General features: G+C 66.3%; 54 protein-coding genes (2 of these 54 cut by a window edge). 23 read left to right on the top strand and 31 right to left on the bottom strand.

Features of this window, described 5'->3' with window-relative positions:
• A protein-coding gene (locus QX124_RS22865; RefSeq protein WP_315777538.1) for a DMT family transporter crosses the window boundary here: on the top strand, nt 1-55 show its final stretch. The gene continues 806 nt to the left of window position 1, outside the view; the window shows 55 of its 861 coding nt (coding positions 807-861); the start codon falls outside the window, past its left edge; the stop codon is at nt 53-55.
• A 9-nt stretch (nt 56-64) separates the two neighbouring features.
• Here QX124_RS22865 and QX124_RS22870 read toward each other — a convergent pair whose 3' ends face one another.
• Nucleotides 65-1441, bottom strand: a complete 1377-nt coding sequence (locus tag QX124_RS22870) for a TIGR03808 family TAT-translocated repetitive protein (RefSeq protein WP_315798351.1) — start codon at nt 1439-1441, stop codon at nt 65-67.
• 228 nt (nt 1442-1669) lie between these two features.
• Here QX124_RS22870 and QX124_RS22875 point away from each other — a divergent pair, with 228 nt between their 5' ends.
• Nucleotides 1670-1966: a GlsB/YeaQ/YmgE family stress response membrane protein gene (locus QX124_RS22875; protein ID WP_315798352.1), complete on the top strand. Its 297-nt coding sequence runs from the start codon at nt 1670-1672 to the stop codon at nt 1964-1966.
• Nucleotides 1967-2012: 46 nt separating this feature from the next.
• Here the strand turns inward: QX124_RS22875 and QX124_RS22880 are convergent, their stop codons facing one another.
• From QX124_RS22880 to QX124_RS22925, 10 genes are all read right to left on the bottom strand, one after another.
• Nucleotides 2013-2669 (bottom strand): pyroglutamyl-peptidase I, encoded by a 657-nt coding sequence (locus QX124_RS22880; protein ID WP_315798353.1) that lies wholly within the window; start codon nt 2667-2669, stop codon nt 2013-2015.
• Nucleotides 2666-3655, bottom strand: coding sequence for a methylmalonyl Co-A mutase-associated GTPase MeaB (gene meaB / locus QX124_RS22885; RefSeq protein ID WP_315739882.1), 990 nt, complete (start codon nt 3653-3655; stop codon nt 2666-2668). The genes QX124_RS22880 and meaB overlap by 4 nt, the downstream gene beginning before the upstream one ends.
• A 35-nt stretch (nt 3656-3690) precedes the next feature.
• Nucleotides 3691-4464, bottom strand: a complete 774-nt coding sequence (locus QX124_RS22890; protein ID WP_315798354.1) for an RsiV family protein — start codon at nt 4462-4464, stop codon at nt 3691-3693.
• Between the two features lie 201 nt (nt 4465-4665).
• Nucleotides 4666-6822 (bottom strand): methylmalonyl-CoA mutase, encoded by a 2157-nt coding sequence (scpA, locus tag QX124_RS22895; protein WP_315798355.1) that lies wholly within the window; start codon nt 6820-6822, stop codon nt 4666-4668.
• Nucleotides 6823-6839: 17 nt separating this feature from the next.
• Nucleotides 6840-7304 carry a GFA family protein gene (locus QX124_RS22900; protein WP_315716096.1) on the bottom strand — a complete coding sequence of 155 codons (465 nt, stop codon included), beginning with the start codon at nt 7302-7304 and terminating at the stop codon, nt 6840-6842.
• Between the two features lie 2 nt (nt 7305-7306).
• The gene (locus QX124_RS22905; RefSeq protein WP_315798356.1) at nt 7307-9169 is read right to left on the bottom strand and encodes a methylmalonyl-CoA mutase subunit beta; all 1863 of its coding nucleotides are present in this window, start codon (nt 9167-9169) and stop codon (nt 7307-7309) included.
• Between the two features lie 102 nt (nt 9170-9271).
• A complete protein-coding gene (gene folK, locus QX124_RS22910; protein ID WP_315798397.1) occupies nt 9272-9760 on the bottom strand; it encodes a 2-amino-4-hydroxy-6-hydroxymethyldihydropteridine diphosphokinase in 489 nt (162 codons plus the stop codon).
• Nucleotides 9761-9765: 5 nt separating this feature from the next.
• Nucleotides 9766-10134, bottom strand: a complete 369-nt coding sequence (folB, locus tag QX124_RS22915; protein ID WP_009028138.1) for a dihydroneopterin aldolase — start codon at nt 10132-10134, stop codon at nt 9766-9768.
• Nucleotides 10131-10988, bottom strand: coding sequence for a dihydropteroate synthase (folP, locus tag QX124_RS22920; RefSeq protein WP_315798357.1), 858 nt, complete (start codon nt 10986-10988; stop codon nt 10131-10133). The genes folB and folP overlap by 4 nt, the downstream gene beginning before the upstream one ends.
• A gap of 76 nt (nt 10989-11064) precedes the next feature.
• The gene (locus tag QX124_RS22925; protein ID WP_315739877.1) at nt 11065-11472 is read right to left on the bottom strand and encodes a DUF4332 domain-containing protein; all 408 of its coding nucleotides are present in this window, start codon (nt 11470-11472) and stop codon (nt 11065-11067) included.
• Between QX124_RS22925 and QX124_RS22930 the strand changes: the two genes are divergently transcribed.
• The 3 genes from QX124_RS22930 to QX124_RS22940 all read left to right on the top strand — a co-directional run bounded on the left by QX124_RS22930 (nt 11471) and on the right by QX124_RS22940 (nt 15211).
• Complete coding sequence (locus tag QX124_RS22930; protein WP_315739876.1) at nt 11471-11806, top strand: hypothetical protein; 336 nt, start codon at nt 11471-11473, stop codon at nt 11804-11806. The two genes, QX124_RS22925 and QX124_RS22930, sit on opposite strands and share 2 nt — an antisense overlap.
• 275 nt (nt 11807-12081) lie before the next feature.
• Complete coding sequence (locus QX124_RS22935; protein WP_315798358.1) at nt 12082-13692, top strand: helicase HerA-like domain-containing protein; 1611 nt, start codon at nt 12082-12084, stop codon at nt 13690-13692.
• A 115-nt stretch (nt 13693-13807) separates the two neighbouring features.
• Complete coding sequence (locus QX124_RS22940) at nt 13808-15211, top strand: M20/M25/M40 family metallo-hydrolase (protein WP_315798359.1); 1404 nt, start codon at nt 13808-13810, stop codon at nt 15209-15211.
• Nucleotides 15212-15355: 144 nt separating this feature from the next.
• Here the strand turns inward: QX124_RS22940 and QX124_RS22945 are convergent, their stop codons facing one another.
• On the bottom strand, nt 15356-16573 hold the full coding sequence (locus QX124_RS22945; protein WP_315798360.1) for a GGDEF domain-containing protein: 1218 nt from the start codon (nt 16571-16573) through the stop codon (nt 15356-15358).
• Nucleotides 16574-16718: 145 nt separating this feature from the next.
• The gene (locus QX124_RS22950) at nt 16719-17813 is read right to left on the bottom strand and encodes a trypsin-like peptidase domain-containing protein (protein WP_315798361.1); all 1095 of its coding nucleotides are present in this window, start codon (nt 17811-17813) and stop codon (nt 16719-16721) included.
• A gap of 221 nt (nt 17814-18034) precedes the next feature.
• On the opposite strand from QX124_RS22950, the gene QX124_RS22955 reads away from it, so the two are divergent.
• From QX124_RS22955 to QX124_RS22970, 4 genes are all read left to right on the top strand, one after another.
• Nucleotides 18035-18364 (top strand): co-chaperone GroES, encoded by a 330-nt coding sequence (locus QX124_RS22955; RefSeq protein WP_315798362.1) that lies wholly within the window; start codon nt 18035-18037, stop codon nt 18362-18364.
• Between the two features lie 142 nt (nt 18365-18506).
• Nucleotides 18507-18737 carry a hypothetical protein gene (locus QX124_RS22960; RefSeq protein ID WP_315716108.1) on the top strand — a complete coding sequence of 77 codons (231 nt, stop codon included), beginning with the start codon at nt 18507-18509 and terminating at the stop codon, nt 18735-18737.
• Nucleotides 18738-18970: 233 nt separating this feature from the next.
• Nucleotides 18971-19420 carry an Hsp20 family protein gene (locus tag QX124_RS22965; protein ID WP_315739871.1) on the top strand — a complete coding sequence of 150 codons (450 nt, stop codon included), beginning with the start codon at nt 18971-18973 and terminating at the stop codon, nt 19418-19420.
• A gap of 90 nt (nt 19421-19510) precedes the next feature.
• The gene (locus QX124_RS22970) at nt 19511-20044 is read left to right on the top strand and encodes a hypothetical protein (protein WP_315777549.1); all 534 of its coding nucleotides are present in this window, start codon (nt 19511-19513) and stop codon (nt 20042-20044) included.
• Nucleotides 20045-20151: 107 nt separating this feature from the next.
• Here QX124_RS22970 and QX124_RS22975 read toward each other — a convergent pair whose 3' ends face one another.
• Both QX124_RS22975 and QX124_RS22980 read right to left on the bottom strand, forming a co-directional pair.
• Nucleotides 20152-20931 carry a class II aldolase/adducin family protein gene (locus tag QX124_RS22975; protein ID WP_315785119.1) on the bottom strand — a complete coding sequence of 260 codons (780 nt, stop codon included), beginning with the start codon at nt 20929-20931 and terminating at the stop codon, nt 20152-20154.
• Between the two features lie 104 nt (nt 20932-21035).
• On the bottom strand, nt 21036-22688 hold the full coding sequence (locus QX124_RS22980; RefSeq protein ID WP_315798363.1) for a glycosyltransferase family 39 protein: 1653 nt from the start codon (nt 22686-22688) through the stop codon (nt 21036-21038).
• Nucleotides 22689-23129: 441 nt separating this feature from the next.
• Between QX124_RS22980 and QX124_RS22985 the strand changes: the two genes are divergently transcribed.
• Together QX124_RS22985 and QX124_RS22990 are read left to right on the top strand one after the other, a co-directional pair.
• Nucleotides 23130-24062 (top strand): hypothetical protein, encoded by a 933-nt coding sequence (locus QX124_RS22985; protein WP_315785126.1) that lies wholly within the window; start codon nt 23130-23132, stop codon nt 24060-24062.
• A 229-nt stretch (nt 24063-24291) separates the two neighbouring features.
• Nucleotides 24292-24708, top strand: coding sequence for a MucR family transcriptional regulator (locus QX124_RS22990; RefSeq protein WP_315785129.1), 417 nt, complete (start codon nt 24292-24294; stop codon nt 24706-24708).
• 9 nt (nt 24709-24717) lie between these two features.
• Here QX124_RS22990 and QX124_RS22995 read toward each other — a convergent pair whose 3' ends face one another.
• A complete protein-coding gene (locus QX124_RS22995; RefSeq protein ID WP_315798364.1) occupies nt 24718-25143 on the bottom strand; it encodes a SufE family protein in 426 nt (141 codons plus the stop codon).
• A 74-nt stretch (nt 25144-25217) separates the two neighbouring features.
• A complete protein-coding gene (locus QX124_RS23000; RefSeq protein WP_315798365.1) occupies nt 25218-25679 on the bottom strand; it encodes a DUF5330 domain-containing protein in 462 nt (153 codons plus the stop codon).
• A gap of 452 nt (nt 25680-26131) precedes the next feature.
• On the opposite strand from QX124_RS23000, the gene QX124_RS23005 reads away from it, so the two are divergent.
• From QX124_RS23005 to QX124_RS23015, 3 genes are read left to right on the top strand one after another with little or no spacing between them, the layout of a single operon-like run.
• Entirely contained in the window at nt 26132-27895 is a 1764-nt protein-coding gene (locus QX124_RS23005; RefSeq protein ID WP_315798366.1) for a PAS domain-containing sensor histidine kinase, read from the top strand.
• Entirely contained in the window at nt 27888-28574 is a 687-nt protein-coding gene (locus QX124_RS23010) for a peptidoglycan-binding domain-containing protein (RefSeq protein ID WP_315739861.1), read from the top strand. The genes QX124_RS23005 and QX124_RS23010 overlap by 8 nt, the downstream gene beginning before the upstream one ends.
• A gap of 50 nt (nt 28575-28624) precedes the next feature.
• Entirely contained in the window at nt 28625-28975 is a 351-nt protein-coding gene (locus QX124_RS23015; protein ID WP_315739860.1) for a DUF1491 family protein, read from the top strand.
• A 32-nt stretch (nt 28976-29007) separates the two neighbouring features.
• Here QX124_RS23015 and QX124_RS23020 read toward each other — a convergent pair whose 3' ends face one another.
• A complete protein-coding gene (locus QX124_RS23020) occupies nt 29008-29961 on the bottom strand; it encodes a DUF2336 domain-containing protein (RefSeq protein ID WP_315739859.1) in 954 nt (317 codons plus the stop codon).
• Nucleotides 29962-30359: 398 nt separating this feature from the next.
• Here QX124_RS23020 and QX124_RS23025 point away from each other — a divergent pair, with 398 nt between their 5' ends.
• Both QX124_RS23025 and QX124_RS23030 read left to right on the top strand, forming a co-directional pair.
• Entirely contained in the window at nt 30360-30548 is a 189-nt protein-coding gene (locus QX124_RS23025; protein ID WP_315777554.1) for a hypothetical protein, read from the top strand.
• 20 nt (nt 30549-30568) lie between these two features.
• Nucleotides 30569-31330: a hypothetical protein gene (locus tag QX124_RS23030; RefSeq protein ID WP_315785140.1), complete on the top strand. Its 762-nt coding sequence runs from the start codon at nt 30569-30571 to the stop codon at nt 31328-31330.
• Here the strand turns inward: QX124_RS23030 and QX124_RS23035 are convergent.
• On the bottom strand, nt 31327-32226 hold the full coding sequence (locus tag QX124_RS23035; RefSeq protein WP_315716123.1) for a LysR family transcriptional regulator: 900 nt from the start codon (nt 32224-32226) through the stop codon (nt 31327-31329). The two genes, QX124_RS23030 and QX124_RS23035, sit on opposite strands and share 4 nt — an antisense overlap.
• A 97-nt stretch (nt 32227-32323) precedes the next feature.
• On the opposite strand from QX124_RS23035, the gene QX124_RS23040 reads away from it, so the two are divergent.
• Nucleotides 32324-33172 (top strand): MBL fold metallo-hydrolase, encoded by an 849-nt coding sequence (locus QX124_RS23040; protein ID WP_315798367.1) that lies wholly within the window; start codon nt 32324-32326, stop codon nt 33170-33172.
• Here the strand turns inward: QX124_RS23040 and QX124_RS23045 are convergent.
• The 5 genes from QX124_RS23045 to QX124_RS23065 all read right to left on the bottom strand — a co-directional run bounded on the left by QX124_RS23045 (nt 33159) and on the right by QX124_RS23065 (nt 38840).
• A complete protein-coding gene (locus QX124_RS23045; RefSeq protein ID WP_315739854.1) occupies nt 33159-34649 on the bottom strand; it encodes an acetyl-CoA hydrolase/transferase family protein in 1491 nt (496 codons plus the stop codon). The genes QX124_RS23040 and QX124_RS23045 overlap by 14 nt on opposite strands.
• 108 nt (nt 34650-34757) lie before the next feature.
• Nucleotides 34758-35261 (bottom strand): CYTH domain-containing protein, encoded by a 504-nt coding sequence (locus QX124_RS23050; RefSeq protein ID WP_315777559.1) that lies wholly within the window; start codon nt 35259-35261, stop codon nt 34758-34760.
• A gap of 119 nt (nt 35262-35380) precedes the next feature.
• Complete coding sequence (locus QX124_RS23055) at nt 35381-35965, bottom strand: DUF1254 domain-containing protein (RefSeq protein ID WP_315739852.1); 585 nt, start codon at nt 35963-35965, stop codon at nt 35381-35383.
• Complete coding sequence (locus QX124_RS23060; protein WP_315777560.1) at nt 35962-36543, bottom strand: DUF1214 domain-containing protein; 582 nt, start codon at nt 36541-36543, stop codon at nt 35962-35964. The genes QX124_RS23055 and QX124_RS23060 overlap by 4 nt, the downstream gene beginning before the upstream one ends.
• A gap of 14 nt (nt 36544-36557) precedes the next feature.
• On the bottom strand, nt 36558-38840 hold the full coding sequence (locus tag QX124_RS23065) for a PBP1A family penicillin-binding protein (RefSeq protein WP_315756480.1): 2283 nt from the start codon (nt 38838-38840) through the stop codon (nt 36558-36560).
• 341 nt (nt 38841-39181) lie between these two features.
• Here QX124_RS23065 and QX124_RS23070 point away from each other — a divergent pair, with 341 nt between their 5' ends.
• Entirely contained in the window at nt 39182-39694 is a 513-nt protein-coding gene (locus QX124_RS23070; protein WP_315739849.1) for a YcgN family cysteine cluster protein, read from the top strand.
• A 169-nt stretch (nt 39695-39863) separates the two neighbouring features.
• Nucleotides 39864-41447 (top strand): MDR family MFS transporter, encoded by a 1584-nt coding sequence (locus tag QX124_RS23075; protein WP_315798368.1) that lies wholly within the window; start codon nt 39864-39866, stop codon nt 41445-41447.
• A gap of 138 nt (nt 41448-41585) precedes the next feature.
• Here QX124_RS23075 and QX124_RS23080 read toward each other — a convergent pair whose 3' ends face one another.
• The 4 genes from QX124_RS23080 to QX124_RS23095 form a co-directional block, all read right to left on the bottom strand.
• Complete coding sequence (locus QX124_RS23080) at nt 41586-43319, bottom strand: cell envelope biogenesis protein TolA (RefSeq protein WP_315798369.1); 1734 nt, start codon at nt 43317-43319, stop codon at nt 41586-41588.
• Between the two features lie 12 nt (nt 43320-43331).
• Nucleotides 43332-45449 (bottom strand): OmpA family protein, encoded by a 2118-nt coding sequence (locus tag QX124_RS23085; RefSeq protein WP_315798370.1) that lies wholly within the window; start codon nt 45447-45449, stop codon nt 43332-43334.
• A 258-nt stretch (nt 45450-45707) separates the two neighbouring features.
• Nucleotides 45708-47300: an MBL fold metallo-hydrolase gene (locus QX124_RS23090; RefSeq protein WP_315739845.1), complete on the bottom strand. Its 1593-nt coding sequence runs from the start codon at nt 47298-47300 to the stop codon at nt 45708-45710.
• A 46-nt stretch (nt 47301-47346) separates the two neighbouring features.
• Nucleotides 47347-48879: a thymidine phosphorylase family protein gene (locus QX124_RS23095; protein ID WP_315798371.1), complete on the bottom strand. Its 1533-nt coding sequence runs from the start codon at nt 48877-48879 to the stop codon at nt 47347-47349.
• Nucleotides 48880-49261: 382 nt separating this feature from the next.
• On the opposite strand from QX124_RS23095, the gene QX124_RS23100 reads away from it, so the two are divergent.
• Nucleotides 49262-49426, top strand: coding sequence for a Flp family type IVb pilin (locus QX124_RS23100; RefSeq protein ID WP_315716136.1), 165 nt, complete (start codon nt 49262-49264; stop codon nt 49424-49426).
• 229 nt (nt 49427-49655) lie between these two features.
• On the opposite strand, the gene QX124_RS23105 is transcribed toward QX124_RS23100, so the two are convergent.
• The 3 genes from QX124_RS23105 to QX124_RS23115 all read right to left on the bottom strand — a co-directional run bounded on the left by QX124_RS23105 (nt 49656) and on the right by QX124_RS23115 (nt 54008).
• Complete coding sequence (locus QX124_RS23105; RefSeq protein WP_315756474.1) at nt 49656-51152, bottom strand: porin; 1497 nt, start codon at nt 51150-51152, stop codon at nt 49656-49658.
• A gap of 403 nt (nt 51153-51555) precedes the next feature.
• Complete coding sequence (locus QX124_RS23110) at nt 51556-52557, bottom strand: LysR family transcriptional regulator (RefSeq protein ID WP_315798398.1); 1002 nt, start codon at nt 52555-52557, stop codon at nt 51556-51558.
• 476 nt (nt 52558-53033) lie between these two features.
• Nucleotides 53034-54008, bottom strand: coding sequence for a Ku protein (locus QX124_RS23115; protein ID WP_315739842.1), 975 nt, complete (start codon nt 54006-54008; stop codon nt 53034-53036).
• Nucleotides 54009-54271: 263 nt separating this feature from the next.
• On the opposite strand from QX124_RS23115, the gene QX124_RS23120 reads away from it, so the two are divergent.
• The 3 genes from QX124_RS23120 to QX124_RS23130 all read left to right on the top strand — a co-directional run.
• Entirely contained in the window at nt 54272-54424 is a 153-nt protein-coding gene (locus QX124_RS23120) for a hypothetical protein (RefSeq protein WP_315739841.1), read from the top strand.
• A 291-nt stretch (nt 54425-54715) separates the two neighbouring features.
• Nucleotides 54716-55390: a response regulator transcription factor gene (locus QX124_RS23125; protein WP_006614547.1), complete on the top strand. Its 675-nt coding sequence runs from the start codon at nt 54716-54718 to the stop codon at nt 55388-55390.
• A gap of 62 nt (nt 55391-55452) precedes the next feature.
• Nucleotides 55453-55958 carry the 5' portion of a sensor histidine kinase gene (locus QX124_RS23130; RefSeq protein WP_315739840.1) on the top strand. 871 nt of this gene lie beyond the right edge of the window, so the window shows 506 of its 1377 coding nt (coding positions 1-506); its start codon is at nt 55453-55455; the stop codon falls past the right edge of the window.

Here is a 55958-nt window from a genome sequence, read left to right on the forward strand (position 1 = left end):
GGCGATCACCGGCGTCGCGATCACACAAGTGAGGCCGAGCGCTCGGCCGATTTGAAGCGGCGGCTCAGCTTCGTCGCACCGCGTTGCCGCTGACCAAGAGCTGCGCATAACCTTGCGTCCCGTCGCGCGTCAGGTCCGATGTCACCGGCTTGACGTGATCGAGCCCGATCACGGCGCCACGGGGCGTGCCCGAGATCATGTTGTTGCTCACAAGCGCCGTGCCCGCGCCCGGAACGACGGACACGCCGACGCCCGCCAGCGCGTTGCGGATGACGTTGCCGGAGATCACGACATCCCTGAGATAGCGGCCCCAGCCGGCGACGATGCCGTAGGACGGGGCATTCTCGACCACATTCCCGGTCACCGAGGAGTCCGCCTCGACATAGATGCCGATTCCGGCATCGTCGTCGGGCGCGGTGCCGATCGGCCGCTTCGGAATCAGGTTGCGGATGATGTTGCCGCTGACGACCGCGATGCGGCCGCCCTCGTTGAAGTTGCAGACGGAGACGCCGAACGCCGCGCCATCCACCGTGTTGCCGCTGATCACGGCGCCTTCGAACGCGAATTCCGAATAGAGCGCGACCTCGCGCACGTCGGTGACGCTGTTGCCCGTGATCTGGATGTTCGAGGCGGAGTTGCCGCGCACTGCCGAGTAGTCGCAGTTCCTGATGCGGTTGCCGCTGATGATGACGTTGCCGGCGCGAAAGGCGTTGATGGCGTTGCCGTACTGGCCCGAGCCGCCGGGGCCAGCCTTGATGTCCTCGATCCGATTGTCGAGCACCATCGTGCCGTCGTCGCCGATCGCGGTGCGCAGGATCTCGATGCCGTTGTCGCTTGTGCCGTTGATGGTGTTGCGCGACACGATCAGGCCGAGCGCGTCGAACGACACGATGGCGGTGACCGCGATGTCGGTGATCACGTTGCCGCTGACGTCGCCCGAGACCTGCTCGAGCCAGATGCCGCTGCCGCCGGAGCGGGTGATCTCGCAATCGGAGATACGGGCGTCGCGGCTAGCGGCGACATGGAGCAGGCCGCGGCGCTGGGGCAGGGCGATGCCGCCGCCGTCGAGCGCGATGCCGCTGACGCCGATGCCGTCAGCGCCTTCTGCTGACAGCATCGACGGGCCGCCGCCGGTGAAGACGAGCTTGGTGGCGCCGCGGACGCCGACCAAGTGGCTGCCCCTGGCGAGGCGCAGCATCGAGGTCCTATAGGTGCCTGGCGGCAGCGCCAGCGGCGCCTGCGCGCGGGCGGCCTCGTCGATCGCACGCTGCAGCGCGCGGGTCTGGTCGTCGGGACTGTTGGGCTTGACGCCATACTGTGTGGCGTCGCGCCCCAGCGCGGAGATCAAGGGGGCGGCCTGTGCGGCATCCGCCGGCAGGGCCAATGCCCCGGCGGCGCCGGCAGCCGATCCAGCCAGAATGCGGCGGCGATTGACATCCATGGTCAGCGTCTCGCGCAAAAGATGATGTGCGGCCACGACTTAAGCTGAAAGTCTCAATGCTGATGCTGAGGATGAGCGCCTGCGCCCGGGATTGTTGGCGGTAGGGTTAAATCTTCACGTCAGATCGCCGCCGGCTATGGGTTGCCCGTCGAACCGGTGAGCCTCTCCCGAGGGAACCAATGGGACTCGCGGACATTGTTCCGGCAATGGATCGGCGAGGAGAGGGTCATGCATCTGTCCAATGAGAGTCTACTGGTTATTCTGTTCGTCGGCATCGTCGCCGGGTGGCTCGCGGGCCGCGTCATGGAGGGCGGCGGTTTCGGCCTGATCGGCGACCTGGTCGTCGGTCTCGTCGGCGCCTTCATCGGCAACTGGCTGTTGCCGCAGCTCGGAATCCATCTGGGCGTCGGACTGGTCGCCGCGATCATTAACGCCTTCATCGGCGCCGTGGTCCTGCTGCTCCTGCTGCTCCTGCTGCGCCTGATCGGCGGGGGATTTGGCGGTCGGCGCCGTTGGAGCATCTGACACAGCGCTGACGGTCAGCGGTCATACGGTCATACCACTATCGACGTCAGCTCGTGCGACAGGTCGCCTGTCGCACGAGCTTGACCAGCTCCATCAGCATGGCTTCGCCGGCATCGACCAGCCCCTCCAGCGTGATGCGCGAACTGCCGTGCGGCAACGCCGAGCCGGCACGCGGCAAGGGAGGAATGTGGATGAAGGCGGCGACCCGCGGCCCTTCGGCGGCCTTGGTCGCCTCGATCGCGCGCCAGCTCAGATAGTTGCAGAGATAGCTGCCGGCATCGCGCGAGGCCCGGGCATCGATGCCGGTGGCGCGCGCCGCGCGCAGCAGCCGCGCCATGTGCGGACCGAACGTCGCCGGATGTGCGCCCGGCGCGATCACGCCCTTGCGCGCGACGTGGCGATCGGCATCGGGGAAGGTCGTGGTGATCGCATTGCGCGCGCGGGTCTCGATGCGCAGGTATGATGTTCGCCCGGCGAGGCCGAACATCAGGAGCGCATGCGGGCGCCGCTCGGCGATCAGGGCGGGCAGCTCGCGATCCACGGTCGCATAGGTCACGTGAAAAATGTGGCTGCTGATGGCGACGTCATCCAGCGCCGGCCGCCGCAGCTCCGACAGCCGCTTCACCAGCGGCATGGTCGGATTGGACGGCGCGCCGGGAAACGGGCCGAATCCGGTGATCAGGATGCGCGGCCGCTCGCTCATGTCAGCATCTCCGCGAGCTGCTCGGCGGCGAGCGCCGGCGCGACGCGGCCCTCGGCGACGTCGGTCTCCAGCTTCTTCACTTTCGCGCGGACGGACGGATCGGTGCGCAGCCGCGCCATCAGCCGCTGCTCCAGCATGGTCCACATCCATTTCACCTGCTGGTCGCGCCGCCGCGCGGCGAACTCCCCGGAGGCGATCATCGCCTTGCGATGATCCAGGACCTTCTGCCACAGCTCGGCGATGCCCGTGCCTGATATCGCCGAATAGGTCACGACCGGTGGGTGCCAGTGCTCGGAGCGGGGGCTGAGCAGATGCAATGCGCCGCGATAGTCGGCGGCGGTGATGTTGGCGCGCTTGACGTTGTCGCCATCGGCCTTGTTGATCGCGATCATGTCGGCAAGCTCGACCAGGCCCTTCTTGATGCCCTGCAGCTCGTCGCCGCCGCCGGGCAGCATCAGGGCGAGGAAGAAATCGGTCATGTCGCAGACCGTGGTTTCGGACTGGCCGATGCCGACCGTCTCGACCAGGATCACGTCGAAGCCCGCAGCCTCGCACAGCAGCATCGCCTCGCGCGTCTTGGCGGCGACGCCGCCGAGCGTGCCCGACGATGGCGAGGGGCGGATGAAGGCGTGCTCGTGATGCGACAATCGCGCCATCCGCGTCTTGTCGCCCAGGATCGAACCGCCGGTGCGCGCCGACGAGGGGTCGACCGCGAGCACCGCGACCTTGTGGCCCTGTTCGATCAGATACATGCCGAGCGCATCGATCGTGGTGGACTTGCCGACGCCGGGCGAGCCGGTGATGCCGACCCGGATCGCGTGCCCCGTCCGTGGCAGCAGCGCCTGCACCAGCTCCCGCGCGGCGGCCTGGTGGTCGGCGCGGCGGCTCTCGACCAAGGTGATCGCACGCGCCAGCGCCGCGCGGCTGCCGGCGCTGATATCGTCGGCCAAGGCCGTGGTATTTGGCGAAGGAGAACGAGAGGACATGCGCCCGTTATAGCGGATGCGCGCGGCCCGGCCAGCTAGTTCTCCTCCGCATCCCCCTTCGGCCTCGCGCCGCCGAAGATCGCCTGCCCCTCCGTGCTGAGATAGGGCTTCAGCGTTTCCCAGGGCACCAAGGCGACATAGTCGCCCTCGGCATAGGAACCTACGGCGTAGGGCGGATAGTGGAAGGTGAGGCCCGAGCTCTTGCCGGCCAGCGTCGAGGGCGCGAGCGTGACGGCGCCAATGCCGAGCAGCTTCGGCTCGACGCTCTTCAGCCACCACTCGTCAGTGTCGCCGGCGTCGCGCGCCTTCTTCTCTGCCCGCAGCGAGGCGATGATCGCCTTGCTGATCGCGGTCATGGTCGGACCGTTGTCGGCGGTCTCGTTGAAGAACGGGCGGATCGAGATGCGCTTGGCGGCGGCCTTGTCCCAGAGGATGGTGTCGACCGTCCGGTTGGGATGGGCGCCATGCGTGTCCATGTAGTCGTTGCGCAGCACGCTGACATAGCGATCGGCGACGATCGAACGCACCGAATAGTCGCGGCCATAGGTGTAAGGGCCGTCGCGGAACAGTTCCTTGTCCGCCTTGTAGTCCTTGGCGGCGTCCGCGGCCTGCTTGTCCATCCACTTGCGGCCTTCGGCGAGGCAATTCGCGGCGAGCGCCGGATCGGCCTTGATGTCGGCACTCAGCGTGACGCTGGCCTCGGCGGCCTTGGTCTTGATCGACGCATCGGGCTTGGCTTCGGCGGCGATCGCCGGCGAGAGGGTGAGCAGGCCGAACAGGGCGGCGACAAGCAGTTTGGTAGAATACATGAGACTTGTGATCCGGGTTTAGTGGTCTGTGCGCGCACGTACCGCAAAGGTTCGATCGTGCCCAGATCGAACGCGCGGCGATCGATTACAGCGCGTCAATAGCTCGACGCTCCCAGGAATGGACGCAAGACAATGTCGAGATTCCGGGTTCAAGGCCTTTGGCCTTGCCCCGGAATGACGGTGGGGTGTGACGCAGTCGGACTACTCCGCCGCCTCGCTGTGGCCGAGGCGCGCATTGAGCTTTTGGATTAGCTCCTCGGCGGCGTCGGCGATGACGGTGCCCGGCGGGAAGATTGCCTCGGCGCCGGCCTTGTAGAGGGCGTCGTAATCCTGCGGCGGCACGACGCCGCCGACGATGATCATGATGTCCTCGCGGCCCTGCTTCTTGAGCGCGGCCTTCAACTCCGGCACTGCGGTGAGATGCGCGGCCGCCAGCGACGAGACGCCGAGAATGTGCACGTCGTTCTCGACCGCCTGCCGCGCCGCCTCGTCGGCGGTGGCGAACAGCGGCCCGATGTCGACGTCGAAGCCGATGTCGGCGAAGGCCGACGCGATCACCTTCTGGCCGCGGTCGTGGCCGTCCTGTCCGATCTTGGCGACCAGGATGCGTGGCCGGCGGCCCTCGGCCTCCTCGAACGCCTCGATCAGCGCCTGCAGCTTCTCGGCTTTGCCGGACATGGCGGCGATCTCCCGCTTGTAGACGCCGGTGATGGACTTGATCTCGGCGCGATGGCGGCCGAACACCTTTTCCATCGCGTCGGAGATCTCGCCGACGGTGGCCTTGGCGCGCGCCGCGTCGATCGCGAGCGCCAGCAGATTGCCGTTGCCGTCGCCGGCCGAGCGCGTGAGCGCCGACAGCGCCGCATCGACCTCGGCCTGCTTGCGCTCGGATTTGAGCCTGGACAGCTTGTCGATCTGCAGCCGGCGCACGGTGGAATTGTCGACCTTGAGCACGTCGAGCGGCGGCTCGTCGGTTGGCCTGAACTTGTTGACGCCGATCACCGACTGGCGGCCGGTGTCGATGCGGGCCTGCGTCTTGGCCGAGGCCTCCTCGATGCGCAGCTTCGGCACGCCGGCCTCGATCGCCTTGGCCATGCCGCCGAGCTCCTCGATCTCCTGGATGTGGCCCCAGGCCTTTGCGGCGAGGTCGCGGGTCAAGCGCTCGACATAGTACGAGCCGCCCCAGGGATCGATGATGCGCGTGGTGCCGCTCTCCTGCTGCAGGAACAATTGCGTGTTCCGGGCGATGCGGGCGGAGAAGTCGGTCGGCAGCGCCAGCGCTTCGTCGAGCGCGTTGGTGTGCAGCGACTGGGTATGGCCTTGCGTTGCTGCCATCGCCTCGACGGCGGTGCGCACGACGTTGTTGTAGACGTCCTGCGCGGTCAGCGACCAGCCCGACGTCTGGCTGTGGGTGCGCAAGGACAGCGAGCGCGGATCCTTCGGGTTGAACGGCTTCAGCAGCTTGGCCCACAACAGCCGCGCGGCGCGCAGCTTGGCGACCTCCATGAAGAAGTTCATGCCGATCGCCCAGAAGAATGACAGCCGCGGCGCGAAGCGGTCGACGTCGAGACCCGCGGCGATGCCGGCGCGCAGATATTCGACGCCGTCGGCGAGCGTGTAGGCGAGCTCGAGATCCTGCGTCGCGCCGGCCTCCTGCATGTGGTAGCCGGAGATCGAGATCGAGTTGAACTTCGGCATCTTCTGCGAGGTGAAGGCAAAGATGTCGGAGATGATCCGCATCGAGGGCGACGGCGGATAGATGTAGGTGTTGCGCACCATGAACTCTTTCAGAATGTCGTTCTGAATGGTGCCCGACAATTTCTCCGGCGGCACGCCTTGCTCCTCGGCGGCGACCACGAACAAAGCGAGGATCGGCAGCACCGCGCCGTTCATGGTCATCGACACGCTCATCTGGTCGAGCGGAATGCCGGCGAACAAGGTTCGCATGTCGTAGATCGAGTCGATCGCGACGCCGGCCATGCCGACATCGCCGCCGACGCGCGGATGATCGGAATCATAGCCGCGATGGGTGGCGAGATCGAACGCGACCGACAGGCCCTTCTGGCCCGCGGCGAGGTTGCGGCGGTAGAAGGCGTTGGAATCCTCCGCCGTGGAGAAGCCGGCATATTGCCGGACCGTCCAGGGCTGGTTGACATACATGGTCGGGTAGGGACCGCGCATAAACGGCGCGATGCCCGGCCAGGTGTCGAGGAAGTCGATGCCGGCGAGATCGGCCTCGCCGTAGAGCGGCTTTACCGGAATGCCCTCGGGCGTCAGCCACGGCTCGGCGCTGCCAGCCGGCGCGGGTGCTGCCGTGGGCGCGAAGGCGATGTCGGTGAAATCGGGAATGCGGCTCATGGCCCGGCGTCCTCGTCTCAATCGTGGTCCGGATGCTGATGGCTGACGATGGTCGCCATCTTCTCCGGTCCATAGTTCTGTTGTGTCGTCTGGCTCGGCAGATTGGCGATCGCGACCACCCAGCCAAGTCGCGACTCCGAGCCATATTGTCGCGTCGGCACCACCCGGTCCGGCCGGTCGAAGCTGCCGGTCATGATCTCGATCCGCGGCCCATCAATACGCCCGAAGCCGAGCGGCGTGCCGCAGGCGGGACAGAAGAAGCGCTCGGCGATCGTGGATGAACGGAACGCGGCGGGCTGACCGCGCGTCCAGGCGAAGTGCTCGCGGTCGATCTCAGCGAACGAGGCGAACGGCGCGCCGGAGGCTTTCTGGCACATCCGGCAATGACAGATGCTGACCTTGTTCGGCGTGGTCTTGAACGCGAAGCGGACGGCACCGCATTGGCAGCCGCCGGTCAGGAGAGGCTTGGTGTCGTCGGTCATGCTCACTCCAGATGCGTATAGGCGTCTTCGAGCGTCTTCAGCGCGTCGCCGCCGGCGGACACGAAGCTGCCGATTCCGGCCTCGCGCAGCGCGGCCTCCTGCTCGCTGCCGCGGCCTGCCAGATAGATATGTCGCGCGCCCGCGGCCTGAAGGGCCTTGGCCGCCGGAACCGCGGCGTCGGCATAGACCTTGTCGGACGAGCAGAGGCAGGCAATGGCGGCGCCGGAGGCGCGGAAGGCGGCAGCCAGCGCGGCCGGATCCGAAGCGCCCGCGCCATCGATCGCCGCGATGCCGCCGGCCTCGAAGAAGCTGCGGGCGAAAGTCGCGCGTGCGGTGAAATCGGCGGCGGTGCCGAGATTGGCGAGGAAGATCGAGGGGCGCTGTCCCTGGCTCTTCAACAGGGCGTCGGAGCGATCACGCAGCGTCTCGAACCCGTCTGCGAGACGGATGGGCGCGAGCGCCGTGAAGGTGAGCGCAGCCTTGGCTGTCGCCTGCGGAGCCAGCGGTGCAACCGCTTCGACCGCGACCTCGGCCTCGTTGAGATTTGGAAACTCGCTGGCGCCGGTCAGCACGTCGCGACGCCTGGCGATGTTGGCATTCCGCGCCGCCCTCACCGCGGCGACCTTGGACTGGATCAGCCCAGCCCGCAAGGCAGCTACGACGCCACCGGCTTTTTCGATCTCCTGGAACAGTGCCCAGGCGGTAACGCACAACTCGCTGGTCAGCGCCTCGATGCCGCCGGCGCCGGCGGAGGGATCGGCGACGCGGGCGAGATTGCTCTCCTCCAGCAGCACCAATTGCGTGTTGCGGGCGACACGGCGCGCGAACGCGTCGGGCAGGCCGAGTGCGGCGGTGTGCGGCAGCACCGTCACGGCGTTGGCGCCGCCTAATCCGGCCGCGAACGTCGCAATGGTTGCGCGCAGCATGTTCACGTAAGGGTCGCGCCTGGTGAGCATGCGCCACGCCGTCTCGCCCGAGATGAAGAGCGGCTTCGGTGCCAGCCCGCACGCTTCCTCGATGCGCGCCCACAGCCGTCGCAGGCTGCGGAATTTTGCCAGCGTGAGAAACTGATCGGTGTCGGCGGCGAGCCGGCCATAGATCAGGCCGCGCGCGGTCTCGAGCGCGATGCCTTCGGCTTCGAGCGCCCGCAGATAGGTAACACCAGAGGCGAGCACGAAAGCGAGCTCCTGCGCCTCCGATCCGCCGGCGTCGTGCACGACCCGGCCGTCCGCGGCGAAGAACGGGCCTTTGAAGCCGGCCTCGAGCAGTTGCTTGACCAGCGCGCCCGAGTTGCCGCCGAGCATCGATGCGTCATGTGAGGTTGCGCCGCGACTGGCAGCATCCCCGATCGGATCGAGGCCGAATCGGATGTCGCAGCCAGCGGCCTCGACGCCGCGCTGCTTGACGTAGTCGGCGAGAAGCGAGGCGGGCGAGACCGATTCACCGAGCTGCAATTCGATTGCAATCGCAGCATCGAGATGCACGCCGTCGAGCGCGCGCGCCACTGCGTCGGCGCTGGCGGCGAGGCCGAAGCCGTGTGCGGCATTCGAGCCGGCGAACACCAGCGACAAGCCGGTCGCGCCGTTCTCGAGGTCGATCAGCGCCTGCGCATTGGCCTTGGCCGGATCGGGATGATCGACGCGCTGCATGATCTGCCATGGCGCCGATGCTGAGCGGCCTGCGACCGGCGCGGCATGCTTGGCGCGCGGATAGATCGGCTGGATCTGGAGCCCGTCATAGGTCTTGCCGACCAGCTTCTCGAAAGCCGCGCCCTTCAGCACGCCATCGACCAGCTTGCGCCAGTCCGCCTCGCTGGCCGGAGCAAAATCGGCAGCCAGTCGCAGATCGTCGGTCTCGGTCGTCATGTCGGCACGCGTCTCCCGGGGCGTCTGTTATCGCGATTGTTGTGGCGCAAAATGCCACGTCAGGGGGGCCAAGCCAAACGGTTGTTTGGCCGGAGACGTCAGCTATTCGGCTGGCAGCGGCCGGATTCCGTCGCGCGAAACGGCGAGCACGGCCTCATCGACGCGGCGGCCGGCAATCTGTCGCGCCGGCACGATCTCGGCCAGCGGCACCAGCACGAAGCCGCGTTCGAACAGCCGGGGGTGTGGCAGCGTGAGATCGGGCGTGTCGATCGCGAAATCGTCATAGGCGATCAGATCGAGGTCCAGCGTCCGCGGACCCCAGCGCGTCTCTTGCGCGCGATTGCGGCCGAACATGCGCTCGACCTGGTGCAGAATGCCGAGCAGCGGCCGTGGGGGCATCGCGGTCGCGATCTCGATGCAGGCATTGATGAAAGGCGGCTGCTGCTCCTCGCCCCATGGCGGAGTGATGTAGTCGGACGACCGCGCGACAAGCGCCGCCGAGGCGCGCGCACAGATCTCCGGAATGGCGCGCCGGAACGTCGCCCTGACGTCGCCGACATTGCCGCCGAGAGCAATCAGCGCGCTCGCCATTGCCGTCATGGATGCCGCGAGCGCGTCAGCACGACGCCGACATCCTCGAAGATGGCGGCGATCGGCGCATGCGGCTTATGCACCGTCACCTTGACGGCGCGAATGCGGGCGAAGGTCGACAGGATCGCATCGGCCACCGCGCCGGCCGCGCGTTCGAGCAGGCGGTAGTTGACATCCTTGAACGCCGCCGTCGCGGTCTCCACCACGTCGGAATAGGACACGGTGTCGGCGAGGCGGTCGCTGCGCGAGGAGTCGGACAGATCGGTGTAGAGCTCGAGGTCGATGACGAAGCGCTGGCCGACCTCGCTCTCATGCTCCATCACGCCATGACGCGCGTGGATGAGAACGCCCTTGATGAAGATCGTATCGGTCATCCCAGTGCCTCGATTGCCGCGGCCACGCGCACGGCCTGAACCGTCTCGGCGACGTCATGCGCCCGGATGATTGCAGCACCGCGCCGAGCCGCAATCAGATGCGCCGCGATCGAGCCGCCGAGCCGCTCCTGCGGCTCCGACGCCACCACGGTGCTGATGAAACGTTTTCGCGACGCGCCGACCAGCAGCGGCAGCCCGAAGCGCGCGAATGCGTCGAGCCGCGCCAGTGCGGTCATGCTCTGCTGCGCCGTCTTGCCGAAGCCGATGCCGGGATCGAGCACGATGTTACCAATGGGGATGCCGGCCTTGGCGGCGATGTCGAGCGAGCGCGCGAAGAAGCCCAGCATGTCTTCGATGATGTCGATCTCCGGATCGACGGCAGCGCGGTTGTGCATCACCACGACCGGCGCGCCATGCGCCGCGACGACCGCGGCCATCGCGGGATCGCGCTGCAGACCCCACACATCGTTGGCGATCGCAGCACCATGGTTCAGCGCGTAGTCTACAACTTGAGATTTCATGCTGTCGATCGACACGGGGACGCCGAGTGCGACGATCGCGGGCAGGATCGGCTGCAGGCGCGCCAGTTCCTCCTCGGCCGTGACCGGCACCGCGCCCTTGTAGGGCCGGGTGGACTCGGCACCGATGTCGATGATGTCGGCGCCGGCCGCGATCATGCGCTCGGCCTGCGCGATTGCCCGCTCCGGTGCATCGAAACGGCCGCCATCCGAGAACGAATCCGGCGTGACGTTCAGGATGCCCATCACCGCCGGGAATGGACGCACCAGCCACGGCCGCAGCAGCGGGTGGCTCGACGTGAGGTCCGAGGCGGAGTGCGGCGAAATGGCGCTCATGGGCGCCGCTTTGCGCGGTTGCCACCGTCAAGTCAAGGTGTCGCGCGCGCACAAGCGCGGTCAATCTAGAGGCTGGTCAATAGCTGATCTTCGGCTCCAGCCGGCGCGCCTTTTCGATGAGCTGGCCGACCGACTTCTCCGACGGCAGGATGCGAACCAGCTTCCGCCGGGTGTTCACTTCCTTGATGTTCTGCGCCAGGCGGGCGGGGTTGCGGTGCGCCAGCTCGCGCACGGTGGGCACGCCGGCCGCGCGGACGAGGCAGACCTTGGCCTTGCCCATGCCGGGAATGCGCATGTAGTCGGCGGAATTTGCCCAATCGAGCAGTTGCTGCTCGCTGATGCCGGTCGTGGCGGCAAGCGCCTTGCGCCCTTTCACGGTCCGGGCGGCTTCGAGAAATGCGTCGGTGGTGCGGATGCCCAAAGCTTTCAGCTTGGCAGCATAGAAGGCCGTCATGCCTTCGAGTTCGGTGATCGGATATGTCATGATGCTCGGCGCGCGCGAAGGTGCTTCAGGTGATCTGGCCCAGGCGGTTGGGCTTTGGGCAACCGGCTCAGGCCGGGTGTGCCTGTCGCGATCGTGCCAACTGATCCGCTTCGGTTTGGTCGCGGCCGAATTTGAAAAGTTCACCGGCGGATCGCTGCTGCTCCCGTCGTTGCCGTCCATTGTCGCTGAGGAGGTCGGGCTCGGTGCCGATGATTTCAGCCACGACTCTACCGATGCCGGCCGTTCTGGCCAGCGGCTCAATCAACTCGTTCATGTGAACCCCGTATCATCCGGTCCCCCAAGACCGAACGTCCTCTCGCTGAATTCATCTTGATCGGACGATCCGTGAATTACAAGCGAGGAGCCGGCCCGGTGCGCGAATCGATTCGTGATCGACGATGAACTGTTGCAGCGATGCAAGACCAGATGTTGAATCCACGGCTCAAACCTGCGTATCCCGCAGCACCAATGTTAAGAAGAGTGCGTGTCGTGCGAAGAGGTAAGGCAGCCTGACCCTAGTTCCCATTCGCGAAACTCAACTATGTTACTGCACGAGATGCTCCGCTCCACGTGCGATGCGAAACAATCACTCTCGAAAGATGGATCATCATGGCACCATCCGGAAAATCCCTGGCTGATACCGACGACAAGATCTTCGTGGGAGCCGGTGAGCAGCCGGCCTGGTTGACGCTTGCGCTCGCCAATCGCCACGGCCTGGTCACCGGCGCAACCGGCACCGGCAAGACCGTCTCGCTGCAGGTGATGGCCGAAGGTTTTGCTCGTGCAGGTGTTCCGGTCTTCGCCTCCGACATCAAGGGTGACCTTTCGGGCATCTCGCAAACCGGCGAAGCGAAGGACTTCATCATCAAGCGCGCGACCGAACTCGGGCTCACCTATCAGCCCGATCAGTTCTCGACGGTATTTTGGGATGTGTTCGGCGAGCAGGGCCATCCGGTGCGCGCCACCGTCACCGAGATGGGGCCGCTGCTGCTCGCGCGGATGCTCGACCTCAACGATGTCCAGGAGGGCGTGCTCAACGTCGCGTTCCGCGTGGCCGACGAGAACGGCCTCGCCCTGATCGACATGAAGGATCTGCGCGCGCTGCTCGATGCCATCATTCCGGAGGCCGGCAAGAAAGGCGCTGATGCCGACGCCGATCCGCTGGCGCCGATCCGGAAGGCTGCGCAATCGTTCGGCAACGTCACGCGCGCCACCGTCGGCACCATCCAGCGGCAGTTGCTCGTGCTCGAGAACCAGGGCGGCACGAAGTTCTTCGGCGAGCCGGCGCTGATGCTCACCGACTTCATGAAGACCGACCGCGACGGCCGCGGCATGATCAACATCCTCGTTGCCGACAGGCTGCTGGAGAGCCCGCGACTCTACGCGACGTTCCTGCTGTGGATGCTGTCCGAGCTGTTCGAGGAGCTGCCGGAGGTCGGCGATCTCGCCAAGCCCAAGCTGGTCTTCTTCTTCGACGAGGCGCACCTCTTGTTCAACGATGCGCCGAAGGCGCTGATGGACAAGATCGAGCAGGTGGTGCGGCTGATCCGGTCGAAGGGCGTCGGCGTCTATTTCGTCACGCAGAATCCGCTCGATGTTCCGGACCGGGTGCTCGGGCAATTGGGCAATCGCGTGCAGCACGCGCTGCGCGCCTTCACGCCGCGCGATCAGAAGGCGGTGGCCGCCGCCGCCGACACCTTCCGCCCCAATCCCAAGCTGGACACCGCCAAGGTGATCACCGAGCTCGGCAAGGGCGAGGCGCTGGTTTCGTTCCTGGAGGGCAACGGCACGCCGGCGATGGTGGAGCGCGTCCTGATCCGGCCGCCGTCGGCGCGGATCGGGTCGGTGACCCCGGAGGAGCGCAAGGCGGTCATCGCTGCGAGCCCGGTCAAGGGCAAATACGATACCGCGATCGACGCCGAGTCCGCCTATGAGCTGCTGCAGAAGCGGATCAGCGGAACCGCCGTGACGACGGAAGCCTCGTCCGGCAGCGTGCTCGGCAAGATCGGCGACATCGCCGCGACGATCTTCGGCACCAACGTCAAGCGCGGCCAGCTCTCGACGACACAGGTGATTGCGCGCAACGTCGCCCGCTCGGTCTCCGACAAGGTGGTGGGCGGGATTGCGGCCGATCTCGGCAAGCAGGTCGGCGGCTCCTTGGGCGGTTCGATCGGCCGCTCTTTGGTGCGCGGCGCACTTGGGGGATTGCTGCGGCGGTGATCCAGGCAGCGCTCTCCTTCGGCGCGATGCTCTCGCCGCGGGAGGCTGGCCCGGACCGCGCAACGGAGCTACAAGCGGGCCGATCGTCGTCAATTGCTTAAGGGGTCTCGTGGCCATGGCCAATGCGCAGCTTCAATCCGTTCTCGATCACATCGATGCTGATTTCGACAACAGCCTGGAACGGCTGTTTGCGCTGATCCGCATCAAGTCGATCTCGGCCGATCCGGCCTTCGTTGAGGATTGCAAGGCAGCGGCCGACCACCTCGCCAAGGATCTTGCGACGCTCGGCTTTGCGACCGAGGTGCGGCCGACCGCCGGTCATCCCGCCGTGGTCGGCAAGAGCAACAGCCATGGCGCCGCCAGGCCGCATGTCCTGTTCTATGGTCATTACGACGTGCAGCCGGTCGATCCGCTCGAATTGTGGCACCGGCCGCCGTTCGAGCCTGTCGTCGCCGATCACGCCGACGGCCGCAAGATCATCGTCGCGCGCGGCGCCGAGGACGACAAGGGCCAACTGATGACCTTCGTCGAGGCCTGCCGCGCCTGGAAGAAGGTGACGGGCGCGCTGCCGCTCGACGTCACCGTGGTGATCGAAGGCGAGGAGGAGGTCGGCTCGAAGAACTTCGTGCCGTTCCTCGAAGCCAACAAGGACGAGTTCAAGGCCGACTTCGCGCTGGTCTGCGACACCGGCATGTGGGACCCGAACACGCCGGCGATCACGACCTCACTGCGTGGCCTGCTCTATGAAGAGGTGAAGATCAAGGCCGCCAACCGCGACCTGCATTCGGGCGTGTTCGGCGGCGGCGCGCGCAATCCGATCCGGGTGCTGACCGAGATTCTCGGCGGCCTGTTCGACGCCGCCGGCCGCATCACCATTCCCGGCTTCTATGACGGCGTGAAGGACGTTCCGCCTGAGGTTCTGGAGCAGTGGAAGAAGCTGAACCTCACTCCCGAAAGCTTCCTCAAGCCGATCGGATTGTCGATCCCCGCAGGCGAGAAGGATCGTCTGCTGATCGAGCAGATCTCGTCGCGGCCGACCTGTGACATCAACGGCATCTGGGGCGGCTATATCGGTGAGGGCTCCAAGACCGTGATCCCGTCGCTGGCCCATGCGAAGGTCTCGTTCCGGCTCGTCGAGGGCCAGGACCCGCTGAAGATCCGCAAGGCGTTTCGCGACTACGTGTCGGCGCGCATCCCCGGCGACTGCTCGGTCGAGTTCGGCGATCATTCGGCAGGTGCCGCGATCGCGCTCGACTGGACCATGAAGCCGCTGGCGGCTGCCAAGCAGGCGCTGACCGAGGAGTGGGGCAAGGAGACCATCCTGATGGGCTCGGGCGCCTCGATCCCGATCGTGACCGACTTCAAGAAGACGCTCGGTCTCGATTCACTGCTGGTCGGCTTCGGTCTCGACGACGACAACATCCATTCGCCGAATGAGAAGTACGACCTCAAGAGCTACCACAAGGGCATCCGCTCCTGGGCCCGCATCCTCGCTGCGCTCGCGGAGATGCCGCGGTAGATCCGCTGACCCTCGCATGTGTCCGTAGCCCGGATGAGCGAAGCGACATGCGGGGGCAACGCGGCAGCGCGTGAGATCCCGGATGTCGCTTCGCTCATCCGGGCTACGACTGCGACGGCGCAGACTGTTTGCACGAGGCTGAACTCACGCTGCGCTGGCGACCGACTTCGCAGCGAGATCGCCGCCGGCGATTTTGCGCAGCGCTGCGAGGTTGGCTTCGGCCGAGGCCAATCGCCAGCAGGATTTCCCGCTCGATTTCGCTTCATACAACGCGGCGTCCGCCGCGAACAGCAGGGCTTCCGGATCGGTGCCGTGCTCGGGCGCGACGGCGATGCCGATACTGATGCCGATCTGGACATGCGCACCGCCCGGCATGACCATCGGGGCGGCCATCACCTCGATGATCCGCTCGCCGAGCGCCAGCGCGTGGTCGATCGCCGGATCGCCGGCGAGCACCACGAATTCGTCGCCGCCGATCCGGGCGATGACGTCGTCCGGGGAGGCGGTCCGCCGCAGCGTATTGGCGACGATCTTCAGCAGCTCGTCGCCTGCGGCGTGACCGAAGGTGTCGTTGACCGGCTTGAAGCCATCGAGATCGAGATACAGGACGGCGAAGCTCCGGTCGCCGCCGGCGTTGTCCGTGAGTCTGCTCTGCAGCGCGTCGATCAGGCCGGCGCGGTTGGACAGGCCCGTGAGCGGATCGCGCCGCGCCCGCTCGTCGCTCTCGCGTTTGGACTGCATGACCGCCACCAGCATCTTGTTGAGCCGGAACGCCGCGCCGGTCATGGCGAGGAAGTAGACCGGCATCTGCAGATACATCGCGAACAACAGCGGCTCATGCGACGTCGCGACGCCCGGGATCACCGGGCCGATGCTGAACAGGATCATGGTGCCGACGAGGCGCGGCGCGCTGAAATTGCGAAAGCAGATGCCGCCCACCATGGCGGCCGACGAGATGCAGGTGAGTGACGCGGCGACCCAGTCGCCCGACGCCAGGCTGATGCCGACGCCGAAGCCGACGCTGGCGCTCCAGGCCACCGACAGCAGGATGTGGATGTCGGTCGGCGTCGTTAGCCGCTCGCGCGCGCGGCGGTAGGCAATGATCATCACGATCAGCCGCGACAGGCAGATTACGACTTCCATCACGAACCATGTGATGAAGAGGGCGGTCGGCGTGCGCAGCGCAAGCGCCGCGGCGACCGCCACGGTGTTGATGGCGCCGCCGGCGAAAACCGACCAGCAGCCGTACAGCTCACCCGTCAATGCGAGTCGGATATCTGATGACACCGGATATCCCGGGTCGGCCAGCCAGCGCGTCACGCGCCAGCGTGGCAAACTGAACGCCAAACCATCACCCCGCATTTCAATACCTCCGCGGGGTTGCAATAAGCGCGATGGCACTTAACAGGCGTTTAGAGAGGTATCGGCGTCTCGCTGCATGCTTGATGCACGGTAAAAATTTACTCCACGTGGTATGCGCAGCTAACAGCGAACAGAAGTTGAATTCTCAGCCCGAGGTTCTCGCGCGCGCACGTTCTTCGGTGACTGGCGCGACCTCCACCGTCGCGTTGCCGAGCGCGCGGTCGCGCTCGAACACGAGACGGACGCGCTGCCCGACCGGTGTGAGGCCGATCAGGTTGCGAACCTGCGTGGCGCTGCGCACCGGCATGTCGTTCGCTTTCACGATGATGTCGCCCTTGCGCAGTCCCGCGCGTTCGGCCGGCGAGCCCACGGTCACGTCGGCGACGCGCGCGCCCTGAATCCGGCCATCGGCCGGCGCGTCCAGGTCGAGCAGGGTCACGCCGATACGCCCGCGGTCGACGCGCCCGTTGGCGACCAGTTGCTCCATCACCCGCCGCGCCATGTTGATGGGCACGGCGAAACCGATGCCGACATTGCCGCCGCCCGGCGAGATGATCGCCGTGTTGATGCCGACCAGCTCGCCGCGCAGATTGATCAGCGCGCCGCCGGAATTTCCGGGATTGATCGCCGCGTCGGTCTGGATGAAATCCTCGTAGCCCTGCTTGCCGAGGCCGGTTCGCCCGAGCGCACTCACGAGACCCGAGGTGACAGTCTGGCCAAGGCCGAACGGGTTGCCGACGGCGATCACGAAGTCGCCGACCTCGAGCGCGTCACTGTCGCCAAGCGAGATGGTCTTGAGGTCGATGGGGTCCCTGATCTGCAGCAGCGCGATATCGGTGGCAGGATCGCGCCCGACCAGGCGGGCGGCGAATTTACGGCCGTCCTTGGTGCGGATCTGCGCTGTCGTGACGTGCTCGACGACGTGATTGGCGGTCATGACGTAGCCGCGCTGCGCATCGACGATGACGCCCGAGCCGGTGGCGCTGATCTGCTTCTCGACCTGCTTGGGGACATCGAAGAACTCGCGGAACAGCGGGTCCTGGTAGAGTGGGTTGTCCTGGCGGACCTTGCCTTCGACCGAGATGTTGACGACGGCCGGCGTCACCTCCTTCACCAGCGGCGCGAGCGTCGGCACCCGGCCGAGCTTGAGATCGGGAATTTGGGCCAGGGTGGGCCCGGTCATCAGGCAAAACAGGATGGCAGGCGCCAGGACGGCCCGAAGAGAAGGCGGAAGCTGCATCGTGATCCCCAACAAGCGCGATCAGGTTCTTTTGGCGACGACAGAGCTGGGAAAGCAGCCGGCCCGGTTCAAGAGCCGCACTGGCAATCGTTCCCCGAGAGTGCCAAAAAATTTGTGTGACCCTCTTGAACGAAAAGTTCGGCTTTCCTAGGTCGTTGCTCGCCCGGGGGCCGGATGGACCCGAGGCTTATGACATCGCTGATCTGTAAAGGAGGATGTGCATGCATTTCCGTCCATTGCACGACCGCGTGCTCGTGCGCCGTATCGATGCCGAGGAGAAGACCAAGGGCGGCATCATCATTCCCGACAACGCCAAGGAGAAGCCGCAGGAGGGCGAGATCGTCGCCGCGGGTCCAGGTGCGCGGAATGAGCAGGGGCAGCAGGTCGCCCTCGACGTCAAGCCGCGCCATCGAAGGACTTCTGATCGCACGAATCCGAGCGGACTGGTCGCAGCCCGGCCCCGGCTGCGCGAAAGAAATATCTACAAACAACTGATCGCTGCCGCGGCCGGTCGTGGATCGGCCACAACGCGCAGCTATCAATCAGGTTGACGATCGCAGTTCGTCCAGAACCGGCCACAATTGCGTTCATGAGCCGGCTGTAAACGGACCGACGGTCGACGGGAGGTGTGGTTGAGCGCTGTCGCGCCGCCCGGTCTCATCAGCAGCGCAGCGCGAGCTCGCAGGCCCGATCATGCCAGCCTGGCAATACGATCATCCGCCGCCTAACCCGACCTCCGTCATGAGCATGGGTGATCCTAGACGTTTGACGCGGTTCCTGATCGAGAGCGAGCAGCGCGTGGTGGCACACTGCCAGGCCGTGTTGTCGCGTGGCGACATCGACCAGCGCGAGCGCGACCGGCTGGTCAGCGTGCTCCGGGAGGCGACGATGCGGCTGCAACGGCTGTCCGCCGTGGCCGCCTGACGGGTGTTGCGCTGCGATAGAGGCTGCGACAAAAAATTCGATTTTTCCTCTTGAAACGGATGTCGGCTGTTCTAAGTCGTCTGCTGCCGCTTCGGCGGCGCCGGGTGCCGTAAGGGCCCGGTCGATATCTGGGCGCTGACCGGTCGTCTGATACTCAGAAGTTTCTGGGACTTTGAAGTTTGCATCGGCTCGGCGCTCCTTCGTATCCATCTTGCTCTTAGGAGGACTTGGCTATGAGGACCTACGACTTCTCTCCGCTGTGGCGTTCGACCATCGGCTTCGACCGTCTGTTCGACCTGCTCGACGAGACCCAGCGCGCGGTCGAGGACAACTATCCCCCGTACAACATCGAGCGGCTCGGCGACGACCGCTACCAGATTTCGCTGGCGCTGGCAGGCTTCGCCCCGGACGAGCTGTCCATCACCGCCGAGCACAACGTGCTCACGGTGGAAGGGCGCAAGGCCGACAAGGAGACCCGCGAATATCTCTATCAGGGCATCTCGTCGCGGCCGTTCAAGCGGCAGTTCAATCTCGCCGACTACGTGCAGGTGACGAACGCGGCGTTCGACAACGGCCTGCTGCGGATCGAGCTGGTACGCGAGATCCCCGAGGCGATGAAGCCCCGCCGCATTGCCATCGGCACGGCACCGGTCGAGCAGATCGCGCAGCAGAAGGCGGCTTGACGCCTTGTTCGAGCTGCGGCGCGGGCGGAATGTCGCCCGCGCCCTTGCATCAACTGTCTCTTGTGAAAGGAGTGGAAGAGGAGAGACGCCATGAGCGAGCACCGTTTTTCGATCACCGCCGGCAGTGCCGGATTCCATCCGGTCTCACACTACGAGTCGCCGGCAGACCTGTTGAATGACCGCAAGCTGTCACTGGCCGAGAAGCGGCTGATCCTGTCGTCCTGGGCGTCGGACATGTATGCCGTCGAGTCGCAGCCTGGCCTGCGCAAGATTCCCGGCATCTCCAGGCCGCTGCATCTGGCCGACGTGCTCGGTGCGCTGCGTCAGCTCGACCGCGAGGATCAGCCACCGCGCCCGCGCGGCGGGGCCGCCATGCGCATCGTTCCGCCTGTCGATGTCGATGCCGATGGCGCCGCGGCCGACAATCTCCCCGGCGGCCGGATGCGGCCCGCCGCTCGCCTGCGCTTCTCGCGCGAGGCCAATGTGCGGCGCTATAGCAAGCTGCTCGCCACCCGCCTTGCCGAGCACGAGCGGCGCTTCGTCGAGCGCCGGCTGGCCGAGGAACTGCAGCAACTCGACGGTCTGCCTGAGCGGCAGAGCCTGTCTCGGGCGGTGTGCTGCTGACGGACGCATCATCGGACAAATAAAAACGCCGCCCGGAATTGGGCGGCGTTTCATTCCGAAAAGCGTAGAGGGTGATGGACTCAGACTAGCCGATCAGCGGGCGACAATCAATTCCGGTAGCCTGGATTGAGGCGATCGAGCCGGCGCAGCAGTGGCGGCCAGACCAGCTGAGTGGAGCGCAGCTCGACGCGATCCTCATTGTCGAACAGCTTCGCGTTCTTGTCGATGACCTCGTCGCGCACCGGATAGGCCGAGGGTCCCAGCGTGCGCGTGCGCACCTGGATCGAGCAGGCGCGCTCCAGGTGATACATCCGCTCGAAGGCGGAGGCCACCGAGCGGCCGACCGTCAGCGTGCCGTGATTGCGCAGCAGCATGTGGTTCCTGGTGCCGAGGTCGCGCTGCAGCCGCGGCCGCTCGTCATGGTCCAGCGCCACGCCCTCGTAGTCGTGGTAGGCGAGGTCGTGGGTGACGTATTGCGCGATCTGGTTCAGCGGCAGCAGGCCGTCGGCGCAGCTCGACACCGCGACGCCGTCCAGCGTGTGCAGATGGATGACGCAGCCGGCATCCTCGCGCACCTCGTGGATCGCGGAATGGATGGTGAAGCCGGCGGGATTGATGCTGTACTCGCTCTCGGACAGCTGGTTGCCGTAGAGGTCGACCTTGATCAGGCTGGAGGCGGTGATCTCCTCGAACAGCAGGCCGTAGGGGTTGATCAGGAAGTGATGCTCGGGGCCGGGCACGCGGGCCGAGATGTGAGTGTCCACCAGGTCGTCCCAGCCGAACAGCGCCACTAGGCGGTAGGCGGCGGCGAGATTGACCCGCTGCGACCATTCGGCCTCGGTCATGTTCGACGGCACTTCCTTGAGGCGCGCTTCGGCTGGCGACATGGCATTCTCCGATTTCCAGGGTTGACCGGAGCCTAGGCGGCACGCCGCCGTGCGGCAAGGCGCAGGGCAGGGCAGCAGTCATGTCGTTTGGCTGAGCAGGCCGCTCAGGGCGCCGGGATCGACAGCAGGCTGGAAATGCTGCGGCCGCGGATGTCGTAGACCCGGGCGAACACGACGTCGTCGCGCTTGATCTCGACCATGACGGGGGCAGTCAGTCCCTTGCAGTAGAACTCGCCGAGCGTCATGGCGAAGTCGGCCGCATGGCTGTCCCAGCCGATGGTGAAATCGGGGCCGAGCGCGACCTGGGCGGGACGCTGCGGGCCGCACACCGCGACCTTCCATTTGTGCCCGATCGGCGGCACCTCCTGGCGCTCGTCGAGCTGCTCCTTCAGCCCGTCGGAGGCCTGCTTCAACGCCAGCCCCCAATAGTCGAGCATGAAGCGGGTGTCGGCCTCGCGCACGGTGCCGGCGATGAAGTTGAAGTGGGTGTACTGATAGGGATGCAGCCGGATCATCTCGGCCAGCGGCAGCAGCAGGCCGAAGCAGAAGGCGGCGATCGCCACCGGCTGCCAGCTGCGGCGCTCGTCGGCGTTGAGCCACGACAGCAGCCACGAGAACGCGATGCCGCCGAGCAGCGCCATCGGCGGGATCACGAACACGAAGTGGCGTATGCCGTTGTAGAGCGCCGGGCGTTTGACGATCGCGATCAGGATCGGCAGCGTCGCCGCCAGCGTCAGCATCAACAGGATGCTCTTCTGGCGTGCCGGCACGTCGGGCCGCGACAGCGACATGATGGAGACCACGACGCCGGCGACGAACAGCGCAATCATCAATTCAGGCAGCTGCAGCGCGAACAGCGTCGGCAGGTACGACCAAGGCATGTCCGGCACCGAGACCAGCGCACCGTCGAACATCTCCTTCCACGGCTTCTCGAAGAAGTGCGAGAAGTAGGTCAGGGCCCGGAACGGGTTGGCCGGCTCGATGATCGACCAGGGCCAGATCAGCCCCATGATCAGGTAGCCCAGGATCAGGCCGGGGATCAGCACATAGAGCACGTGGGCGAAGCGGCGGATCGCCTCGCGCGGCCCTTGCGTGCGGTATTCCTCCATGAACAGCGGCATGAAGCCGACCATCGCATAGACGACAGCCATGCCGCCCAGGATGCGCGAGCCGATCGCAAAGCCGGCCCCCAGGCCCAGGATCAGGATGGTGCGCGGCGAGGGGTAGGGATACTCATCGGCGAGGCGGACCAGGCCCATCAGCAGCACCACCATCGCCACCGCGAAGGGCGCATCCTTCGGGTTCATGAACATGTGGCCGTAGAAGATCGGGCAGAGCGCCAGCAGCAGCAGGGCGGCAAGGCCGGCCACCGGGCCGCCGATGCGGCGCGCCAGGCGCCAGGTCACGGCAAGGCCGATCAGCCCGACGATGGCGCCGACCAGCCGGCGGGTCTCGAACAGCTCCAGCGGCAGGATCTTGTGCAGCAGGGCTGCAACCATGTCGAAGCCGCCGCCGTACATATAAAGGTTGGCGAACGACAGCGCCGCCTGATCCCTGAAACCGGAACCGTACATGCGCAGCAACAGATCGGCATATTCGGCATGGGTGTAATCATCCCAGCCGAGGCCGTAATCCCGGAATGTGAGCCCGGCCACCACCGCGACCGCGGCAAGCGCGAACATGGCAAGATCGTCATACGTCCGCTCAAGGGACCGCCGCGTCGGCGTCTCGAGGACCGAAGTGGTTATCGTTGTCATGGCTGAGTGTAACCCGGCGTCCCCTGGCGACCCCGCTTCCGCGTTTCAGGCCTGTGTTCCCCGCCTCCGTATAGCGCGTCCCGGCTTCCGAGGTGTCGGAATTATGGGAAGGCATGCTTCTCGCAGCGCAGCGGGGACCCGAATTTCGGCTGCTGAGCGCCATATTGGCACAGTCAAATGAACGCCCGCTGAACCACAGGGGCCGGAAGAACCCGGGAGGAACCTCAATGAATGCCGAGGGTTGGCCGATGTATATTGTGGCGGCATCATGACGATGGCTGCACGGCGGACGAGAACTTCAGCAGGATTGGCCGAACTTCCGCTGCAAATTGTCGCGGATTTGGACTAGAAACCGGATTCAAGGACGCGGGCAACCGCAACTATCTAATGTGATTTCGGTCGGGACACCGTCCGGAACCGGCGCATTAGGGGATGAGTTCGATGATGAGTGCAATGTTGGCCGCCGGGGCCCTCGCCGTATTGGCCGGGCTCGGGGCGATCGCCTGGGGAATTCCAGTCAAGGAGTTCAGCGTCGGTAACACGCTGATCCTGTCGGGGACCCTTGGCGTCTGCAGTGGGCTGATCCTGTTCGGACTGTCGGCCGTCCTGAGCGAGCTGAAGATGATCTCGAGTCGGCTGCGGTCGCGTCCGGGCGCTGAGGCTGAGTCCGAACCCAGGCCTCTTCAGCTCCCGCTCGCCGCCGGCAAGACCGACTTCGAGACCGCCCCGGTGCCGCCGACGGAGGACGTCTGGCGCGAGGGCGGCTCGCCACGTCCGCGTCCCCGCATGCCGGACCTGTCGTCTCCCTTGTCCTCGGGGGTGTCGTCGTCGCCACTGTCCTCGTCTCCCTTGTCGGCCTCGCTGCGCGAGTCGAAGCCGGCCTCGGATGAGCCGCCGGCCGAACCCGCCGAGCGGCCCAAGCGCAACCTGCTGTTTGCGTCTTCGTCGCGCCGCGAGCGGGAGCGCGCCGAGAAGCGCGGCGCCGAGCCGCTGCCGACGGATTTCCGGTCTCCGCCCCTCAGCGACCCGCCGCCCGTGCCGCTGGACGAGCCCGCCGCAACCGAATCGGATTCGTCGCTCGACAATAGCTGGTCGCGACCGGAGCGGACGCGGACGCCGGAGCCTCTGCGCCCGCCCTTCCCGCGACGCTTGGCGCGGGCCGCACCGGCCTTCGTCGAGCCCGAGCCAACCCCGCCGCCGCCCGAGCCGAAGGACCTGGACGCGCCGGCCGTCAGCATCGTCAAGTCGGGCGTGGTGGATGGGATGGCCTATTCGCTCTATTCCGACGGGTCGATCGAGGCGCAGATGCCCGAAGGGATGATGCGCTTCGCGTCGATCGACGAGCTGCGCACCCATCTCGAAGGCCGCTCCTGACGGGCCAGACCACACGGTCAGGTTGAGCGCGTCTGGAATGTGGTACACAGTACTTGGCAGGTGACAGACTTCTCAAGAAGAAGTCCTCACTATCTTGTCATTTTGCCAGTCAATTGCCCATATTGCTTGTAGAATCGCGAGACAACGCTGTCACTCGGCGTGAGTGATACTTGCGATCGAGGAATACTTTGCGATCGACGGTCACAGGGCGGAGCGGGATGAGGGTTCGATGACCGAAGCGGCCGGCAAGAGCTTTATCGATCTGACGGCCGACATCGTGTCGGCCTATCTCAGCAACAACCCGACCCCGGCGGCGGAGATTCCCTCGCTGATCAGCCAGGTGCATGCCGCGTTGACCCGGGTCGCGGCGGGACGAAGCGAGGCTGCGCCGGAGCCGGCGCGGCCGGCGGTGCCCGTCAAGAAATCGATCCACCCGGACTATCTGGTCTGTCTCGAGGACGGCAAGCGCTTCAAGTCCCTGCGGCGGCATCTGCGCACGCAGTACAACATGACGCCGGAACAATACCGCGACAAATGGAACCTGCCGCCGGACTACCCGATGGTGGCGCCGAACTATGCGGTCACCCGGTCGCAGCTCGCCAAGAAGATGGGCCTGGGCCAGCAGCGGCCCGAGCGGGAGAAGTAGCCGAACCGATCAGGACGCCGTGGCGAGCGCTTCGCGGGCGTCGGCACGGATGCGCTCGACCATCGAGCGCAGGCCGTTGGAGCGCTGTGGCGTCAGGTGCTCGCGGAACCCGAGCTCGTCGAACACGGCGGGCGCATCGATGGTCATGATCTCCTGCGGCGTCCGCCCAGAATACAGCGTGAGCAGAATTGCGATCAGACCGCGAACGATATGGGCGTCGCTGTCGCCGAGATAGTTCAGCACCGGCACGGCGCTGCTGCGATCGACGTGCTTCGACAACCAGACCTGGCTGGCGCAGCCCTGCACCTTGTTCGCGGCGGAGTGCTCGTCCTCCGGCATCGGCGCCAAGGTGCGGCCGAGCTCGATCACGTAGCGGTAGCGGTCGCCCCAGTCGTCGAGCAGGGCGAAATTGTCGCGGATGTCGTCGATCGTCATGATGCTCTTCGGTCCCGATATCGGCCTTCATATAGGCGTTCGGGACGGCGAAAGCGACAGTCGGTTCCGCCGGTTCAGGGCGTCGGCGGCAGTTGCCATTCGGCGGCGAGATCGTCGGCCGAGAGCGTGTCGGCCGGCGCGTCGCCCGGGGGAACCTCCTCGGCCATGGGGGCGTCGATCGAGCCGGTGTGATCGTTGCCGCGCTTGTCGAGACTGGCTGGTTTCACCGGGCCGATGAACTTGTCGGCGCCGGCCGGCTTCTCCGCGGCATCGGCCTTGTCGGTGATGATCTGGTAGATCTTGCGCGCGCCTTCCTGGGCGCGGTGGCCGATGACGGTCGCAGCCTGGCCGCCGACCTCGCAGGCCTGCGGCTGCCGCTTGCAGAACTGGCTCATGTCGGAGACGGCGGCGGTCGCAGCCTGCACGGCTTCGTGCGCATTGATCTGCGGCAGCTTGTCGGCGTCTTGGCTCTTCTCGCGCGGCAGCAGCACCAGCACGAGCCCGAGCCAGAATGCCATCCGAAGCAGAAAGAACATCACGCAACCCCGACCGTGCTGCTGATCTCGCGTGCTCAAATCGCGCAACCGGGATCGCAGCTGATTATTCTATGTCGCGACTGCTTGCATTGGGCTTAATTGGTTGAGATTTCGCGAAGCCGGAGGCCGGATTTTCTTCGGAGTAAATTTTTCATTGGCGCGGGCCGCATGCGCCGCGCAACCGGCTGTAGATCGCACAGCTTTCGCAACCGCAGGCCCGGCCGGAAACGATGCATTCACCATCCCGGCCGAATGGCGGGCTCACCGCAGTCTGGCCCTTAGCGTTCGCTTAATGCGAGTCTGACACGGTGACTTCCGACGACAGGGGGCGTCCCGGCGCGTTCTCTTTGTGAGAACGACCGACAGGCCGAGGCGCGAGAGCCGTGAGTGTGTTGAGTATCATCCGCGATTGTCTCGATGCGTTATTGCATCCATCGGCTCGAACTGATGCGATGACGCGCGCGCGTCACCGCGCCTTCATCGCGCCGCGCCTGCTCGGCAGCCTCGCCGTCTTCGCCGTGTTTCCTGCCTATCTCGCGATGCGCGGTGCGCCGAGCGCGCTCGAGGTCGGCGCGCTGTCGTGGCTGATCGCGCCCATCCTGCTGTCCTGGTATCTGTCGCGCACCGGCCGCTACGAGAGCGCCTGCGCGCTGTCGTCGCTGGCGTTGTCGGCGTTGATCATGGCGGTCTCGATCGAGACCGGCGGCATCGAATCCTTTGCTGCGGTGTGGCTGATCGTCGTTCCCCTGGAAGCCTCGTTCTCGGCCTCGCGCCGCGTCGTCGTGTTCTCCGCGGGGCTCGCGCTGTGCTGCGCGCTGCTGCTCATCCTCATCGGTCATTTCGGCTGGCTGCCGAAGCCCGAGACCACCCCCGCCTTGCGCACCGTGCTGCTCGCCTTCGGCGTCGCCTCCGCGACGCTCTATGCGGCCGTGCTCGCCTTTGCCGCCGACACGCTCGCGCGCACCAGCGTGACGCTGCTGTCGATGGAGGAGGAGCGCTATCGCCTGCTCGCGCGCAACATGAGCGACGTGATCTCCCGTCATCGCCGCAACGGCGCTGTCATGTTCATCTCGCCCGCGGTCGAGACGCTGCTCGGCGCGCCGGTCGCGCAGTTGCACGGCCATGGCCTGTTCGAACGCGTCCATGTTGTCGACCGGCCGGCCTATCTCACGGCGCTGTCGGAGGCGGCAGGCGGCAGCGAAGCCTCGAGCGTCGAGTTCCGCCTGCGCCGCGATGCGCCGGGCGAGGGGCGCGGCTTTCAGCATCCGGTCGATTTTATCTGGGTCGAAATGCGTTGCCGCCCGCTCGACCGCATCGGCGTGGCGCCGGGCGGATCGGAGCAGGAGGTGGTCGCGGTCATGCGCGACGTCACCGACCGCAAGCTGCAGGAGCAGGCGCTCGAATTGGCGCGCAGCGCCGCCGAGCGCGCCGACGCCGCGAAGACGCGATTCCTCGCCACCATGAGCCACGAGCTGCGCACGCCCTTGAACGCCATCATCGGCTTCTCGGAGATGCTGATGCAGGAGCAAATGCTGGTGCTGAACGCCGCGCGGCGTCGCGAATATGCGCAGCTCATCAACGATTCCGGCCAGCATCTGCTGTCGGTCGTGAACGGCATTCTCGACATGTCGAAGATGGAGTCCGGCAATTTCGAGCTGACGCCGGAGCCGTTCGCGCCGCGCGCGGCGCTGATCAATTGCTGCAACCTGCTGGCGCTGCGGGCGCGCGAGAACGGTGTCGATCTGTCGGCCGACGTGCCGCAGGATCTGCCGATGGTCACCGGTGATCCGCGCGCCTTCAAGCAGATCGTGCTCAACCTCGTCTCCAATGCCATCAAGTTCACCGAGCGCGGCGGCCGTGTCACGGTCTCTGCCGGCGTCGACGGCGCGCGCCTGCTGCTGCGAATCACCGACACCGGCGTCGGCATCGCCGCCGATGATCTCAAGCGCATCGGCGATCCGTTCTTCCAGGCCGGCAAGACCTACCAGCGCCGTCACGAGGGAACCGGCCTCGGTCTGTCGATCGTCAAGAGCCTCGTGAACTTGCACAGCGGCGAAATGTCGATAGAAAGCAAGATCGACGAGGGGACCACGGTCACGATCGCGCTGCCGATCAACTTCGTGGCCGAGGCGACCGCGGGCGCCACCATCACGCCGCTGTCGCCCTCGCGCTCCGCCCTGCCAGGGCAGGTCATGCAGGTGAAGAAGAGTGCCTAGACGAGCTGCAGAGGATGATCCGGCGCCGCCGCGCCGTCGCAAGCGCGCTGCCGCGGCTGCGGCCGTCGTCGCGGACGAGCGCGGCTGGCTGCTGCGGGCCATGCTCTACAGCCCCAAGGATCTGTTTGCGGGCCTGCTGGCCTGCGCGGCCGGCAGCGCCATCATCGTCAATGCCGTGTTCCTGCAATCCGGACCGCATCCAGCGCCGATGTTCGGGTCCATCGTGACCATTCCGCCCAATCTGACGAGCTCCAATCCGCTGCCGCGGCCCCGGCCGATGGACATCTCGCCCTTGGATCCGAAGGTGATCGAGACGCGGCCCGCTGAAACCAGGGCTGCAGAGCAGAGGGCGGTTGAGCAGCGCGCCACCGAGGCGCGTCCGGATCAGAAATATGCCGATCCTCTGGCGGATCTCGTCCGCTCGGTCAGCGGCGGTCAGGGTAACGTGCCGCGTCCGCAGCCGACGCAGCAGGGCGGCAATGTCCGCCGTGTCGCCGCGGTCCAGCGTGCGCTGACCGAATACGGCTATGGCCAGTTGAAGCCGACGGGGATGGTCGGCTCCGACACCCAGGCCGCGATCCAGAAGTTCGAGCGCGAGCGCAAGCTGCCGGTGACGGGCCAGGTGTCGGACCGCCTGGTGCGCGAGCTTGCGATTGTCATAGGTCACCCGATCGAATAGAGCAGGGGCGGCTGCGACTTGCAGCGCGCTTGCACCTGCATCGAACCATCATGCGATTGAAGAGCAGCATCTGGGTGAGCGCCTATCTGCGGCGTTGCCAGTCGGCCGGCGCGTTCAGCGCGATCCGCCACCGTGGCGCCGAGGAAGCCGGCGCGGTGTTCGTCAAGGTCGCGCTGATGGACGGCACGGCCCAGCTCTATGTTCCCGCGCCGCAGACCGTCTATGACGACAGCCGGCCGATCGACCGCTTCTTCGTACCGATATCGCCGCAGCCGATCGAGGAAGCGCAGATCGAGGAACGCCTGGTCAAGGAGCTGCGCTTCGATCCCGACGCCTGGATCATCGAGACCGAGGACAGGCAGGGCCGTCATTTTCTCGATCTCGTGCGCGAGCGTCCCTGATCATCGCCAAGATTCGGGACAGCGATCGCGCGTCATCGCTTGAAGCCGTCGGTCCCCGTGCGCACGATCGGCCGCGTCGCCGTACCGGCCCGCGCCGTGCTGCCACGGACGTGCTGACGTTCGTCGTCATAGAGCGCCGTGCGATGCTTGGCCCTGATCGCGGCCATCCCGGAGCCGCGCCAGGCCGCCAGCATGATCAGCGCCGCGCGCTCGCTGAGGCGCTCGTAGAAACGTGACAGCCGAAACACGGTCTGGACGGACTGGCCCATCTCCGGCTTGAGGAACAGCAGCACGCGCTCGAACACCGGCGCCGGCATGCCGAGCGCCTTTGCGGCGCAGGCCAGCGGCTCGCCGTTCGGGTCGTTGACGACCTCGTGGGTCATGCGTGAGGGCAGGATCAGGCTCTCGCCGAGCTCGATCGTGAACGTCTCGACGTCGGCGTTGAAGGCGGCCATCTCCAGCGCCTCGATCGCATGCACCGCGCGGTGCAACGGCGTCGGCGCGGCAGGTCTCAGCGGCGTGGTGGCGAGGTTCTGCAGGATGGCGATGCGTTCGTGCGAGGCGGCGCGCATGAACATCTCGCTGAGCTCGGCGGCATCCTTCGGCTGCATCGACAGTCCGGACGCCGCGTCGTCGCGCGGCGGGATCGGAGACGACGAGCGAAGCGATGCGGGAATGGGGCCGGCGAGCGGCGGCGTCGGCTCGCTCTGCGCCGGGCGCAAGCCCAGCTTGTTCAAAATCTCGATCGGCGTCGCCGGATAGATCGCCAGCCGCGCTCGCACCGCCGCACGGGTCGCATCATCGACGTCGTCGACCAGACGGGAGGCCAATTCGACGAACTGCCGCTCCTCGTCGGCGGAATGCGCGCTCGCCTGGACATAGAGGTCGGTCAGGACGCGCAGCAGAGTGGGCTTGATGTCCACGCCCTCGCGGCGCGAGAGCGTGAGCAACCCGTCGAAGCCGGGGAACAGCGATGATCTTGTCATGTCGGGGTACGCAACTTCGGCAATCGTTGCGCCGATTAGAGCGGAGTTGTTTTAATGCGGCGTTAAGGAAAACAATCGGTGAAGATGGGCCGAAATGACCCGGTGAGACAAAGGCGCAACGCTGGCTTGCCTTCTCTCCCGCCGGTGCACGCGATCCGTGTCGGGCGGCCCGCGCATTAATATCCTCTTAACCACGTCCTGATCTTAATCGATCCGTTCGATGATCTCGCCTTGGCCGCGTCACGCGGCCAGCCTGATCTTCGCCGCGCCGAATGCCAACGTGCAGCTTCATGCGCCGGCATTCGTGATCGTCAGTTCTGCGTGCCCTCTTGCCTGCGAAGTTCGGGCGACGGGGAGTTTTCAGGGGGTCAGAACTTCGGGCACGAAAGAGAGTCAACATGGCGACCATCATTGAATTCCCGGCGGGCGTTGCGCGTCGCGCGCGGCCTGCCGTGACCGGCGCGCCGCAGGAGGGCATGGGAACGATCCTGATTCTTCCCGTCGTTCGGATCGAGCGCGAGACCCCGACCGACGACCGCGGGCCCCGCGAGGGCACAGCGCCAAGCCGCCGCCGCCGTCGCCGCTGACAAGGTCGGGGGAAACGGGAATGCCGGCCATCGTGAATCCGGCCCGGCGCGCGGTGCCGGTCCTCGCACTCGTTCTCGTCGGCGGACTGCTCGGCGCCTGCAGCGGCGGCGATTTCGGCCGCACCCGCGCCGACATGCGCAATGACGACATGCACAAATGGATCGGGGCGGAAGCCACCGCCAGCGTCGGCGTCAACCCATCGCAATTCCAACTGACCGACAACGAGCGCCAGCTGCGCGATCTCGCTTATCCGCTGATCGAGCCGCCGCATTCGCGCCCTGCCTGGAAGAGCGTGTTCGGCGACTATCAGCCGTCGGCCTCGCCCTGGCGCCAGAAGGTCGTGTTCGACCGCACCGCCTATGGCCGCGCCCTGATCGACGAGCCGCACCGCTCGCACGCCTCGCGCTACGCCCAGTTGATCGACGACGTGCGCGACGACATCACCCGCTTCGAGCCGTTCTTCGCATCGGCCATCCGCGTCATCGATCTCGACCGCAAGCGCGATGCCAGCATGAGATACATGACCGAGCTCTCGCCGCGCGAGAAGGCCGATGCGGTCGCGCGCATGCAGGAGAACTCGCTGATCGTGCAATGGGTGCAGATCAGCCTGGAGCAGCGCGTCTCGTCCTACCGCTGGGCCTTGGAGCGCCTGGTGCTCCAGGCTCCCGACGGATTGGCCGCCGACGCCGATCGCCTGATCCATGAACTGGCGGCTCAGACCGCCAATCCGCCGGTCGCGGCGCGGCCCCTGATCGAACGGCCGCTGACGACGCGGGGCTAGCCCGGCGCGACCTTGCTCCGGCGCCGGCCTCGCTTGGCCGGTGCTCCCTTTTGCCGCCCTGCTGTCGCACGGAGCTTCTGCGGCGCTGCCGCGCGCAGCGTTGCGATCAGGATCTTCAGCGCCTCGGATGGGGCGCGCGCGGCGGAGTAGGCGAGGCCGACCTGGCGCTTCAACGTCATCTCGATCTCGCGGACCGCAACGTCGCTTCGGCCGTGCACGACGCCTTCGGGAACGATCGCGACGCCGACGCCGGCGGCGACCAGCGCCAGGGCCCAATCCTCGGTTTCAGCAATGGCGGCGATCTCGCGCGGTCCGCCGCTGCGTCGCGCCAGCGCGCTGTGCTCGCAATGGCAGCGGTCGATCATCGCCACGTCGGCGAGGTCGGCCGCGCGCAAGCGCGGCTTCAGCGTGAGCGGATGCGCGAGCGGGAGCGCCGCGACATAGCGCTCGCTCCACAGCGGCAGGAAATGCTCGCCGTCGCCGACCAGGCTTTTTGAGACGATGCGTCCGTCGGCCCGCTCGGTCGGACCGACGATGTGAAGCCTGAGATCCTCGCGCGCCGTGAGCGGCTTGAGCAGCGCGGTCACGCGGCGTCCGTCAAGGGTGCGCATGAGCCCGAGCTTGAGCGCCTGCTTCGGCGCGCCGTGCCGGAACAGGTTGCGGGCGGCATCGGCCTCGCCGACGATCCGGCGGGCGATCGGCTGCAGGCGTTCGGCCGCCTCCAGCGGCACGACACCCTTGCGGTGGCGGAGGAACAGCTCGGTGCCGAGCTCGGCCTCGAGATTGGCGATCGCCAGCGAAATCGATGGCTGCGAGACGAAGCAGCGCGCCGCGGCTCTGGTCAGGCTGCGTTCCTCGAACACGGCGGAGAAATAACGGAGCTCGCGGATATCCATAGGAGCTGCCTATGATGCGTATCACTGATCAATATTTTACTTATCTCAGGCCGGCACGCAAGGATGCGCCCGATATCGGCAATGAAGGAGGAGATCGATGCGCGTCCACCACCTCAACACCGGCACGATGTGTCCACGCGGCGGTCGGCTGGTGAGCGGCAGCGGCGGCCTGTTCGCGCGCGCCCGCCTCGTCTGCCACTGCCTGCTAATCGAAAGCGATGACGGCCTGGTCCTCGTCGACACCGGCATCGGCACCGGCGACATCGCCGCGCCCGAACGATTGGGGGCACGCTGGGTGAGGCAGGCCGCGCCGCTTCTCGACGCGTCGGAGACGGCGCTGCAGCGGGTGCGGGCATGGGGCTTCTCGCCCGATGACGTCAGGCACATCCTGCTCACTCATCTCGACCGCGACCACGCCGGTGGCATCGGCGATTTCCCGAAGGCCAAGGTGCACGTTCATCGCGCGGAGCATGCGATGGCCGTCGAGGGGGCTCCGGCGCCGCCGCGCGGCCGCTACGTCGCCGGCCAATGGCGGCATCGTCCCGATTGGCAGTTCTACGGCGATGACGGCGAGGACTGGTTCGGCTTTCGCGGCGTCCGCGCTGCCGTCGATCGCAGCGGCGACATCCTGATCATTCCTCTGCCGGGCCATACGCGCGGGCATTGCGGCGTCGCCGTGCGTCGCGGCGACAAATGGCTGCTGCACGCCGGCGATGCCTATTTCTTCCACGGCCAGCTCGATCCGCGGCCACGCATTCCGCTGCTGCTCGGGCTATTCCAGCGCAAGGGCGATCAGGATCGCACGATGCGGATCGCCAACCAGGAGCGGCTGCGGCGCCTGAAATGCGACCATGGCGACCGGGTCACGATCGTGAACAGCCACGATCCCGTTGCCTACGAGACGTGCCGCTGCGGTGATCGGGCCGCAGCGCTCATTCCGGCCTGAGCAGGCGGAACGCCTCCTCGAGCAGATGCGGCGTGTGCTTGCCGGTCGAATCACGGCAGGCGCGTTCGAAATAGTCCGCCAGCGCCGGCCGGAATTTGGGATGCGCCGCCTGGTCGATGATGGCGCGGGCCCGCTGTTTCGGCGACAGGCCGCGCAGATCGGCGAGGCCCCGTTCGGTCACGAGAACCTGTACGTCGTGCTCGGTGTGGTCGACATGGGTGACCATCGGCACGATGCAGGAGATCGTCCCATTTTTTGCCGTCGAGGGCGTCATGAAGATCGATAGATAGGCGTTGCGGGCGAAGTCCCCGGAGCCGCCGATGCCGTTCATGATGCTGCTGCCGCGGACATGGGTCGAATTGACGTTGCCGTAGATGTCGGCCTCGATCATGCCGTTCATGGCGATGACGCCGAGCCGGCGGATCACCTCGGGATGGTTGGAGATCTCCTGCGGCCGCAGCACGATGCGGTCGCGCAGGAACTCGATCTCGCGATTGAATTCGATCGCAGCTTCCGAGCTCAGCGACAATGCGGTCGCGGAAGCGAGATCCATCCGGCCCGAGCGGATCAAATTCAGCATGCCGTCCTGCAGCACCTCGGTGTAGGCGGTGAGATGCGGGAACGGCCCGTCGTCGAGCCCGGCCATGACGGCGTTCGCGACATTGCCGACGCCGGATTGCAGCGGCAGCAGATTGCGCGGGAGGCGGCCCTGCTTCACCTCGTGTGCGAAGAACTCCAGGATGTGCCCGGCGATCGCGCCGGAGACATCGTCGGGCGCGGCGAAGCTCGTGTTGCGGTCCGGCGCATGGGTCTCGACGACCGCGATGACCTTGTCCGGATTGCAGCGATAGGTGGTCTCGCCGATGCGGTCGCCGGGCGCCACGATCGGGATCGGTTTGCGATGTGGCGGAAGGCGCGTGCCGTAATAGATGTCGTGCATGCCGAGCAGCGCCGGGTTCATCCACGAATTGACTTCGATGATGACGCGGTCCGCCAGATCGAGCCAGGTCTTGTTGTTGCCGATCGAGGTCGATGGGATCAGCCGCCCGTCGGGCAGGATGCCGGCGCATTCGATCACGGCGACGTCGAGATGGCCGAGAAAGCCAAACCACACGAACTGTGCGACATGGCTGAGATGCAGATCGATATAGTCGATGCTGCCGGCGTTGATGCGCTGTCGTGTCGCCGGATCGGACTGATAGGGCAGGCGCAGGTCGATGCCATCAGCCCGGGCGAGCGCGCCGTCGAGCTCGGGCGCGGTGCTTGCCCCGGTCCACACGCCGATGCGGAACGGCTCGCCGCGCGCATGTGCGGCTTCGATCCGGCGCGCCAGCGCGAGCGGCACCGCTTTCGGGTAGCCCGACCCGGTGAAGCCGCTCATGCCGACATGGTTGCCGGGCTCGACCAGCGCGGCAGCCTCGTCCGCCGACATGATCTTGGCGCGCAGCGCCTGTGACATCACCTGCGATGAACTCATCGTGCAAACTCCATGCGCGATCGTTCAGACCGCCAAGTCCGCGCTGTTTAAGGTGGGCCCTCGACGGGTGATTTGACAGGGGTCAAGCCGCAACGGCCCGTGCGTGCATCACAGCCCTGCAAGGCGCGCGCGCCGCAGCTCCCGGACCTTCGCGGCGCGCGAGCGCTCCGTCAGCATGTTGGCCTTGCTGTAGCGCGGGTCGCCGGTGACCTCGTCGCCGACCCAGTCGGGAAGGGTCACGACGGTCGTTTCGGTCGGCAGCTCGATCTCGGCGATGACGACGCCCTCGAGCGCGTCGTGGTAGACGTCGACCTCCCAGACGCCGCTTTCCGCGGGCACGTAGTGACGCGTCTTTTCGAGGATGCGCCCATTGCAATGCGCGAACAGTACCGCGGCGTGGTCCGCGGGGATGTCGTATTCGAATTCATCTCGGGTCAGGCCGCGGCGGCCGCTCTTCACGCACAGCGTCGTCCGGTTGCCATAGCAGCGAACGCGAACCTTGAGGCCGTCCTGACGTGCGACGAGCCCGTCGCGCAGGCGTTCACTGTGCGTCGCCTGATCCCGCCAAGCATCGGACTTGACGAGAAACTTCCGTTCGATTTCGAGAGCCATGACCTGATGTTGAGCGAAGCGCCGCCGTCCTGATACGTCATAGCAGCGGCGCGCGACAACGACTATGCCACCAAGGATGAAGAGAGTGTTGTCGAATTCATCCAGGACGTCGTATTGACTTATCGTTTGCCGCGCGGCTTCTCGGCCTTGGCCGGTGCCTCGGTCTGTACGCCGCAGCTTGCCGCTGCAAGGGAGGCCTGCGCCTGCGGCATGAGACCCGGCTCGGCGGCAAGGGCCTTCAGCACGATCAACCCGGTCGTCGTCGGCGAATCGATGATCAGCCGGTCGGCGGCCGTGATCTCCTCGTCCTCGGGCAGGTCTTCATGCTGCGCCTCGGTCATCAGGTTGAGCTCGATCACGCGCTTGCCGGCGGAGCGATCGTTGATGGCGTAGTAGGCGATCTCGTTGCGCGTATAGAACGACACCGACGTATAGGCCTGGCTCACCGGAACCGTGAGCTTCAGTGGTCCGTCGGACAGATCGTAGCGGCAGATCGCCATGGCGAAAGCCGGGTCCATGAACGGCATCGGCGAATTGCCGGGATCGGCGAGCGGCAAGGGCGTCACGGCGTTCAGCTTGGTCATCGGCGTCAGCCGGGAATAGGCGTCCTGGGTCGAGATCCGAGGCAACGCCAGCACGCTGACGAGATGGACCACGCCGCCGAGCAGCACGCCGACGACGACCGTGAACAGCAGCCGGATCATGATGGGCAGCCCACTGTCGTGATCGACGGCATCGGCGCGTCGCGCTGCGTGCGGGTTGCGACACCGACCGGCGTGTCGTAGAGCCGCAGCATCAGCGCGTAGCGCTCGATGCCGCCGGTCGGCAGCCAGTTGCCGGAGCGCGAGCGCGCGGCGACGCGAATCTCGAAGGAGCCATCGGCACCTCGCACCAGCTCCTGGCTAGTGAAGCCGTAGCGCTGCAGCGTGTTGGCGACGAGGTGGCCCTTGCGGTCGTAGAGCGTGAGCGTCCAGAAGCGGGCGGGGGGCGTGACGCCGCTGACGAGGATGTCGCAGCGACCGTCGAGCGGCTTCTTCTTGTCGTCTCTGGTGGCGGTGAAGGCCACGCCGTCGCCGGTGCCGATCGGCAGCTCGCCGTTGCGGGTGATGGTCGCGCGGGCATAGGGGTCGACGTCGGCCGTGCCCGTCTTCGGACGCGCCGTCCACGCGCCGATCGTCAAGGTGCCGAATTCGGTGCCGCGGGTCGTCGTCATCCAGGTCGCGCCGATGCCGACGCCGGTGGCGATCAGGAGCGTAAGCAGGGTGATGAAGAGCAGCCGCACGGGGATCGCTGACGTCAGTTCTTGCGCAGGGCAGGAGTGGTCACGCCGTCGGCCGTTGCCGCGACGTAGTTTTCAGGAAAGGCCAGCGCGCTCGACGACACCGGCTTGGCGGGTTTGCGCGGATCGACGGGCGCCGCCTTCTCGGCCACGCGCGCGGCGTCGTCGAGCATCTTCTCGACCTGGACCAGGACGTCGGCGCCGCGACGGGTCAGGACCGGCGGCGGGCCGGGCTTGATCTCCAGCGTTTTCGGCTGGCCGGCCTGCGCCATCGCGGCGGACGCGGGCTGCGGCGGCAGCTTCTCGCCCATGCCGACTCCGGGCAGCTCCTTGACCTCGATGCCCTGATGCGCGGCGACCATGATGTCGTGCCACGTCTGTGCCGGCAGCGAGCCGCCGGTCATACGGTTGGTCGGCGAATAGTCGTCATTGCCGTACCAGACCGCGCAGGTGAAGTTGCCGGTGTAGCCGACGAACCAGGCGTCCCGATAGGCATTGGTGGTGCCGGTCTTGCCGGCGGTCGGAATGCCGTCGAGTGCGGCGCGGCGTGCGGTGCCTTCGCTGACGACGTGGCTCATCATGCCCGCCATGTCGGCAGCAACCGAGGCCGGGATCGCCTGCTTCGGCTTCGGGCCGTCGCGGTCCCAGCGCCAGACCAGGTCGCCGCCGCCGGTGCGGACCTCGAGCACGGAATGCGGCGTCACCGCCTTGCCCTTGTTCGGGAAGGTCGCATAGGCGACCGCGTGCTCCAGCACCGTGACCTCGTCGGAGCCGATCGGCATCGACGGCGTGTCGGGCAGCGGCGCCTTGAGGCCGAAGCGCCGGGCGACCTCGATGATCTTGGCGCGGCCGGCCTTCGGACCCTCCCTGCCGCCAAGCGCGATCGACAGCTTCACAGGCACGACGTTGATCGAGCGCGTGATCGCCTGCGTCAGCGTGACCGAGCCGGAATAGGAATGGCCATAATTCTGCGGGCACCAATTGCCGATGCAGACCGGACCGTCGACGACGATCGACGTCGGCTTGAAGCCGTTCAGCAGCGCGGTGGTGTAGACATAGGGCTTGAAAGATGACCCCGGCTGCCGGTAGGCGTCCACGGCGCGGTTGAACTGGCTGGCGCCGTAGTCGCGGCCGCCAACCATGGCGCGGATGCCGCCGTCGAGGTCGGAGACGACAGTCGCCGCCTGGGTCGCATGATAGTCGCGGCCGAACTGGCGCAGCTGGTTCTCGATCGCCTCGTCGGCCGCATGCTGCACGGTCATGTCGATCGAGGTCCGCACCACGAAGACGCGCTCGGTGTAGGATTTCGGGAACGTGTCGACCAGCTTGCGCATCTCGTCGAAGGCGTAGTCGAGGAAGTAGTTCGGCGAGCTCTCATCGCGGCGGTCGACCGCGAAGGCCGGGTTGCGGCGGGCGCCGAACACCTGGCCTTCGGTCATGAAGCCGGCGTCGACCAGATTGTCGAGCACGACGTTGGCGCGGGCGCGGGCGGCGGGCAGGTTGATGTGGGGGGCGAACTTGGTCGGCGCCTTGAACAGGCCGGCCAGCATCGCGGCTTCGGCGAGGTTGATGTCGCGCACCGACTTGTTGAAATAGAAGTGTGCCGCGCCGTCGACGCCGAAGGTGCCGCCGCCCATATAGGCGCGGTCGAGATAGAGCTTGAGGATCTCGTTCTTGGTCAGCCGGGTTTCCAGCCAGATCGCCAGGAACGCCTCGTTGACCTTGCGCTCGATGGTGCGCTCGTTGGACAGGAACAGGTTCTTGGCGAGCTGCTGGCTGATCGAGGAGCCGCCCTGGCGGACGCCGCCGGCCTGGGCGTTGGTGACGAGGGCGCGCGCTGTGCCGGCGATGTCGATGCCGAAATGATCGTAGAAGCGGCGGTCCTCGGTGGCGAGCGTCGCCTTGATCAGATTGTCCGGAAAGTCCTCAAGCGGGATCGAGTCGTTGTGCTTGATGCCGCGGCTGCCGATCGGGTTGCCGTAGCGGTCGAGGAAGGTGACGGCGAGGTCGGACTTCTTCAGCCAGTCCTCGTCGGCTGTTTCCCGGAAGGCGGGGATCGCGAGCGCCAGCATCAGCACCAGGCCGCCCAGCCCGATGGTGGCGGCCTCCGAGAACGGCTCGACGAACACCCAGCGCTTCCAGCCGCCGACATAGAAGCGGTCCATGAACGCCGAATAGCGTTCATACAGCTCGCGGGTGCCGCGCAGGGAGGAGAACAGCGCCGAATCGAAGCGGGCGTCGAGATCCAGGCGGAAATTGTTGATCCGCTTCTTCCAATCGTCTGGAATGATCTGCCGCACGGGAACCCTGGTCGTTTCGAAAGCGTGTCAGCTGGCTTCGAAAGCACTCAGCAAGTGGGGCTGGGGGCCATCGAAGGGTCTTGCGCGATTGTTGCGGCAAACCCATGGCACTGCATAGTCAGCCGCCCGAACCCGAGCACCTGACCCCAAGCCGCGTTGCCGGCGCCGCGCCGGAGTGACTCAACCATCTATCTAGCCGAGCGGAGGTCACAAACCAATGGTTCCGCTCACAATTTGATGCACAAAGCTAACGTGCCGCCGTAATCGGCAAAGCCCCTTGCGCGGCTCGGGGCCGGGCACCTAGATGGCGGCCACGCCACGCCCTCCTTGAGAATCGCCCGATGACCGCACCGCTCAAACGTCCCTCGGGCCAGGAGGGAATGTTCTGGAAAACCAAGATCTTGGAAGAGATGTCCGAGGCAGAATGGGAAAGCCTCTGCGATGGCTGCGGGCGCTGCTGCCTGGAGAAGCTCGAAGACGAGGATACCGGCGACATCTACTTCACCCACATCTCGTGCAAGCTCTTGGATGCCGGGCTATGTGCCTGCAAGGACTACCCGAATCGTTCCGAACAAGTGTCGGATTGCGTTCGCCTGACGCCTGAGAACGTCCGCACCCTGACGTGGCTGCCGCCGAGCTGCGGCTACCGACTCGTGGCCGAGGGGCGCGATCTCTACTGGTGGCATCCCTTGATCTCGGGCGATCCTCAGACGGTGCATGAAGCCGGCGTCTCGGTGCGCGGCCGGGTCGAAGGGACCGAGGACGACGTTCCGGACGACCAGCTCGAGGATCACATCGTGCAATGGCCGGTGCTGCTGCCGAAGCGGGCCAAGCTGAAGCGACGGCCGAAATAGGCTCGATCACCTCGCGTTCGCAGCAAATCACGATGATGCGACCGTTCTCGTGCTGTCGGGATGCACCCATGCGCCCGGCCGGCTGCCGCGGGGGAAATTTATGCCTTAAGTAGTTCGCCAGTCAGCGAATCCGCGCGGCGTTGGTCGCGCCCGGCATAGCATTCATCCCATGAACAAGTTCGATCGGCAGAGCCATTGTCCTGCCGCGTCCCCATCCCTGCCCGAAGAGATCGCCGCCGAGCTGCCGGCCATTCCGCCGCAGGTGCAGGCGATCGAGGATGCGCCGCCGCTCGCGCCGCCCGTGCCGCTGACCCAGGCCGAGGTGCGGACCATCCTGATGAGCCTGCTGCTGACGATGTTCCTGGCCGCGCTCGACCAGACCATCGTGGCGACCGCGCTGCCGACCATCGGCCGCGAGTTCCAGGACGTCGCCAATCTCTCCTGGGTGATCACCGCCTACCTGCTGGCATCGACCGCGGTGGCGCCGGTGTTCGGCACGCTCTGCGACATCTATGGCCGCCGCTCGATGATCATCACCGCGCTCAGCCTGTTCGTGGTCGGCTCGGTCGTCTGCGCGCTGGCGCCGAACATGCCGGTGCTGATCCTTGCCCGCGGCCTGCAGGGGCTGGGTGGCGGCGGCATCATGCCGGTGGTCCAGACCGTGATCTCCGACGTCGTCAGCCCGCGCGAGCGCGGCCAGTACCAGGCCTATTTCAGCGGCGTCTGGCTGTTGGCCGGCCTGCTCGGGCCGGTGATCGGCGGCTTCTTCGCCGACCATCTGCACTGGTCGATGATCTTCTGGATCAACGTCCCGCTCGCGATCGCGGCGCTCGCATTGCTGCTGCCCAAGATGGGCCGGCTGCCGGTCTATCACCGGCTGCGCAAGGTCGACTGGGCCGGCGGCCTGCTGCTGATGGCCTCGGCCGTCGTGTTCATGCTGGTGCTGACCTGGGGCGGCCACAAGCTGGCCTGGCTGTCGCCGACCTTGCTGGCGATGATCGGCAGCGCGGTGGCGCTGGGCTTGGCCTTCGTCTGGCACGCCAAACGGGCCGATGAGCCGTTCCTGCCGCTGTCGCTGATGGGCGGCACGGTCGTGCCCTACGGCATGCTGGCAAGCGGCTGCGCACTCGGCGCGCTGATCGGGCTCACGGTCCATCTGCCGCTCTATTACGAGCTGGTCTATCATTTGACGCCGAGCGAGGCCGGCCTCGGCCTGATTCCGATCGCGGCGATCTCGACCTTCGGCGCCGCGATTGCTGGCCGCACCATGGCCCGGGTCAAGCACTACAAGCGCGTGGCCATCGTGGGCACGATCATCGGCACCATCGCCGCCGCGGTCATGACGGTGACGACGCCCTCGCTCTGGGTGCTGATGGCGCTGCTGTCGATCTACGGCATCGGGCTCGGCACCGCATTCCCGATCTCGGTGGTGTCGTTGCAGAACGCGGTGGACCGCTCCCAGATCGGCACCATCACCGGCGCCATGAACTTCTTCCGCTCGATGATGTCCTCGTTCACGGTCGCGGCCTTCAGCGCCATCCTGCTGATGGCGCTGGGCGCCGACATTTCGCTGGCGGAGGGCGCCCATGGCGCGGTCAGCGGCATCGCGGAAGCCGACATGATCCATGCCTTCCGCTTCGTCTATGCCGCGGCCACCGCGATGCTGGCCTGTGCCTCCGTCTGCATGATGCTGATGGAGGAGCGGCCGCTGGCCGGCCCGTCGCGCAACGAGGCGGTGGAGATGGCGGAGTAGGAAAGACAGGTAGGGTGGGCAAAGGCGCCGGGCACAGCAGCCCGCGGCGAGATGGCGGGCACGGCGTCACCACGATGGGACGTGAGGAGAGAGCACAGCATCGCCTTTGCCCACCCTACGGTTCGTCAGTTGGGGCCGCTACTCGCGCGGCTGAAGGATCTCGATGTTGTCCTGCCCGCGCGAGCCGTCGTCGAGCGATGACTTCACCAGGCCAGCCTCGACGCGTTTCGCAAATTCGGTCGATCGGCCGTTCGCCAGCTCCCTGGCTTGGCTGATCCATCGCTCGCGCTCGATCCGTCCTGCGAACGCCAGATACGAGCCGACCCATTTGGCGTGCTCGGCGGTCCAGGCTGCGATCTGCTCGAAATGCCAGATGCCGAGGCCGTGCAGCCGGGCCTCGTTCTGCTTGCCGATACCCTTGATGAGCTTGAGATCGTCGGCTTGCCCACCGCGCGGCGCCGCCAGCCCGAGCGGCCGGCTGCCGCCATGGGCGTCCTCGTTCTCGACGGGCGGCATCAGCGCCGGCAGGTGGGCCAGGAGGTAGCTGGCCTCGTCCTCGCTCAGCGGCGCGTCGGCCTGATCATCGATCGTGATCGCGCCCGACTTCACCGCAGTCGAATGCGCGGTGTCTAGGCCGGCGGCGAGCAGCTTGGCCTGCGCGATCCAATGCTCGCGCTCGATGCGGCCGGGGAAGGCCATGTGATGGCCGACCCAGCTCGCATGGTCAGGCGACCAGGTCGCGATCTGGCTGTAATGGTGGATGCCGATGTCGTTGAGGACGCGCTCGTTCTTGGGTCCGATGCCCTTGATCAGCTTGAGATCATCGGCGGTGCCCTCGGGGGCGGGCAGGGCCGGCGGTCTGCCGTCGGCTGTGGCCGGGATCTCCGGCGCCGATGATGCGGCAACCTCGGCTGCAAGCCGTTCCGCCTCGGCGTCTGCGGCGAGGTCATCGGCTTCCGCCCTTGCGGCCGCTTCGGCGGCGAGGCGATCGGCCTCGGCCTTGGCGGTCGCTTCGGCCACGAGACGCTGAGCCTCCGCCTCGGCTTTCGCGACGGCCTCCGCCGCAAGACGGTCTGCTTCGGCTTTCGCCGCTGCCTCAGCGGCCAAGCGTTCAGCTTCGGCCTTTTCGGCCGCTTCTGCCGCAACACGATCGGCCTCTGCTTTCGCGGCTGCTTCCGCAGCGAGGCGGTCCGCTTCGGCTTTCGCGGCGGCCTCCGCAGCAAGGCGCTCGGACTCGGCGTTCGCCGCCGCCTCGGCAGCGAGCCGTTCGGCTTCGGCCTTCGCTGCGGCTTCAGCCGCCAGACGATCAGCCTCGGCCCTTGCCGCGGCCTCCGCGGCGAGCCGCTCAGCCTCGGCCTTTGCGGCCGTTTCGGCGGCTAGACGCTCGGCCTCCGCCCTTGCAGCGGCTTCGGCCGCAACACGATCGGCTTCGGCCTTTGCGGCGGCTTCAGTGGCGAGGCGATCGGCCTCGACGCTGGCTGCGGCCTGCGCAGCCGGGGATAGGCTGTCCGCCCAAGGACTGGCCGCCGCCGTTGCGCCGGCGAACGCGACGCTGTGTCCAGGACCGCCCGGCGACATCGCACTGGTGTCACCCAGCCCGACATAGTCCTTGAGCTGTCCGCCGATCAGGCAGCCGAGCACATAGGCGCCGACCATCAGCAGGCCGACCTCGAGCCACAGGCCGGCACGTCCGGGCAGCACGCTCAGCAGCGCCATCACGATCCCGATGACGAGGGCGAGCGTCGCCGGCAGCAGCCAGCTTCTCAGCCAATCCGGCCGCGGCGCGTCCGACCAGGTGCGCCAGCCGACAAAGCCGCCGATGCCGACGGCGAGGATGATCCAGAACGGAAATGTCGCAAGGTCGTACATCATGATGTCAGCGCCTCACTTGACGACGAATTCGATGCGGCGGTTCTGCGCGCGGCCTTCGGCCGTGTCGTTGGAGGCGACCGGCTTGGTCTGGCCGTAGCCTTCCGAGGTCATGCGCGAGGTGTCGATGCCGGCGTCGCCGATATAGCCGACCACCGCGGCCGCCCGGCGCTTGGAGAGGTCCATGTTGTTATCTTCGTCGCCGACATTGTCGGTGTGGCCTTCGATCGCGATCTCGGCGTCCTTGCAGCGCTGCGCAACCTCGATCAGGTGATCGAGCAGCGCCAGCGACTCGCGGCTGAGCTCGGCGCTGCCGGTGCTGAAGCGGACGCGGCCCTTGGCGAGCAGCCCGTTGAACGCCGGCTGGCACTCCGCGACCGCGAGTGGCGGGCTTTCCGGCTTGAGGCCGATCTTGACGTCGTCGAGCTTGAAGCCGCTGCCGACCGCATCGGCGAGCTCCTTGCGGACCTGCTCTGCCGACTTGTCGTAGATGGCGAGCCCGTCGACCGTGATCGCCGCGTCCTTCGCCGTCAGCGCACCCGACCACAGCCGCGCCAGCGCCGGGAACGTCGCCTTCAGCGACTGCACGTAATCCTTTGGTGCGCCGTCGCCGATCTTCAGGCCGTCCTCGACCGTCTCGGTGATGAACGTCGACGTGGCGGCGTCGACGAGATCGCGGCGGGCGGCATCATCAGGCACGTAGCCGCTCAGCATGACACGGCCGTCCTGCTTCTGCAGTCCGAACGCGTAAGGCGAGACCGGGCCGTCGCGGACGTCGATGGACGCGAGCGCAAATGGCGCGGGCAGGGCGCCGGCCAGTTGCTCGCGCACGGCTGCGCCGGTGACGTTGGCGAGTCCGACGCCCCTGAGCGAGACCTGGGTGTCGTTGATCTCGGCGCGCCCCTGCGAAAGCCGGGCGAGCTGCTGCAGCAGGCTCGCGCTCGCTTTGGCAAGGTCGCCATCCGGGGCGCCGCGGGCGATGCCGATCTGGCTCTTGATCGGCTTGCCGTCGAACTGTCCGCTGGCGGAGCCCAGCATCGCATCGCGGGTCGCTCCGCTCGGCGCGAGACCTGTGAGGCTCAAGCCGGTGCCGTCGAACTCCGCCGACCAGCGATAGGGCTTGATCTCCGGCGGCAGAATGTCGGCCTTCGCCAAGGTCAGCCCGGTCGGCAGCTTGCCGACACCGGCCATCGTTTCGTCATAGGCGGCGGTCGAGGGCGCCTCGCCCGAAATCGTGTAGGTGGCGTCGGAGATGACGACGCGGCCCGTGCTCAGCCTGGTGAGCTCCGTCAGCGCATAGGACGTGTAGGCACCAAAATCGCCAGCAGGCGCGCCACGCGCGATCTGCATGTGATGCATCACCGACGCGCCGGGCCAGGCCTTGATCGCGGCGGCCTCGAGCGCGCGCCTGATGTCGTCATTCGGAACGACGCCGGACATCACCAGCGTGTTGCTCTCGCGAACCGCGCTCCAGATGAACGGTTTTGCCTCCGGCGGCAGGATCGCGACCTTGTCGAGCACGGCGCCGCCCGGCAACTGCCGCGTCGCGGCGATGGCGGCCTCATAGGCGTCCGACGATGCGGCGGCACCTGCGATCGAATAGGCCTTGTCCGCGAGCGCGAACGCGCCGCCGTTGAGCTTGGCGGCCTGGACCGATCCGTGGCTCGCGATGGCCGCGAAGTCGGCCGGAGCTCCCAGCGCATAGCCGAGGCGATCGACCACCTCACCGCCGGACGAACGGACGGCATTGAGCACGGCATTCCGAACGGCGGGCGTCGGCACCGCGCCTTCGAGCACGAGCTGGCCGCCGTTTCGCGTGGCGCGGAAGGCATACGGTTTCGGTGTCGGCAGCTTGTCGTAGGTGCCGTCGACGAGCCGAACGCCGTTGACCGACGCGGCGTCCTCCAGTTTCGTCGACTGATCGGGACTGAACTCCGGCCCTTCGATGCGAACGTCACGCCCCGCGACCGAGACCTTGAGAGCCGCGGCTGTGTCGGGGACGGCGGCGGCAACGGCGGCACGTGCCCGCGGTGCGATATCGTCCTCGACCCCCGCCGTCTTGAAGCTCATGGCCGCGAGCCACAGCACGGCAACAGCGATCAGTCCCGCCCACCATTTCGATGGTTGATGCATGTGAGAGCCCCTCGTTTCCCCACCTGCGCCCGGTTCACCCGGATCGTTCCGTTGTCATGAACCACGTGCCGAGCCTATCAGAACAGCCCTCGGAGACCAGCCGTCGGCACGTTGTGTGTTTCACTATGCACAAGCTGCGAGAGCGTCGCCGTCTGCGAGCTTCGCACCGCACCCGATCGTCCTCAAGGTGCGATCAAAGTGTGACCGTTCGACGACGAACATCGCAGGCGCGCAGCCTTCGCGGCTACGCCGCTCGCATCACTCCTCCAGCGCCCGGCGCAGGCGGCGGATGATGACGCCGCGGGCGCGATCGTCGGCGGCCTGTTCGATCCGCTCGTGGATGTCGAGCAGCAGACCCGACATGTCGTTGTGCCAGTCCAGCCGGGTGACCGCCTCCGGCGCCAGCCGCCGTCGGCGCGCGACGTCGAGCGGCGTCGGCACTGCGCTCGTCAGCTCATAGACGTCGTCGAGCAGGGGCGAGAACACTTTCGCCGCCGGCACGATCCGCTCGGCGACGCGCGTCGCCAGCGCCGCGATCGCAGCGTCCTCGCCGTGGGACAGGAAGAGGCCGCGCGCGATCGGGCGGCGGGCCGCGATCCAGCGCGCGATCTCGGCGCCGTCGGCGTGGCCGGAATAGTCGTCGATCATGCGGATGCGCGCCGCGACCTTGATCTCCTCGCCCTGGATGCGCACCGCCTTGACGCCGTCCTGCAGGAAGCGCCCAAGCGTGCCGTTGGCCTGGTAGCCGACCAGCAGCACGGTGGCGCGGCTGTTCCACAGCCAGCGCTTGAGATGATGGCGGATGCGACCGGCATCGCACATGCCGCTGGCGGCGATGATGATGTGGAAGCCGGTCAGCTTGGCGATCGCCTTGCTTTCATCGACGGTCTCGGTGAATCGCAGATGCGACGACGACAACAGACGGCCGACATCGCTGCCGCCGTCGAGGCTCTCGGTGTGCGCGCGAAACACCTCGGTGGCGTGGATCGCCAGCGGCGAATCCAGGAACATCGGCGCGGCCGGAATCTCGCCACGCTCCATCAGGCCGACCAGATCGACGATCAGCTCCTGCGTCCGTTCCACCGCGAAGGCCGGGATCAATAGCGCGCCCTGGGCCGCCGCCGCGTCGCGCACCTCGCCGGCCAGACGGCCGCGGCGCAGCTCCGGCGTGGTCGGCTCACGGATGCGGTCGCCATAGGTCGCCTCCGAGATCACGTAGTCGAAGCCCTCGGGCGCTTTCGGATCCGGCTGCAGCAGCTTGGCGTCGGGCCCGACATCGCCGGAGGCGAGCAGCCGCAGCGGCGCGCCGTCGGCGCCTTGTCCTGCGAATTCGATCTCGATCGAGGCCGAGCCCAGCAGATGCCCGGCATTCCAGTAGCGGGCGCGGACGCCGGGAATGATATCGGTCCAGGTCTCGTAGGGGACGGCTTGGAAGTATTGCAGCGCGGCGATGGCGTCGTCTTGGGTGTAGATCGGGCTGACCTCGCCGCGGCCGCGCGCGGTGTTGCGGCGGTTCAGCGCCAGCACCTCCTGCTCCTGGATGTTGCCGGCATCGGGCAGCATCCAGGAGCAGAGATCGATGGTGCCGCGCGTCGCGAAGATCTTGCCGTCGAAGCCCATGCGCACCAGTTTCGGCAGCAGGCCGCTATGGTCGATATGCGCATGCGTCAGCAGCACTGCGTCGATATCGGCGGGACGGAATGGGAAGTCGCCGTAATTGAGCTCCTTCAGCGTCTTCTGACCCTGGAACAGGCCGCAGTCGATCAGCATCTGTCCGTTGTCGGTCCGGACCAGATAGCAGGACCCGGTGACGGTGTGCGCGGCACCGCAGAATCGAACGGTCACACTCATGCGGCGGTCTCCCGAGGACGATGGATCGATGCTCGACGACGGTTCATCACGAACGACCGTTCGCGCCGTCGGCGAGGCTATAGCCGTGGTTGGCGGCGGCTGCGGCTGCGGCCAGATCATGCTCCGACGGATCGCAGGTGAACACGCGATAGAGTGGCTCACCCCGGTCGACACGATCGCCGATCTTCCTGAACAGCATGATCCCGGAGCCCTTGTTCACGGGCGCGCCGGCGGTGCGCGCCAGGCGATTGAGCCGCAGGCAATCGATCGCGGACACGATACCGTCGTGTTCGGCCTTGACGTCGAAGGCGAGATCGCCGAGCTCGCTGCGGCATTCCGGTGGGCCCTGCGCATCGATGATCTTCAGCATCTGCTTGAGCGCCGCGCCGCTGTCGAGCAGCTCGCGCGCCCTGTTATAGCCGGCGCCGCCGCGCAGCTTCGGATCATATTCGAGCAGATGCGCCGCCAGCCGCAGCGATTTCTCGCGCAGGTCAGCCGGGGCCGACGGCTCGTTGCCCAGCACCGCCATCACGTCGCGCGCCTCCAGCACCGGCCCGATGCCGTTGCCGATCGGCTGGCGGCCGTCGGTGGTGATCACCTCGACCTTGAGACCGAACCTGTCGCCGACGAATTCGAACAGCTTGCGCAGGCGCATCGCCTCCGCGCCGCTGGTCAGCTTGGCGGTCGGGCCGACCGGCAGGTCGAGCAGCAGATGCGTCGAGCCGGCAGCGAGCTTCTTCGACATGATCGAGGCGACCATCTGCTCGCGGGTATCGAGGCTGAGCGGGCGCTCGACCGAGATCAGGATGTCATCGGCCGGCGACAGGTTGACGTGGCCGCCCCAGATCACGCAGCCATTGCAGGCGGCGACGATCGATTTCATCTCCTCCGCGCCGACATTGACCCGCGCCAGCACCTCCATCGTGTCGGCGGTGCCGGCCGGCGAGGTGATCGCACGCGAGGAGGTCTTCGGGATGGTCAGGCCGTGGGCGGCGACGATCGGCACCACCACCATCGAGGTGCGGTTGCCGGGGATGCCGCCGATGCAATGCTTGTCGACCACGACCGGGTCCGGCCATTTGAGCTGAGTGCCTGCATTGGCCATGGCGCGCGTCAGCGCCAGCAGCTCACCCGAGGTCATGAAGCTGGCCGACCCGATCAGGAAGGCTGCGATCTCCATGTCCGAATAGCGGTAGTGGGTGAGGTCCTCGATCACGGCAACGATCGCCTGGTCGCTCAAGGTCTCGCCCCGGATCTTGGCCCGGACCGCCTCCATGCTGTCGGGCGGCGTCGCGGGCGACACGGTCGCGAGCGTGCCGGCCGGCTCGGCAAAGCGCCGCAGCGCCGGCTCCGACAGGCCGATCTCGTCGGGCCCGATCAGTGCGTCGTCGTCGGTGATCAGGAGTGTGGCCAGCAGCGTCCGCGAGTTGCAGCGCAGCTCGACGCGGCTGAAGCCGCGGAAGACCTCGGGCCGCAGCGCCTTCGAGCGGCGGGAGATCACGACAACGTTCTCGCGGCCGGTGTCGAGCGCGACGCTGCGGATCTTGAGCTGGGGGCGGGCGGAATCTGTTGTGCTCATGGCGACCAGGATAACCTTTAAGGCGGTCCACGCCATCGCCGTTGACCCAGATCATGACGTGGCATCCGGCGGATAAGCCGAATTTTTTCTGAATGTGTCGGACGAGGATTCAGCGGCTCGGCTCTGCCGCCAACCGGCCGGGGGCCGCGGACTGAGAATAAAGCGAAGCAAGTTCAGTTGCTTGCACTCCGGTTCGGATCTCGGACGTCGGGTGAGGGCGGGCCTGCGATGGAATGCCGGCTCCGAATCTGGGCCGCGCAGGTACCTCATCGGGTTAACCGATTGTTCAAGCCGATGACGGAGGGTTTCCGGCGGGGCGTCCATCCCGGCCTCGGCGCGCCCTTCCGGCGCGTCAGATGATCGAGCCCGACCGGAGAGGTAGATGCGGCAGTTGATTGCGAGCTTCCTGAAGAATCAGGCTGGCGCGACCTCGATCGAATACGCCATCATTGCCGGCGGATTGAGCATCGTGATCCTGGCGGCCGTCAATGGCCTGGGCTCGGGGCTGAGCAGCAAGTTCACCGCGATCAACACCTCGATCAAGTAGCCCGGCGGTCAAATTGCCGCGCGATCAAGTCGGCGCGTGATCAACTCATTGGCCGAATCAACTCATTGGCCGATCAAGTCACAGGCGTCGTGATTGTGCACGACGCCTGCTGCATTGTGCCCCATCCCATTCTGTTGCATGCGACGCGCCGCCAGTCTCCACGAACGAAGCTTCCGGCGGGGGCATCGCCGGAAGCTCGTCGAGCAGTCAGAGGTTCAACAGCCCAGCTTCAAAAGTTGCGCTGGGCGCGCAGCAGCATGCTCACCGTGTCCTGGTCCTTGAGCTGGTAGATCGCGGCCGGCTTCGCCGTGCTCGTGACGGCCGGAGCAATCGCCGTGCCCGAATATTTCTGGTCGAGGTGGCTGTAGGTCACGTCGGCCGAGAAGGTCAGGCCCTTGACCGGCGTCCATCGGGTGATGAGGCCGATCTGTCCGAGATTGAAGTCGGGGTTGCAGGTCGAGCCCGCCGTCAGCATCGCGGTGGCGGCAATGCCGGCACAGATGAGGCTCGATCCCGTCTGGCCATAGCGCACCTGGGCATAGGCGCCGTACAGCGCCGTATTCCAGCGCGGATCCCAATTGTGGGTGAAGGCGCCGCGCATGCCCCAGGTCTGCACGGTCGACAGGCCCGTGCCGGTGCCGAACACCGCGTCGGCGACGCCGGCGAAGCCGATGCTCTGATAGGCGCCGGCTACGTTGGTGCCGCCGTACATCGCGTAGGTCGTGTTGGCGAGGCTCTGGAAGTTGTAGCGGCTCGCGCCGTCGGTGTAGACCGCCTGCAGGTTGACGACGTCGCCCGGACCGGTCGGGATGTTCTTGATCGACAGCGCCAGTTGCGCGGCCCAGCCCCACTTGTCGGAGGGATGACCCGAGGTCTCGGTCGCGCCGTAATAGGCGGCATGATTGTCATGCGCGGCGAACGACGCCTGGAAGATGCCCCACGCCTGGTCGACGCGAACCATGCCGATGATGTCGGGAGACACCGTCCCGCCGAAGCTGCTCGAGCCATAATTGCCGCCGAGCACGCCGGCCGCGGTGATGCCCGACGTGTTCCAGATGTTGGTGGTGAAGAACTGCGTCTGGTCTTCCAGCGAGACCGCGGCGGTGATGCCCTGGCCGAAATCGGCGGTGTAGGTGAACTGGTTGACGCCGTTGTTGGAGCCGCTGCCGCCAACCAGGCCGTCGAAATTGTTGCCGGGATAGTTGGTCCAGGGCGCGTCGAAGGTCGACACCGCCTTGCCCATCGTGAAGCCGGCGAACTGAATGAAGGCGTAGTAGACGCCGACGATGCCGCCCGAGATGGCATCGCCGGTGTAGGAGGTGGCGCCGGCGCCCGCGCCGCCATAGGAGCCCGAGGTCCAGTTCAGCACGGTCTCGAAGTAGGTGCGCACCACGCCATATTCGGTCGCGGTGCGCGTATCGATGTTCAGATCCTGGCGCGAACGGGTCTGATAGCGGTTGCTCAGGCGGTTGTCTGCGCCGGCCTGGCCTGAATAGGCGCCACCGTAGTTGCTGTTGGTCCACAGCGCGGTCTCGGCGCGCAGATAGCCGCCGAGCTTGATGCAGGTGTCGGTGCCTGGAATGTAGTAGAAGCCGGTGCCATACAGCGAGCACACCTTCACATATTCGACGGCCTTGGCCTTCAGCGGAAGATCCGCGGCCTGAGCCGCTGCGGCGGACAGTATCACTGCTCCCGTTCCCAGTAGCAGGCCCCTCAACGTCTTCATTTCCGTTTCTCCGGTTGACGGCGATGCACACGGCCCCCCGCGTGTCGCCTCTGGCTTCGCCAGATTGCTGCTCTCACACATTTGATTCCGGCGACGGCTTGATCGGCGCGACTGGCGGAATGGTTGAATGCAGTGTGCATGAGCCAATTTCGATTTGATGAATGTGCTCTGCTTGTTCGAGGCACACTCGATCGTCGTTAACACGCTGCTCGCACGCACCAGCGTCGACGCGGTCACGCCGCGGTTTTGGCCTCGCTGTGTCGATTTGTTAATGGTGATAATCGTGAATAGGCTAGATGGGAATCCCGAACAATCCCGCTGCACATCGCAAACTGCGCGCATCATGGCGTTTCGCAGCGTCGCTGCCGACGCGCGAATGATCTCTCCGGCCTCGCACGTGATCTCAGCGGCGGTTGGGCTCGACGTGCATCGACGTTCGATGTGACGTCGCTGCTACCAACCCGTGTGCGCCGTAATCCGCCGCGCGCGTCATCGCGTCCAGGGTGACGCCGCTGCGCCAGCGCTTGACGAAGTCGAGAAAGACCTGCAGCGGCATCGGCGGTTGCCGGCGGCTCGGATGGTACAGGAACAGTCCGGGCGTCGCGTAGCTCCAGCCGGGCAGCAGCCGCATTAGCCGTCCTTCGGCCAGATGCGGCTCGATCATCGGCTCGACGAGATAAGCGACGCCGATGCCGTCGAGTGCGGCATTCAGCGCGAGATCGAAGTCGTTGACGATGAGGGAGCCGTCCACAGCAATCTCGGTGCGCTCGCCGCCCTTTTCGAAGATCCAGGGCTGCAGCGTATCGTCGGCAGGGACCCGATGCCGGATGCAATTATGGGCCTGGAGATCCTCGGGAACGGCCGGCGCGGGATGCGCCGCGAGATAGCCGGGGGCGGCAACCGCAACGAAGCTGCACTCGTCGAAGACGCGGATGACCTTCATGTCGCGCTCCACCCGGTGTCCGGATCTGATGCCGGCATCAAAGCGATTGCGCACGATGTCACTGTTGGTGTCGTCGACAGCCAGTTCGATATGGATGTCCGGGTATTCGGCCAGGAATGACCTGATCAGGGGGCCGAGCCCCCTTACGGCGAACACGCGGGATACGGTCAGGCGCAGGGTGCCCATCGGCTTGTCGCGGAACGCGTTGATGCTCTCGATGGCCTGGTCGACCCGTTCGAGAATCGGCTGGATCTCCGCCAGCAGGCGCTCGCCGGCCTCCGTGAGGGCCACGCTGCGTGTCGTCCGGTTGAACAGCCTGACGTCCAGCCGCTCCTCGAGGCTCTTGATGGTCTGGCTGATGGTGGGCAAGGAGCAGCCGAGATAAGCGGCGGCCTTGGTGAAGCTCAACGAATCCGCGACGGCTGCGAAAGCGGAGAGCTCGGACAGCTGAACCCGTGCCATCGCTAGGCGTACTGCGCCCGGCGTTGGTCCGTATCGTGCTGAAACATCCATATCCCCCTGATACGCCGCGTCGTGCGGCTGGGACGACTTCGCCAGCGTCGTCCCGACCGACCAGGCACATCGATCTTCCATCAGGAAGCTGTACGCCCGGATCACCATCCCGCGCCGCAGAGCTAGGCGCGACGTGATCATTCCGCAAGCATCGAAGCGATGTCGACACGATCACAAATCCGCGCCTGATCGCTGGATCACCGTCGCAGGATCAACTTACCTGACCAAGGCAGATGTTTCCGCCGTGAATGGGACGGCGGCGATCGATGCGGTGTCCTTGGTGGATGAAAGACCCGTGGCGCCACGCGCGGTGTGGCGTGCCCGCTGCAACACCTGGAACTCGCGGCAGTCGCGGCCGAGCGACCGTTATGCAGAGGACCCGTACGACGTGCAGAGATCCGGAGGTCGCTCGCCGTATCGAAGCGTCAACTCGCCTTGCGTGAGCGTGCGGTGGTTCGCACCGGCTTCTCCGACTTCTTCGGCTCCTCGGCCTTCTTCGTCTCGTCCTTGGCCTTCTTGCCGCTGATCGGCAGCAGCATCTCGCGCTGGCCTTCGACGCGCTTCTTCGGCTTCTTGGCCTTGGCTTTCGGCGCGGGGGCGGCCGCGGCAGGCGCCTTGTCACCCTCGCTGGCAAGGCTGCGCTTCAGGGCGTCCATCAGGTTGATCACGTTGCCGCTCGACTTCGGCGCGGCCTTGGCGGCGATCGTCACGCCGCTGCGCTTCTTGTTGATGAGCTCGATCAGCGCGGCCTCGTAGTGATCCTCGAAGTTCTCCGGCTGGAAGTCGGCCGATTTCTTCTCGACGATGTGCTTGGCGAGATCCAGCATGTCGCTGGTGATCTTCACATCCTGGATGTCGTCGAAATATTCTTCCTCGTTGCGCACTTCGTAGGGGTAGCGCAGCAGCGTTCCCATCAGGCCCTTGCCGAGCGGCTCCAGCGCGATGATGTGCTCGCGGTTGGTGAGCACGACACGGCCGATCGCGACCTTGTCCATGCTGCGGATGGTCTCGCGAATGACCGCGAAGGCGTCATGGCCGACCTTGCCGTCAGGGACGAGGTAATAGGGGCGGATCAGATAGCGGCTGTCGATGTCGGTGCGCGGCACGAACTCGTCGATCTCGATCGTGTGCGTCGATTCCAGCGCGATGTCCTCGAGCTCGTCCTTGGTGACCTCGATGTAGGTGTCGGTGTCGACCTTGTAGCCCTTGACGATGTCGTCATTGGCGACTTCCTCGCCGGTCTCGGCATCGACCCTGCTGTATTTGATGCGGTGGCCGGTCTTGCGGTTGATCTGGTTGAAGGAGACCTTCTCGGACTCCGACGTCGCCGGATAGAGCGCGACCGGACAGGTCACGAGCGACAGGCGCAGAAAACCCTTCCAATTGGCGCGCGGGGCCATGACCTACTCCACTTAACTCCGAACTAACGGCTTGCTCCGAACCGGGCTGCTGCGGATGTCGTTCTCGCGGCAGCCGCGAGGATAACACCCGAGGCTGCGGATTCAACAAGCTGGCCGGCAGATTCTCGGATCGGCGTTAACCCGTCGCAGGGGGGCGCCGTACCGGAACATCACCTGGCTGCCGACGTTGCCAACGAGAGTGCGTGACAGAGCGCTTTACCGCTCGAACGCTCGAACGCGGATAACAGTCAGCTGAGGGCACCATGGCAGCCAGACGACCGACGCAGATCGTCGAGACCCCCACCGAAGCGCGGCAGGGTGAGCCTGGACCGTCGGTCCTGGCGATCCTGGCCATCTCCACCGGACTGGCGCTGCTGGTCCTTGGCCTGGTCTGGTTCGTGTTCTTCCGCACGTGACACGAGGACCGTTCGACCCGCTCCGTTGCGTGGCTGGGGAGGGGACCCGGGGAGCAACGTCCGTCCGCGTCCCCGCGGGTCCGCGTTCGAGCCCCGCCATCGGTGCGGCGGGTCTTCACATGCCCATCCTCCAGAGCTTATATCCGCCCCAATTCTGTCGGCCCTTGCCGGCGGTCCCGATCGAGATGACCAAAAAGTAACTTGGTCGCTCGGGTTCCGTTCATGCACGGTTCACGGCCTTCCGGTTCATCTTGAGGGCGGAAATCGTGCAGTTCAGCTTTGGAGGCAAGCGTGCGTCTGCTCGTTGTCGAGGACGATCCGGATCTCAACCGTCAGCTCACCACGGCCCTGAGCGACGCCGGCTACGTTGTGGACCGTGCGTTCGATGGTGAGGAAGGGCACTATCTGGGAGACAGCGAGCCCTACGACGCTGTCGTGCTGGACATCGGCCTGCCCAAGATGGACGGCATCTCGGTGCTGGAAGCCTGGCGGCGCAATGGCCGGGCGATGCCCGTGCTGATCCTGACCGCGCGCGACCGCTGGAGCGACAAGGTCCAGGGCTTCGACGCCGGTGCCGACGACTATGTCGCCAAGCCGTTCCATCTCGAGGAAGTCCTGGCGCGCATCCGCGCGCTGCTGCGCCGCTCGGCCGGCCATGCCCAGAGCGAGCTGACCTGCGGGCCGGTCACCCTCGACACCCGCACCGGCAAGGTCAGCGTGTCAGGCAACCCCGTCAAGATGACCTCACACGAATACCGCCTGCTGTCCTATCTGATGCATCATTCCGGTCGCGTCGTCTCGCGCAGCGAGCTGGTCGAGCATCTCTACGACCAGGACTTCGACCGCGATTCGAACACGATCGAGGTGTTCGTCGGCCGCATCAGGAAGAAGCTCGACTGCGACGTCATCCAGACCGTGCGCGGCCTCGGCTACCTGCTGACCCCGCCGCCGGCCGCAGGCGCCTGATCCGTTTCCGGAGCATGCCATTCGAGGTGGCCGGGCGCCGGCCGTTTCGCTAGTTTGCGGTCATGCGCCAGAGTTCACTTGCCACCCGGTTGTTCCTGTCCGCGACCGCGTGGCTCGTGGTCATTCTCGCCATTACCGGCATCGTGCTGTCCTCGGTCTATCGCAACGCGACCGAGCGCGCCTTCGACCGACGGCTCAACCTCTATCTGCGCACCCTGATCGCCGAGGTCGCCACCCCCGACGATCCGCCGGACCGCCAATTCCAGTCATTGGGCGAGCCGCTGTTCGAGCTGCCGCTGTCCGGCTGGTACTGGCAGATCACCCGTACCGACGCCGAGAAGCCGGAGGTACGGGCCTCGCGCTCGCTGTGGGACAAGAAGCTGCCCAAGCTGGAGGAGCAGGGGGTCGAGCTCACGGCGGCCGGGATCCGGATCGGCTATGTCGAGGGGCCGGAGAACCAGGACCTGCGCATGGTCGAGCGCCCGGTGGATCTCGGCTCCGACGGCAAATTCCTGGTCAGCGTCGCCGGCGATGCCTCGGAGATCTTCGACGAGACCCGCAGCTTCGA

This window comes from Bradyrhizobium sp. SZCCHNRI3043, assembly GCF_032377735.1.
GTDB lineage: Bacteria > Pseudomonadota > Alphaproteobacteria > Rhizobiales > Xanthobacteraceae > Bradyrhizobium.

Excerpts from the sequence above, each read along its gene's own strand:
- QX124_RS23020 (WP_315739859.1), bottom strand. The coding sequence starts at position 29,961 with ATGACAAGATCATCGCTGTTCCCCGGCTTCGACGGGTTGCTCACGCTC.
- QX124_RS23100 (WP_315716136.1), top strand. The coding sequence starts at position 49,262 with ATGCGGCAGTTGATTGCGAGCTTCCTGAAGAATCAGGCTGGCGCGACC.
- scpA (WP_315798355.1), bottom strand. The coding sequence starts at position 6,822 with ATGAGCCGCATTCCCGATTTCACCGACATCGCCTTCGCGCCCACGGCA.
- QX124_RS22960 (WP_315716108.1), top strand. The coding sequence starts at position 18,507 with ATGCCAGCCTGGCAATACGATCATCCGCCGCCTAACCCGACCTCCGTC.
- QX124_RS23055 (WP_315739852.1), bottom strand. The coding sequence starts at position 35,965 with ATGATCCGGCTGCTGTTCACGGTCGTCGTCGGCGTGCTGCTCGGCGGC.
- QX124_RS23115 (WP_315739842.1), bottom strand. The coding sequence starts at position 54,008 with ATGGCCCCGCGCGCCAATTGGAAGGGTTTTCTGCGCCTGTCGCTCGTG.
- folP (WP_315798357.1), bottom strand. The coding sequence starts at position 10,988 with ATGAGCGCCATTTCGCCGCACTCCGCCTCGGACCTCACGTCGAGCCAC.
- QX124_RS22950 (WP_315798361.1), bottom strand. The coding sequence starts at position 17,813 with ATGCAGCTTCCGCCTTCTCTTCGGGCCGTCCTGGCGCCTGCCATCCTG.
- QX124_RS22970 (WP_315777549.1), top strand. The coding sequence starts at position 19,511 with ATGAGCGAGCACCGTTTTTCGATCACCGCCGGCAGTGCCGGATTCCAT.
- QX124_RS22995 (WP_315798364.1), bottom strand. The coding sequence starts at position 25,143 with ATGACGATCGACGACATCCGCGACAATTTCGCCCTGCTCGACGACTGG.
- QX124_RS22990 (WP_315785129.1), top strand. The coding sequence starts at position 24,292 with ATGACCGAAGCGGCCGGCAAGAGCTTTATCGATCTGACGGCCGACATC.
- QX124_RS23030 (WP_315785140.1), top strand. The coding sequence starts at position 30,569 with ATGCCGGCCATCGTGAATCCGGCCCGGCGCGCGGTGCCGGTCCTCGCA.
- QX124_RS23105 (WP_315756474.1), bottom strand. The coding sequence starts at position 51,152 with ATGAAGACGTTGAGGGGCCTGCTACTGGGAACGGGAGCAGTGATACTG.
- folK (WP_315798397.1), bottom strand. The coding sequence starts at position 9,760 with ATGGCGAGCGCGCTGATTGCTCTCGGCGGCAATGTCGGCGACGTCAGG.
- QX124_RS23075 (WP_315798368.1), top strand. The coding sequence starts at position 39,864 with ATGAACAAGTTCGATCGGCAGAGCCATTGTCCTGCCGCGTCCCCATCC.
- QX124_RS22955 (WP_315798362.1), top strand. The coding sequence starts at position 18,035 with ATGCATTTCCGTCCATTGCACGACCGCGTGCTCGTGCGCCGTATCGAT.
- QX124_RS23015 (WP_315739860.1), top strand. The coding sequence starts at position 28,625 with ATGCGATTGAAGAGCAGCATCTGGGTGAGCGCCTATCTGCGGCGTTGC.
- QX124_RS22940 (WP_315798359.1), top strand. The coding sequence starts at position 13,808 with ATGGCCAATGCGCAGCTTCAATCCGTTCTCGATCACATCGATGCTGAT.
- QX124_RS23095 (WP_315798371.1), bottom strand. The coding sequence starts at position 48,879 with ATGAGCACAACAGATTCCGCCCGCCCCCAGCTCAAGATCCGCAGCGTC.
- QX124_RS22900 (WP_315716096.1), bottom strand. The coding sequence starts at position 7,304 with ATGACCGACGACACCAAGCCTCTCCTGACCGGCGGCTGCCAATGCGGT.
- QX124_RS22905 (WP_315798356.1), bottom strand. The coding sequence starts at position 9,169 with ATGACGACCGAGACCGACGATCTGCGACTGGCTGCCGATTTTGCTCCG.
- QX124_RS22980 (WP_315798363.1), bottom strand. The coding sequence starts at position 22,688 with ATGACAACGATAACCACTTCGGTCCTCGAGACGCCGACGCGGCGGTCC.
- folB (WP_009028138.1), bottom strand. The coding sequence starts at position 10,134 with ATGACCGATACGATCTTCATCAAGGGCGTTCTCATCCACGCGCGTCAT.
- QX124_RS23080 (WP_315798369.1), bottom strand. The coding sequence starts at position 43,319 with ATGATGTACGACCTTGCGACATTTCCGTTCTGGATCATCCTCGCCGTC.
- QX124_RS23085 (WP_315798370.1), bottom strand. The coding sequence starts at position 45,449 with ATGCATCAACCATCGAAATGGTGGGCGGGACTGATCGCTGTTGCCGTG.
- QX124_RS23040 (WP_315798367.1), top strand. The coding sequence starts at position 32,324 with ATGCGCGTCCACCACCTCAACACCGGCACGATGTGTCCACGCGGCGGT.
- QX124_RS23070 (WP_315739849.1), top strand. The coding sequence starts at position 39,182 with ATGACCGCACCGCTCAAACGTCCCTCGGGCCAGGAGGGAATGTTCTGG.
- QX124_RS22945 (WP_315798360.1), bottom strand. The coding sequence starts at position 16,573 with ATGCGGGGTGATGGTTTGGCGTTCAGTTTGCCACGCTGGCGCGTGACG.
- QX124_RS22930 (WP_315739876.1), top strand. The coding sequence starts at position 11,471 with ATGATGCTCGGCGCGCGCGAAGGTGCTTCAGGTGATCTGGCCCAGGCG.
- QX124_RS23090 (WP_315739845.1), bottom strand. The coding sequence starts at position 47,300 with ATGAGTGTGACCGTTCGATTCTGCGGTGCCGCGCACACCGTCACCGGG.
- QX124_RS22975 (WP_315785119.1), bottom strand. The coding sequence starts at position 20,931 with ATGTCGCCAGCCGAAGCGCGCCTCAAGGAAGTGCCGTCGAACATGACC.
- QX124_RS22935 (WP_315798358.1), top strand. The coding sequence starts at position 12,082 with ATGGCACCATCCGGAAAATCCCTGGCTGATACCGACGACAAGATCTTC.
- QX124_RS23035 (WP_315716123.1), bottom strand. The coding sequence starts at position 32,226 with ATGGATATCCGCGAGCTCCGTTATTTCTCCGCCGTGTTCGAGGAACGC.
- meaB (WP_315739882.1), bottom strand. The coding sequence starts at position 3,655 with ATGTCCTCTCGTTCTCCTTCGCCAAATACCACGGCCTTGGCCGACGAT.
- QX124_RS22965 (WP_315739871.1), top strand. The coding sequence starts at position 18,971 with ATGAGGACCTACGACTTCTCTCCGCTGTGGCGTTCGACCATCGGCTTC.
- QX124_RS23005 (WP_315798366.1), top strand. The coding sequence starts at position 26,132 with ATGACGCGCGCGCGTCACCGCGCCTTCATCGCGCCGCGCCTGCTCGGC.
- QX124_RS23000 (WP_315798365.1), bottom strand. The coding sequence starts at position 25,679 with ATGTTCTTTCTGCTTCGGATGGCATTCTGGCTCGGGCTCGTGCTGGTG.
- QX124_RS23025 (WP_315777554.1), top strand. The coding sequence starts at position 30,360 with ATGGCGACCATCATTGAATTCCCGGCGGGCGTTGCGCGTCGCGCGCGG.
- QX124_RS22890 (WP_315798354.1), bottom strand. The coding sequence starts at position 4,464 with ATGTATTCTACCAAACTGCTTGTCGCCGCCCTGTTCGGCCTGCTCACC.
- QX124_RS22925 (WP_315739877.1), bottom strand. The coding sequence starts at position 11,472 with ATGACATATCCGATCACCGAACTCGAAGGCATGACGGCCTTCTATGCT.
- QX124_RS23050 (WP_315777559.1), bottom strand. The coding sequence starts at position 35,261 with ATGGCTCTCGAAATCGAACGGAAGTTTCTCGTCAAGTCCGATGCTTGG.
- QX124_RS22985 (WP_315785126.1), top strand. The coding sequence starts at position 23,130 with ATGATGAGTGCAATGTTGGCCGCCGGGGCCCTCGCCGTATTGGCCGGG.
- QX124_RS23045 (WP_315739854.1), bottom strand. The coding sequence starts at position 34,649 with ATGAGTTCATCGCAGGTGATGTCACAGGCGCTGCGCGCCAAGATCATG.
- QX124_RS23110 (WP_315798398.1), bottom strand. The coding sequence starts at position 52,557 with ATGGCACGGGTTCAGCTGTCCGAGCTCTCCGCTTTCGCAGCCGTCGCG.
- QX124_RS22875 (WP_315798352.1), top strand. The coding sequence starts at position 1,670 with ATGCATCTGTCCAATGAGAGTCTACTGGTTATTCTGTTCGTCGGCATC.
- QX124_RS22870 (WP_315798351.1), bottom strand. The coding sequence starts at position 1,441 with ATGGATGTCAATCGCCGCCGCATTCTGGCTGGATCGGCTGCCGGCGCC.
- QX124_RS23120 (WP_315739841.1), top strand. The coding sequence starts at position 54,272 with ATGGCAGCCAGACGACCGACGCAGATCGTCGAGACCCCCACCGAAGCG.
- QX124_RS22880 (WP_315798353.1), bottom strand. The coding sequence starts at position 2,669 with ATGAGCGAGCGGCCGCGCATCCTGATCACCGGATTCGGCCCGTTTCCC.